Annotated in this window: 45 protein-coding genes; 12 read left to right on the plus strand and 33 right to left on the minus strand. The window is 59.6% G+C overall.

Going from position 1 to position 49,351, the window contains the following annotated elements:
- Positions 1–176: 176 nt before the first annotated feature.
- The 10 genes from brnQ to sdhC form a co-directional block, all read right to left on the minus strand.
- Positions 177–1,490, minus strand: a complete 1,314-nt coding sequence (gene brnQ, locus ACW9HW_RS08795) for a branched-chain amino acid transport system II carrier protein (RefSeq protein WP_095195649.1) — start codon at positions 1,488–1,490, stop codon at positions 177–179.
- 485 nt (positions 1,491–1,975) lie between these two features.
- The gene (gene sucD / locus ACW9HW_RS08800; RefSeq protein ID WP_003223019.1) at positions 1,976–2,857 is read right to left on the minus strand and encodes a succinate--CoA ligase subunit alpha; all 882 of its coding nucleotides are present in this window, start codon (positions 2,855–2,857) and stop codon (positions 1,976–1,978) included.
- A complete protein-coding gene (gene sucC / locus ACW9HW_RS08805; protein ID WP_003223015.1) occupies positions 2,857–4,023 on the minus strand; it encodes an ADP-forming succinate--CoA ligase subunit beta in 1,167 nt (388 codons plus the stop codon). Before sucC ends, sucD begins: the two co-directional genes overlap by 1 nt.
- Positions 4,024–4,220: 197 nt before the next feature.
- A complete protein-coding gene (gene lpdA, locus ACW9HW_RS08810) occupies positions 4,221–5,657 on the minus strand; it encodes a dihydrolipoyl dehydrogenase (RefSeq protein WP_095195650.1) in 1,437 nt (478 codons plus the stop codon).
- 97 nt (positions 5,658–5,754) lie between these two features.
- Entirely contained in the window at positions 5,755–6,975 is a 1,221-nt protein-coding gene (gene odhB, locus ACW9HW_RS08815) for a 2-oxoglutarate dehydrogenase complex dihydrolipoyllysine-residue succinyltransferase (RefSeq protein WP_095195651.1), read from the minus strand.
- Between the two features lie 42 nt (positions 6,976–7,017).
- Positions 7,018–9,849, minus strand: coding sequence for a 2-oxoglutarate dehydrogenase E1 component (locus ACW9HW_RS08820; protein ID WP_457399477.1), 2,832 nt, complete (start codon positions 9,847–9,849; stop codon positions 7,018–7,020).
- Positions 9,850–10,124: 275 nt separating this feature from the next.
- Positions 10,125–10,829 carry a succinate dehydrogenase iron-sulfur subunit gene (locus ACW9HW_RS08825; protein ID WP_095195653.1) on the minus strand — a complete coding sequence of 235 codons (705 nt, stop codon included), beginning with the start codon at positions 10,827–10,829 and terminating at the stop codon, positions 10,125–10,127.
- An 11-nt stretch (positions 10,830–10,840) separates the two neighbouring features.
- Positions 10,841–12,613 carry a succinate dehydrogenase flavoprotein subunit gene (sdhA, locus tag ACW9HW_RS08830; protein WP_095195654.1) on the minus strand — a complete coding sequence of 591 codons (1,773 nt, stop codon included), beginning with the start codon at positions 12,611–12,613 and terminating at the stop codon, positions 10,841–10,843.
- 3 nt (positions 12,614–12,616) lie between these two features.
- A complete protein-coding gene (sdhD, locus tag ACW9HW_RS08835; protein ID WP_095195655.1) occupies positions 12,617–12,985 on the minus strand; it encodes a succinate dehydrogenase, hydrophobic membrane anchor protein in 369 nt (122 codons plus the stop codon).
- Positions 12,979–13,353: a succinate dehydrogenase, cytochrome b556 subunit gene (gene sdhC / locus ACW9HW_RS08840; protein WP_083348457.1), complete on the minus strand. Its 375-nt coding sequence runs from the start codon at positions 13,351–13,353 to the stop codon at positions 12,979–12,981. The genes sdhD and sdhC overlap by 7 nt, the downstream gene beginning before the upstream one ends.
- Before the next feature lie 362 nt (positions 13,354–13,715).
- On the opposite strand from sdhC, the gene gltA reads away from it, so the two are divergent.
- Positions 13,716–15,005 (plus strand): citrate synthase, encoded by a 1,290-nt coding sequence (gene gltA / locus ACW9HW_RS08845; RefSeq protein ID WP_007936034.1) that lies wholly within the window; start codon positions 13,716–13,718, stop codon positions 15,003–15,005.
- Between the two features lie 663 nt (positions 15,006–15,668).
- Here the strand turns inward: gltA and ACW9HW_RS08850 are convergent.
- From ACW9HW_RS08850 to ACW9HW_RS08860, 3 genes are all read right to left on the minus strand, one after another.
- Positions 15,669–17,327, minus strand: a complete 1,659-nt coding sequence (locus ACW9HW_RS08850; RefSeq protein ID WP_095195656.1) for a cation acetate symporter — start codon at positions 17,325–17,327, stop codon at positions 15,669–15,671.
- Positions 17,324–17,635 (minus strand): DUF485 domain-containing protein, encoded by a 312-nt coding sequence (locus tag ACW9HW_RS08855; protein WP_060539902.1) that lies wholly within the window; start codon positions 17,633–17,635, stop codon positions 17,324–17,326. The genes ACW9HW_RS08850 and ACW9HW_RS08855 overlap by 4 nt, the downstream gene beginning before the upstream one ends.
- Positions 17,636–17,884: 249 nt before the next feature.
- Positions 17,885–18,736 (minus strand): glycine betaine ABC transporter substrate-binding protein, encoded by an 852-nt coding sequence (locus ACW9HW_RS08860; protein WP_095195657.1) that lies wholly within the window; start codon positions 18,734–18,736, stop codon positions 17,885–17,887.
- 287 nt (positions 18,737–19,023) lie between these two features.
- Between ACW9HW_RS08860 and ACW9HW_RS08865 the strand changes: the two genes are divergently transcribed.
- Positions 19,024–20,619, plus strand: coding sequence for a glycoside hydrolase family 17 protein (locus tag ACW9HW_RS08865; protein WP_457399481.1), 1,596 nt, complete (start codon positions 19,024–19,026; stop codon positions 20,617–20,619).
- Positions 20,620–20,744: 125 nt separating this feature from the next.
- Here the strand turns inward: ACW9HW_RS08865 and ACW9HW_RS08870 are convergent, their stop codons facing one another.
- Entirely contained in the window at positions 20,745–21,113 is a 369-nt protein-coding gene (locus ACW9HW_RS08870) for a hypothetical protein (RefSeq protein ID WP_457399483.1), read from the minus strand.
- A gap of 224 nt (positions 21,114–21,337) precedes the next feature.
- Here ACW9HW_RS08870 and ACW9HW_RS08875 point away from each other — a divergent pair, with 224 nt between their 5' ends.
- Together ACW9HW_RS08875 and ACW9HW_RS08880 are read left to right on the plus strand one after the other, a co-directional pair.
- Positions 21,338–22,636, plus strand: coding sequence for a serine/threonine protein kinase (locus ACW9HW_RS08875; protein ID WP_095195660.1), 1,299 nt, complete (start codon positions 21,338–21,340; stop codon positions 22,634–22,636).
- Positions 22,629–23,417, plus strand: a complete 789-nt coding sequence (locus ACW9HW_RS08880; RefSeq protein WP_095195661.1) for an MlaA family lipoprotein — start codon at positions 22,629–22,631, stop codon at positions 23,415–23,417. Before ACW9HW_RS08875 ends, ACW9HW_RS08880 begins: the two co-directional genes overlap by 8 nt.
- A gap of 66 nt (positions 23,418–23,483) precedes the next feature.
- Here ACW9HW_RS08880 and ACW9HW_RS08885 read toward each other — a convergent pair whose 3' ends face one another.
- Positions 23,484–24,398: a DUF808 domain-containing protein gene (locus ACW9HW_RS08885; RefSeq protein WP_457399486.1), complete on the minus strand. Its 915-nt coding sequence runs from the start codon at positions 24,396–24,398 to the stop codon at positions 23,484–23,486.
- Positions 24,399–24,532: 134 nt separating this feature from the next.
- On the opposite strand from ACW9HW_RS08885, the gene ACW9HW_RS08890 reads away from it, so the two are divergent.
- Positions 24,533–25,138 (plus strand): TetR/AcrR family transcriptional regulator, encoded by a 606-nt coding sequence (locus tag ACW9HW_RS08890; protein WP_457399488.1) that lies wholly within the window; start codon positions 24,533–24,535, stop codon positions 25,136–25,138.
- Positions 25,139–25,274: 136 nt separating this feature from the next.
- On the opposite strand, the gene ACW9HW_RS08895 is transcribed toward ACW9HW_RS08890, so the two are convergent.
- Together ACW9HW_RS08895 and ACW9HW_RS08900 are read right to left on the minus strand one after the other, a co-directional pair.
- Entirely contained in the window at positions 25,275–25,727 is a 453-nt protein-coding gene (locus tag ACW9HW_RS08895; RefSeq protein WP_457399490.1) for an REP-associated tyrosine transposase, read from the minus strand.
- Between the two features lie 210 nt (positions 25,728–25,937).
- A complete protein-coding gene (locus ACW9HW_RS08900) occupies positions 25,938–26,378 on the minus strand; it encodes a GlcG/HbpS family heme-binding protein (protein WP_095195665.1) in 441 nt (146 codons plus the stop codon).
- Between the two features lie 268 nt (positions 26,379–26,646).
- On the opposite strand from ACW9HW_RS08900, the gene gcl reads away from it, so the two are divergent.
- On the plus strand, positions 26,647–28,422 hold the full coding sequence (gene gcl, locus ACW9HW_RS08905) for a glyoxylate carboligase (protein ID WP_095195666.1): 1,776 nt from the start codon (positions 26,647–26,649) through the stop codon (positions 28,420–28,422).
- 207 nt (positions 28,423–28,629) lie between these two features.
- Positions 28,630–29,412, plus strand: a complete 783-nt coding sequence (gene hyi, locus ACW9HW_RS08910) for a hydroxypyruvate isomerase (RefSeq protein ID WP_457399493.1) — start codon at positions 28,630–28,632, stop codon at positions 29,410–29,412.
- Between the two features lie 57 nt (positions 29,413–29,469).
- Here hyi and ACW9HW_RS08915 read toward each other — a convergent pair whose 3' ends face one another.
- The 13 genes from ACW9HW_RS08915 to ACW9HW_RS08975 form a co-directional block, all read right to left on the minus strand.
- Positions 29,470–30,420 carry a S66 peptidase family protein gene (locus ACW9HW_RS08915; protein WP_457399495.1) on the minus strand — a complete coding sequence of 317 codons (951 nt, stop codon included), beginning with the start codon at positions 30,418–30,420 and terminating at the stop codon, positions 29,470–29,472.
- A 175-nt stretch (positions 30,421–30,595) separates the two neighbouring features.
- Positions 30,596–31,618: a lipoyl synthase gene (gene lipA / locus ACW9HW_RS08920; protein WP_095197246.1), complete on the minus strand. Its 1,023-nt coding sequence runs from the start codon at positions 31,616–31,618 to the stop codon at positions 30,596–30,598.
- 1 nt (position 31,619) lies between these two features.
- Positions 31,620–32,267 carry a lipoyl(octanoyl) transferase LipB gene (lipB, locus tag ACW9HW_RS08925; RefSeq protein WP_095197245.1) on the minus strand — a complete coding sequence of 216 codons (648 nt, stop codon included), beginning with the start codon at positions 32,265–32,267 and terminating at the stop codon, positions 31,620–31,622.
- Entirely contained in the window at positions 32,267–32,542 is a 276-nt protein-coding gene (locus tag ACW9HW_RS08930) for a DUF493 domain-containing protein (protein WP_077045559.1), read from the minus strand. Before ACW9HW_RS08930 ends, lipB begins: the two co-directional genes overlap by 1 nt.
- Before the next feature lie 84 nt (positions 32,543–32,626).
- Entirely contained in the window at positions 32,627–33,784 is a 1,158-nt protein-coding gene (locus tag ACW9HW_RS08935; protein WP_095197244.1) for a D-alanyl-D-alanine carboxypeptidase family protein, read from the minus strand.
- Positions 33,785–33,968: 184 nt separating this feature from the next.
- Entirely contained in the window at positions 33,969–34,979 is a 1,011-nt protein-coding gene (locus ACW9HW_RS08940) for a septal ring lytic transglycosylase RlpA family protein (RefSeq protein ID WP_457399498.1), read from the minus strand.
- Complete coding sequence (gene mltB / locus ACW9HW_RS08945) at positions 34,979–35,989, minus strand: lytic murein transglycosylase B (protein WP_095197242.1); 1,011 nt, start codon at positions 35,987–35,989, stop codon at positions 34,979–34,981. Before mltB ends, ACW9HW_RS08940 begins: the two co-directional genes overlap by 1 nt.
- A gap of 17 nt (positions 35,990–36,006) precedes the next feature.
- Positions 36,007–37,110 (minus strand): rod shape-determining protein RodA, encoded by a 1,104-nt coding sequence (gene rodA / locus ACW9HW_RS08950; RefSeq protein WP_170948762.1) that lies wholly within the window; start codon positions 37,108–37,110, stop codon positions 36,007–36,009.
- Positions 37,111–37,141: 31 nt separating this feature from the next.
- Positions 37,142–39,037: a penicillin-binding protein 2 gene (mrdA, locus tag ACW9HW_RS08955; RefSeq protein ID WP_095197240.1), complete on the minus strand. Its 1,896-nt coding sequence runs from the start codon at positions 39,035–39,037 to the stop codon at positions 37,142–37,144.
- Positions 39,038–39,047: 10 nt separating this feature from the next.
- On the minus strand, positions 39,048–39,515 hold the full coding sequence (gene rlmH, locus ACW9HW_RS08960) for a 23S rRNA (pseudouridine(1915)-N(3))-methyltransferase RlmH (RefSeq protein WP_007937439.1): 468 nt from the start codon (positions 39,513–39,515) through the stop codon (positions 39,048–39,050).
- A 9-nt stretch (positions 39,516–39,524) separates the two neighbouring features.
- Positions 39,525–40,019 carry a ribosome silencing factor gene (gene rsfS / locus ACW9HW_RS08965; RefSeq protein WP_008022922.1) on the minus strand — a complete coding sequence of 165 codons (495 nt, stop codon included), beginning with the start codon at positions 40,017–40,019 and terminating at the stop codon, positions 39,525–39,527.
- A gap of 73 nt (positions 40,020–40,092) precedes the next feature.
- Positions 40,093–40,815: a nicotinate-nucleotide adenylyltransferase gene (nadD, locus tag ACW9HW_RS08970; protein ID WP_137804380.1), complete on the minus strand. Its 723-nt coding sequence runs from the start codon at positions 40,813–40,815 to the stop codon at positions 40,093–40,095.
- Complete coding sequence (locus tag ACW9HW_RS08975) at positions 40,784–42,055, minus strand: glutamate-5-semialdehyde dehydrogenase (RefSeq protein WP_457399502.1); 1,272 nt, start codon at positions 42,053–42,055, stop codon at positions 40,784–40,786. The genes nadD and ACW9HW_RS08975 overlap by 32 nt, the downstream gene beginning before the upstream one ends.
- A gap of 189 nt (positions 42,056–42,244) precedes the next feature.
- On the opposite strand from ACW9HW_RS08975, the gene ACW9HW_RS08980 reads away from it, so the two are divergent.
- The gene (locus ACW9HW_RS08980) at positions 42,245–42,943 is read left to right on the plus strand and encodes a DNA-3-methyladenine glycosylase (RefSeq protein WP_457399503.1); all 699 of its coding nucleotides are present in this window, start codon (positions 42,245–42,247) and stop codon (positions 42,941–42,943) included.
- A gap of 158 nt (positions 42,944–43,101) precedes the next feature.
- Entirely contained in the window at positions 43,102–44,418 is a 1,317-nt protein-coding gene (locus tag ACW9HW_RS08985; protein WP_457399505.1) for a bifunctional DedA family/phosphatase PAP2 family protein, read from the plus strand.
- Positions 44,419–44,453: 35 nt separating this feature from the next.
- Here the strand turns inward: ACW9HW_RS08985 and ACW9HW_RS08990 are convergent, their stop codons facing one another.
- Genes ACW9HW_RS08990 through ACW9HW_RS09000 form a run of 3 tightly spaced genes read right to left on the minus strand, consistent with a single transcriptional unit; the run spans position 44,454 to position 46,134 of the window.
- The gene (locus tag ACW9HW_RS08990; RefSeq protein ID WP_095197235.1) at positions 44,454–45,044 is read right to left on the minus strand and encodes an LON peptidase substrate-binding domain-containing protein; all 591 of its coding nucleotides are present in this window, start codon (positions 45,042–45,044) and stop codon (positions 44,454–44,456) included.
- An 11-nt stretch (positions 45,045–45,055) separates the two neighbouring features.
- Positions 45,056–45,772 carry an LrgB family protein gene (locus ACW9HW_RS08995; RefSeq protein WP_137804385.1) on the minus strand — a complete coding sequence of 239 codons (717 nt, stop codon included), beginning with the start codon at positions 45,770–45,772 and terminating at the stop codon, positions 45,056–45,058.
- Entirely contained in the window at positions 45,769–46,134 is a 366-nt protein-coding gene (locus ACW9HW_RS09000; protein WP_095197233.1) for a CidA/LrgA family protein, read from the minus strand. Before ACW9HW_RS09000 ends, ACW9HW_RS08995 begins: the two co-directional genes overlap by 4 nt.
- A gap of 193 nt (positions 46,135–46,327) precedes the next feature.
- On the opposite strand from ACW9HW_RS09000, the gene ACW9HW_RS09005 reads away from it, so the two are divergent.
- From ACW9HW_RS09005 to ACW9HW_RS09015, 3 genes are all read left to right on the plus strand, one after another.
- Entirely contained in the window at positions 46,328–46,783 is a 456-nt protein-coding gene (locus ACW9HW_RS09005; protein WP_095197232.1) for a MaoC family dehydratase, read from the plus strand.
- A 115-nt stretch (positions 46,784–46,898) separates the two neighbouring features.
- Positions 46,899–48,617 carry a C13 family peptidase gene (locus ACW9HW_RS09010; RefSeq protein ID WP_095197231.1) on the plus strand — a complete coding sequence of 573 codons (1,719 nt, stop codon included), beginning with the start codon at positions 46,899–46,901 and terminating at the stop codon, positions 48,615–48,617.
- A 26-nt stretch (positions 48,618–48,643) separates the two neighbouring features.
- Positions 48,644–49,285, plus strand: a complete 642-nt coding sequence (locus tag ACW9HW_RS09015) for an oxidoreductase (protein WP_095197230.1) — start codon at positions 48,644–48,646, stop codon at positions 49,283–49,285.
- Positions 49,286–49,351 lie beyond the last annotated feature (66 nt).

A 49,351-nucleotide genomic window follows, 5' to 3' on the forward strand; every position in this document is an offset into this window, starting at 1 on the left:
GTTGACTGATCCGGCGCTTTCGCGAGCAGGCTCGCTCCCACATTAGGTTCGGCAATGCTTCGACGTTAGCTTAAGGAAAAAGACACTGCCTCACGCCCATAAAAAATGCCCCGTATCGATTGATACGGGGCATTTCTGTTTTGCGTACAAACCCGCTCGTGACGGGCCAGTGAAGCTTAAGCCAGCGCTTCTTCGCGCTTGCCCAGCAAGCGATCGCAAGCCACGGCGACCACCAGGGTCATTACCGAAGGCACCAGCCACGCCAGGCCCTGCTCGCTGAGCGGCAAGTGAGCCAGCTGAGTCGGCATCCAGTCTGCCAGGCCCGCGCCCTTGAGGGCATCGATCAAGCCGAAGATGAAAGACACCAGCATCACCGGACCGACAATGCGGCCCTGCTCATGCCAGAAGTCCTTGCAGAAGCTCAAGGCCACCAGGGCGATGCATGGCGGGTAGATCGCGGTCAGTACCGGGATCGAGAAGGCGATCAGCTTGGTGAGGCCCAGGTTGGACACCAGCAACGAAAACGCCGCGAGGATGATCACCAGGGTCTTGTAGGACAGTGGCAGTACACGGCTGAAGTACTCCGCGCAGGCGCAGGTCAGGCCCACGGCCGTCACCAGGCACGCCAGGGAAATCAGCACCGCCAGGAAGCCGCTGCCCAGGGAGCCGAAGGTGTGTTGTACGTAGGCATGCAACACCGCCGCACCGTTGGTCGCGCCGGCGGCCACTTCATGGCTGCCGGAACCGAGCCGGAACAGGCTGACATACACCAGCGCCAGGCCCACGCCGGCGATCAGGCCGGCAATGATCGCGTAACGGGTAATCAGCGCCGGCGATTCGACGCCGCGGGAGCGGATGGCGTTGACGATAACGATGCCGAACACCAGCGCACCCAAGGTATCCATCGTCAGGTAACCGTTGATGAAACCCTGGGAGAACGGAGCTGCAACGTATTCAGGCGTTGCCTGACCAATATCACCCGCCGGCAAGGCAAATGCCGCAATGCCCAGTACCGCCAGAGCGATGATCTTCAAGGGTGCGAGGAAACGACCCACGGTATCCAGCAGACGGCCTGGATAGAGCGAGATGAAGAACACCAGCAGGAAATACACCGAGCTGTAGAGGAACAGCGCCAGCGGACTTTCGCCGGTCAGCGGTGCCAGGCCCACTTCGAACGACACGGTAGCGGTACGCGGCGTGGCAAACAGTGGACCAACGGCCAGGTAGCACGCAGCCGCCAGCAGGCCACCGGCCAGCTTACCGATCGGGCTGCTCAACGCGTCCATCGCGCCACCGACCTTGGCCAGCGCGACAACGGTGATCACCGGCAGACCTACCGCCGTGACCAGAAAGCCCAGCGCCGCCATCCAGACATTAGGCCCGGACTGCAAACCGACGATAGGCGGGAAGATGATGTTGCCGGCCCCGACGAACAGGGCAAACGTCATAAAACCAAGTGCCAGGATGTCCTGACCTTTCAACACTTTCATTAAGGAAATACCACACTACTGAATCGGAATTTAGAGAGGGGTTTCCCTTATGGATGAGGGAAATGCAGTCGGTCCGTATGGGACTGACCCGTTTAGCGCGTAGCTGCCTTGTGGGCGGCGGACGCAAAAATGGCGGCTAGCCTAACGAATTTGGCCGTAAAACGCACTGTTAGAGGGCGAACATTCCGATCTACGACATTTTCGTGTCGCGTTTACGTATCTAAATTTCACCTCGACCTCTGTGGCGAGGGGATTTATCCCCGTTGGGTCGCGAAGCGGCCCCCGGCCCCAGAATCACCCTATGCAGTAAATCAGGCACACTCGCATTGCTGGATTTACGGCTGCTGCGCAGCCGAACGGGGCGGTGCGACGTTTCGCTAAATCCCCTCGCCACAAAAAGCCCTGCACATTTCTCATATCCCGAAAACGACAAAGGCCACCCGAAGGTGGCCTTTGTTTGGTGAAGCGTCAGTTAAGCGCGAGGCTTACTTGACTGCCCAACCAGTCAGCTCGGCCAGGGCCTTGCCGATGTCTGCCAGCGAACGCACGGTTTTAACGCCTGCGTCTTGCAGAGCAGCGAATTTCTCGTCTGCAGTGCCTTTGCCGCCAGAGATGATTGCGCCAGCATGGCCCATGCGCTTGCCCGGAGGAGCAGTCACACCGGCGATGTAGGAAACAACCGGCTTGGTCACGTGTGCCTTGATGTAGGCAGCCGCTTCTTCTTCAGCCGAACCGCCGATCTCACCGATCATCACGATCGCTTCGGTCTTCGGGTCTTCCTGGAACAGCTTCAGGATGTCGATGAAGTTCGAACCCGGGATCGGGTCACCACCGATGCCGACGCAAGTCGACTGACCGAAACCGGCGTCAGTAGTCTGCTTCACAGCTTCGTAGGTCAGGGTGCCGGAACGGGAAACGATACCGACCTTGCCTGGCAAGTGAATGTGACCTGGCATGATGCCGATCTTGCATTCGCCTGGAGTGATCACGCCTGGGCAGTTAGGGCCGATCAGGGTAACACCCAGCTCGTCGCACTTAACTTTAGCGTCCAGCATGTCCAGGGTAGGAATGCCTTCGGTGATGCAAACGATCAGCTTGATGCCGCCGAAAGCAGCTTCCAGGATCGAGTCCTTGCAGAAAGGAGCCGGAACGTAGATCACGCTGGCGGTAGCGCCAGTGGCCGCTACGGCGTCTTTCACGGTGTTGAACACTGGCAGACCCAGGTGCTCGGTGCCGCCTTTGCCTGGAGTTACACCACCCACCATCTTGGTGCCGTACTCGATGGCTTGCTGGGTGTGGAAACTACCTTGCGAACCGGTAATACCCTGGCAGATAACTTTGGTGTCTTTATTGATCAGGACGCTCATTATTTGCCCTCCGCAGCTTTGACAACTTGTTGAGCAGCGTCGGTCAGGCTGGTAGCAGCGATGATGTTCAAACCGCTTTCTGCCAGTACTTTAGCGCCCAGCTCAGCGTTGTTGCCTTCAAGGCGAACAACAACCGGGATTTTCACGCCGACTTCTTTCACTGCACCGATGATGCCTTCGGCAATCATGTCGCAACGAACGATGCCGCCGAAGATGTTGACCAGTACTGCAGCGACGTTGGTGTCGGACAGGATGATCTTGAAGGCTTCGGTTACGCGTTCTTTGGTAGCACCGCCGCCCACGTCGAGGAAGTTGGCTGGCTTGCCGCCGTGCAGGTTGACGATGTCCATGGTACCCATGGCCAGGCCGGCACCGTTGACCATGCAACCGATGTTGCCTTCCAGCGCTACGTAGTTCAGTTCGAACTTGGCAGCGTGCGCTTCGCGCGGATCGTCTTGCGACGGATCGTGGAAAGTCTTCAGCTTAGGCTGACGGTACATGGCGTTGGCGTCGATGTTGATCTTGGCGTCCAGGCAGTGCAGATCGCCGTCAGCCTTGATCACCAGCGGGTTCACTTCCAGCAGGGCCAGATCGTGATCCTGGAACAGTTTGGCCAGACCAACGAAGATCTTGGCGAACTGGGCAACTTGCTTGCCTTCCAGACCCAGCTGGAATGCCAGCTCGCGACCCTGGAATGGCTGAGCGCCAACCAGTGGGTCGATAGTGGCTTTCAGAATTTTTTCTGGAGTGTCGTGAGCGATTTTCTCGATGTCCACGCCACCTTCGGTGGAAGCCATGAACACGATGCGACGGCTCGAACGGTCAACGACAGCGCCCAGGTACAGCTCTTTAGCGATATCAGTGCACGATTCAACCAGGATCTTGGTGACTGGCTGACCGTTGGCGTCAGTCTGGTAAGTCACCAGACGCTTGCCCAGCCACTGCTGTGCGAAGGCTTTGGCGTCTTCTTTGTTGCGAACCAGCTTTACGCCGCCCGCTTTACCGCGACCACCGGCGTGGACCTGGGCTTTGACAACCCACTCGCTGCCGCCGATTTTGTCGCAAGCTTCTGCTGCTGCTTCCGGGGTGTCTACCGCGTAACCGGTGGATACTGGCAGGCCGTACTCAGCGAACAGCTGCTTACCCTGATACTCGTGAAGATTCATGCTTATTACCGTCTTCGTTAGGTACTGCGCATTCGGTGCTGCACTTGTTCAAGTGCCGCACCACCTGTGACTGCTGCTTGCGTAGCCTTTCCGGATACCCGGTGCAGCTACGCAAGACTGCGTCCAGCGGACATTCCGCGGTGAGTCTTGCACGCAAGGCTCACGACGGGCCGATACCGCCGTGGTTTCTTATTGTCTTAACGCTTCTTGCGGTTGGCGATGTGGATGGCGCCGCCATTCACTGCCAAAGCAGCTTCGTGCAAGGCTTCAGACAGGGTCGGATGGGAGAAAACCATCATGCCCAGGTCTTCAGCGCTGGTGCCGAATTCCATACCGATCGCGCCCTGCTGAACCAGTTCGGCAGCGCTTGGGCCAATCACGTGGACGCCCAATACGCGGTCTGTCTTGGCATCTGCGATGACCTTGACGAAACCGCCGGTATCGTTGGCAGCCATGGCACGGCCAGAGGCTGCGAACGGGAAGGTGCCGACGTTAACGTCTACGCCTTCAGCTTTCAAGGCCTGCTCGGTTTTACCGACCCACGCGATTTCCGGGTGAGTATAAATAACCGAAGGGATCAGATCATAGTTCATCTGGGCCTTGTGGCCCTTGATGCGCTCGACAACCATGATGCCCTCTTCCGACGCCTTGTGCGCCAGCATCATGCCGCGAACCACGTCACCGATGGCGTAAACGCCCGGTACGGTGGTAGCGCAGTGATCGTCAACGTGCACGAAACCGCGCTCGTCGAGGGTCACTCCGCAGTCGGCGGCCAGCAGATCAGTGGTCACCGGACGGCGACCAACGGCTACGATCAGCTTGTCGAAAGTGATGTTCTGTTCGCCGTTGGCATCGGTGTAGTTCACAACGACTTCGTCGCCGTTCACTTTCGAACCGGTCACGCGAGCGCCCAGCTTGATGTCCAGGCCCTGCTTGGTCAGGGTTTTCAGCGCTTCCTTGGAAACGGCCGTGTCGGCTGCCATCAGGAAGGTGTCCAGGGCTTCCAGGACAGTCACTTCAGCACCCAGGCGGGACCAGACCGAACCCAGTTCCAGACCAATCACACCAGCGCCGATCACGCCCAGACGCTTGGGAACGGATTGGAATTCCAGTGCGCCGGTGGAGTCGACGATCACATTCTGGTCGACCGGAGCCGGTGGAATGTCGATCGGACGCGAACCTGGAGCCAGGATCACGTTTTCGGCTTCGATGACTTCAACCGAACCGTCAGGCTTGGTGACTTCGACTTTCTTGCCGGCCAGCAGCTTGCCATGGCCCTGGATCGAAGTTACGCCGTTGGCCTTGAACAGGGTTGCAACGCCGGAGGTCAGACCTTTGACGATGTTGGCCTTGCGGCCGACCATCGCTGGCACGTCCATGGTCACGCCAGCGTGGTTGATGCCGTGGATCGCGAAGCCATCCTGCGCTTCGTGGAATTTCCACGAGCTGTCCAGCAGGGCTTTCGACGGAATGCAGCCGACGTTCAGGCAGGTACCGCCCAGCGCCAGTTTGCCTTCCTTGTCGGTGTACTTCTCGATGCAGGCCGTGGTGAGACCCAGTTGCGCGGCCTTGATGGCAGCAACATAGCCGCCAGGGCCCGCACCGATCACTACTACGTCAAATTTCTGCGACATTCAAAAAATCCTCTTGAGCGAAAAGCTTCAAGCCGCAAGCCACAAGCCAAACTGCCTTTACTGGCAGCTTGTAGCTTGCAGCTCGCGACTGCTTCTATCAGATATCCAGCAACAGACGAGCCGGGTCTTCCAGCAGGTTCTTGATGGTCACCAGGAAGGTCACAGCTTCTTTGCCATCGATCAGACGGTGATCGTAGGACAGCGCCAGGTACATCATCGGACGGATAACGACCTGGCCGTTGATCGCCATAGGACGCTGGATGATGTTGTGCATGCCCAGAATCGCAGCCTGCGGCGGGTTGACGATCGGGGTCGACATCATCGAACCGAAGGTACCGCCGTTGGTGATGGTGAACGTACCGCCAGTCATTTCTTCCATCGACAGTTTGCCGTCACGGGCTTTCTTGCCGAAAGTAGCGATGCCGCCTTCGATTTCAGCCAGGCTCATCAGCTCGGCGTTACGCAGAACCGGTACAACCAGGCCGCGGTCGCTGGAAACAGCAACACCGACGTCAGCGTAGCCGTGGTAAACGATGTCCGCACCGTCGATCGACGCGTTGACAGCCGGGAAGCGTTTCAGCGCTTCGGTAGCGGCTTTCACGAAGAACGACATGAAGCCCAGGCGCACGCCGTTGTGGGACTTCTCGAACAGATCCTTGTACTTCGAACGCAGGGCCATGACTTCGGTCATGTCGACTTCGTTGAAAGTGGTCAGCATCGCCATGTTCGATTGAGCTTCAACCAGACGCTCGGCAACCTTGGCACGCAGACGGGTCATCGGAACGCGTTTTTCAACGCGGTCACCGGCAGCGAATACCGGGGCAGCAGCGGCAGGTGCGGCAGCCTTGGCAGGCGCAGCAGCCGGAGCGGCTTTCTTGGCGGCAACGGCTGCAACCACGTCTTCCTTGGTCACACGACCGCCTTTGCCGGTACCGGCAACGGAAGCGATGTTGATACCGTTTTCTTCAGCCAGCTTGCGAGCAGCCGGGGCAGCAACAGGATCATCTTCGCCTTCGGCAGCCGGAGCAGCGGCTTGAGCAGCGGCGGCCGGGGCAGCAGCTGGAGCAGCGGCGGCAGCACCACCTTCAACGATCGAGCCCAGCACTTCGTCGGACAGAACGGTGTCGCCTTCGTTCTTCACGATAGCGCCCAGCACGCCATCAGCAGTAGCCAGAACTTCCAGTACGACTTTGTCGGTTTCGATGTCGACGATCAGTTCGTCACGCTTGACGGCGTCGCCCGGTTGTTTGTGCCAGGTGGCAACGGTGCCATCGGCAACCGATTCCGGGAAAGTGGGGGCTTTGATCTCGATAGCCATTATCTGTGGTTCCTTAAATTCGGTTTCAGGTGCGCGAAGGCATTAAACGGTAAAGGCGTCTTGCAGCAGTTGTTCCTGCTGCTCGGCGTGCATCGATGCGTAACCGCATGCCGGTGCAGCAGAAGCCTCACGGCCCGCGTACTCGAGTACGAGAGACTTGTTGAGGTTGCTGATGCTGCGACGCATGTGGTGCTGGCTGCTGTACCACGCGCCCTGGTTCATCGGCTCTTCCTGGCACCAGACGGCATGTTTGGCGTTGGTGTAAGGAGCCAGGACTTCGTTCAAGTCGTCCTCAGGGAATGGGTACAGCTGCTCGATACGCACGATGGCGATATCGTCACGGCCTTCGGCACGGCGTTTTTCCAGCAGGTCGTAGTAGACCTTGCCGCTGCACAGAACAATGCGCTCGACCTTTTTCGGGTCCAGGGCATCGATTTCCGGGATAACGGTCTGGAACGAACCTTCGGCCAGATCTTCAAGCGTCGAGATGGCCAACTTGTGACGCAGCAGCGACTTCGGAGTCAGGACTACCAATGGTTTGCGCAGCGGGCGAATCACCTGACGGCGCAGCAAGTGATAGATCTGAGCCGGCGTCGTCGGCATGCACACCTGAATGTTGTGCTCGGCGCACAGTTGCAGGTAACGCTCCAGACGAGCCGAGGAGTGCTCCGGCCCCTGACCTTCATAACCGTGCGGCAGCAGCATGGTCAGACCGCACAGGCGGCCCCACTTGTGCTCGCCACTGGTGATGAACTGGTCGATAACCACCTGGGCACCGTTGGCGAAGTCGCCGAACTGGGCTTCCCAGATAACCAGTGCGTTTGGCGTGGTGGTCGAATAACCGTATTCGAACGCCAGCACGGCCTCTTCGGACAGGAACGAGTCGTACAGGTCGAAGCGTGGCTGACCGTCGTACAGGTTCTGCAACGGCACGTAAGTGCCCGCATCCTTCTGGTTGTGCAACACGGCATGACGGTGCGAGAACGTACCGCGGCCGATGTCCTGGCCGGTCATGCGGATCGGGTGACCTTCGAACGCCAGGGTCGCGTACGCCATGGTTTCGGCGTAACCCCAGTTGATCGGCAGGCCGCCGGCTTGCATCTTCTGACGGTCTTCGTAGATCTTGGCAACCTGGCGCTGAACCACGAAGCCTTCCGGAATTTCCAGCAGCTTGGCGGACAGTTCCTGCAGGGTCTTCAGGTCGAAGCGAGTGTCGTGACGCGCGGTCCAGGCGTGACCCAGATACGGACGCCAATCCACGAACAGCTCTTTGTTCGGCTCTTTGACCAGGCTTTTCACCACGTGCAGACCGTTGTCCAGCGCGTTGCGGTATTCGTCGACTTTCGCCTGAACGCGTTCTGCGTCCATCACACCGCTCTGGGTCAGACGATCGGCATACAGCTCACGAGTGGTGCGCTGCTTGGTGATCTGCTGATACATCATTGGCTGGGTGCCGCTAGGTTCGTCAGCCTCGTTGTGGCCGCGACGACGGTAGCAGACCAGATCGATCACCACGTCACGCTTGAACTGCATGCGGTAGTCGATGGCCAGCTGGGTCACGAACAATACGGCTTCCGGATCATCACCATTCACATGGAGGATCGGCGCCTGGATCATTTTCGCGACGTCGGTAGCGTACTCGGTGGAGCGCGAGTCCAGCGGGTTGCTGATGGTGAAACCGACCTGGTTGTTGATCACGATGTGCACGGTGCCGCCGGTCTTGAAACCGCGGGTCTGCGACATCTGGAAGGTTTCCATCACCACGCCTTGACCGGCGAATGCCGCGTCACCGTGGATGGAGATCGGCAGAACCTTCTCACCGGTAGGGTCGTTGCGACGATCCTGACGGGCGCGAACGGAACCCTCGACCACTGGAGATACGATTTCCAGGTGGGACGGGTTGAACGCCATGGCCAGGTGAACTTCACCGCCGGTGGTCATCACGTTGGACGAGAAGCCCTGGTGGTATTTAACGTCACCGGAACCCAGCTCGACCTTTTTCTTGCCTTCGAACTCGTCGAACAGCTCGCGCGGGTTCTTGCCGAAGGTGTTGACCAGCACGTTCAGACGGCCACGGTGGGCCATGCCGATGACGATTTCCTTGGTGCCGTAGGAACCGGACCGCTGGATCAGCTCGTCGAGCATCGGAATCAGGCTCTCGCCGCCTTCCAGACCGAAACGCTTGGTGCCTGGGTATTTGGTACCCAGGTATTTTTCCAGGCCTTCGCCGGCAGTGACGCGCTCGAGCAGGTGGCTCTTGATGTCGGCAGAGTACGTCGGACGGCCACGCACGCTTTCCAGACGCTGCTGGAACCACTGGCGCTGCTGGGAATCGGTGATATGCGTGAATTCAGCGCCGATGGTGCGGCAATATGTCTGCTGCAACGCTTCGTGAATTTCGCGTAGGCTCGCTTCCTCTTTGCCGATGAACAGGTCGCCGGCACGGAAGGTCGTATCAAGATCGGCATTGGTCAAGCCGTAATGATTGATCGACAGGTCTGCAGGTGCAGTACGCTGCCACAGCCCCAGCGGGTCAAGCTGGGCTGCCTGGTGGCCACGCATACGGTAGGCCTGGATCAATCGCAGCACTTCAACTTGCTTCTTCTCGTGCTCACTGCTCACGCTGCCGGCGGAAACCGGTTGGGCGCGGCGCTGGTTCTTTGCCAGCAAGACGAAATGATCGCGAATTGTGGAGTGCGAAACATCGGTGGCAGAGTTGCCGTCGGCAGGCAACTTCTGGAAGTAGGTGCGCCACTCTTCTGGCACAGCGTTAGGGTCGTGCAGGTAGAGCTCGTAGAGCTCTTCCACATAGGCAGCGTTACTACCGGATAGGTAGGCGCTGTTCCACATGCGCTGCATCACGCTTTCTTGCATGCTTGGTCACCCTCGGTTAGGGGAACACCACCGGTGTCGACACCGAGCAAACTTGCAGAAGTCCAAATGCAGCGACCAAAACAAGCCACTAGGATCACACTGATAGTCCGGGTACCAGCCCGGATGCCCCTGCTTGTCTCATTTCTTCAAAGTAAGAGCCGCAGCCTTTTAAGCTGCCGCTCTGGTTATAGCCAGGACGCGGGTTGAAGCCCGCGCCTTAGCCTCTACGTTTACAGCGGCACTACGTTTACAACAGCTGGGTTACAGCAGCTGAATCACACGCCGCTGGAGAGCAGCATGTGACGGATGTGACCGATGGCCTTAGTCGGGTTCAGGCCTTTCGGACATACGTTGACGCAGTTCATGATCCCGCGGCAGCGGAATACGCTGAACGGGTCATCCAGCGAAGCCAGACGCTCGGCCGTCTTGGTGTCGCGGCTGTCTGCCAGGAAGCGGTACGCTTGCAGCAGGGCAGCTGGACCCAGGAACTTGTCCGGGTTCCACCAGAAGGACGGGCAAGAGGTCGAGCAGCAAGCGCACAGGATGCACTCGTACAGACCGTCGAGCTTTTCGCGCTCTTCAGGGGACTGCAGACGCTCGATGGCCGGAGCCGGCGTGTCGTTCTGCAGGAATGGCTTAACCTTCTCGTATTGCTTGTAGAAGATGCTCATATCGACAACCAGGTCACGGATAACCGGCAAACCTGGCAGAGGACGAACGATCAACTTGTTACCTTTTACAACGGCGGACAGTGGCGTGATGCACGCCAGGCCGTTCTTGCCGTTGATGTTCATGCCGTCGGAGCCGCAAACGCCTTCACGGCAGGAGCGACGATAGGAGAAACCTTCGTCCTGCTCTTTGATCAGCGCCAGCACGTCCAGCACCATCAGGTCTTTACCACCGGTATCGACTTGGAATTCCTGCATGAACGGCGCAGCGTCCTGATCAGGGTTGTAACGATAAACACTGACTTGCAACATGGCGGCCACCCTTAATAAGTCCGAATCTTAGGTTCAAAAGTCGGAACAGTCTTCGGCGAGAAGTTCACTGCACGCTTGGCAACGCGCTTCTCACCCGGGAAGTACAGGGTGTGGCACAGCCAGTTTTCGTCGTCACGGTCTTCGAAGTCTTCACGAGCGTGAGCGCCGCGGGACTCTTTGCGCACTTCTGCAGCGATGGCGGTCGCTTCAGCCACTTCCAGCAGGTTTTGCAGCTCCAGCGCTTCGATACGCGCCGTGTTGAACGCCTGCGACTTGTCATTGATCTTGACGTTGGCGATACGGGTACGCAGATCAGCCAGCTGGGCAATACCCTTCTGCATGTATTCGCCGGTACGGAATACACCGAAGTAGTTCTGCATGCAGCTTTGCAGCTCGCGACGCAGGGTTGCTACGTCTTCGCCATCGGTACGGCTGTTCAGCGCGTTCAGGCGCGCCAGAGCAGCTTCGATATCAGCTTCAGTCGCGTCGTCGTATTCGATACCGTCGGTCAGTGCCTTTTCCAGGTGCAGGCCGGCAGCACGACCGAAGACCACCAGGTCGAGCAACGAGTTGCCGCCCAGACGGTTGGCACCATGAACCGATACGCAAGCCACTTCACCCACTGCGAACAGACCAGGGATGATGGTGTCGACGCCGTCGGCATCCTGAGTGATTGCCTGGCCATGAATGTTGGTGGCAACGCCGCCCATCATATAGTGGCAAGTCGGAACAACCGGAACAGGTGCAACAACCGGGTCAACGTGAGCGAAGGTTTTCGACAGTTCGCAGATGCCTGGCAGACGGCTGTGCAGCACTTCCTCGCCCAGATGGTCGAGCTTGAGCATTACGTGGTCGCCGTTCGGACCGCAGCCGTTGCCGGCAATGATCTCTTTAACCATCGAACGGGCAACAACGTCACGACCGGCAAGGTCTTTGGCGTTCGGAGCATAACGCTCCATGAAACGCTCGCCGTGCTTGTTGATCAGGTAACCACCTTCACCACGGCAACCTTCGGTCACCAGTACACCGGCGCCGGCGATGCCGGTCGGGTGGAACTGCCACATTTCGATATCTTGTACCGGTACGCCTGCACGCAGAGCCATGCCGACGCCGTCACCGGTGTTGATCAGGGCGTTGGTGGTCGAAGCGTAGATACGACCTGCACCGCCGGTCGCCAGCACAGTGGCTTTCGCGCGGATGTAGGTGGTTTCGCCGGTTTCGATGCAGATCGCGATCACACCGACAAACTCGCCTTCCTGGTTCTTCACCAGATCGACAGCGTAGTACTCGTTCAGGAACGTGGTACCGGCTTTCAGGTTGCCCTGATAAAGGGTGTGCAGCAGCGCGTGACCGGTACGGTCGGAAGCGGCGCAAGTACGGGCAGCCTGCCCGCCTTTACCGTAATCCTTGGACTGACCGCCGAACGGACGCTGGTAGATACGGCCGGTTTCGGTACGCGAGAACGGCAGGCCCATGTGGTCCAGCTCGAAAACGGCAGCCGGGCCTTCCTGACACATGTATTCGATAGCGTCCTGGTCACCGATGTAGTCGGAACCCTTGACGGTATCGTACATGTGCCAGCGCCAGTCATCGTTCGGGTCGGCCGACGCGATGGCGCAGGTGATGCCGCCCTGTGCCGACACAGTGTGCGAACGGGTCGGGAACACCTTGGTGATTACGGCAGTCTTGTGGCCGCCTTGCGCCAGTTGCAGCGCTGCGCGCATGCCGGCACCGCCGCCACCAATAATGATGGCGTCGAAAGAAATCGTTGGAATGTTAGCCATGAATCAGATACCCCAGAGAATCTGCACACCCCAGACGAAGTAAGCGAACATCGCAACGCCGCATACCGACTGGAAAAGGAAACGTACTGCGGTCGCGGACTTGCCCAGCGCCATCGGCGTCAGGTAGTCGGTCGCGACGGTCCACATCCCAACCCAGGCGTGAACACCCAGGGCAACGAGGGCCAGCAGACTGAAGATACGCATCCCGTTGTGGTCGAACAGGGCATGCCATTGGTCGTAGCCAATGCCCGGGTTCGCAGCGATGTATCCGATCAGGAAGATGAAATAAGCCGCGAGAACAACCGCAGACACACGTTGTGCCATCCAGTCATAGAGGCCCGAACGCGACAGGTTCGTAACGCTGGTTACCATATCCAAACTCCCGCCAGAATGATCAGCACCGCAGACACGGCGATAATGATTTTCGAGCCCAGCGTGCCGCCTTCCAGCGTCTCACCGATGCCCATGTCCATAATCATGTGGCGCACACCGGCTACCAGGTGATACAGGAGAGCGGACAGGAGGCCCCATGCTACGAACTTGGCCAGAGGGCTGGTCAAGGTTGCCTTCACGTCGGCAAAACCTTCCTCGGAACCCAGGGATTTGCCCAATGCATAAAGCATGAAGCCCAGGCCCAGGAAGAGGATGATGCCGGAAACACGGTGAAGAAACGACGTAACGCCGGTGATGGGGAGTTTGATGGTCCTTAGGTCTAGGTTTACAGGTCGTTGGCTTTTCACGGCTTTTTTTCACACTGAAGAGCCCCTAACAATCAGGGCAAAGTTGTTGGGGAGTGCACTGGTCAGGTAACCACCACCCAGGGATGCGACCCCCAATAAAGCAGGCCCAAAAGCCCTTGGCGGTCGGTGGCCGAGTATAGACAGTTAGGCTACTAATGACAACGCAAACACCTAGCCCAAATAGCTGATTGCACAACGCGTATAAAAGGCGTAAATGGCAGGCAATTTCGAGAAAAAAGTCGGGTTAAAGCCTTCTGGAGCAAGACTTTAGGCAAATTGACATTCGAATTTATCTCACTATAGTGGTGCGGGCCCTGCGTGGGGGGTCTGTCTGATGATTTCAAGCATAAATAGGAGGCCACATGGCTGACAAAAAAGCGCAGTTGATCATCGAGGGCGCAGCCCCCGTCGAGCTGCCCATTTTAACCGGCACCGTTGGTCCCGATGTTATCGATGTTCGGGGTCTGACGGCCACGGGCCGCTTTACCTTTGACCCTGGTTTCATGTCGACCGCTTCCTGCGAGTCGAAGATCACCTATATCGACGGCGACAACGGCATTCTGTTGCACCGCGGCTACCCGATCGAACAGCTGGCTGAAAAGTCGGATTACCTGGAAACCTGCTATCTGCTGCTCAACGGCGAATTGCCGACTGCAGAACAGAAGGCCCAGTTCGTCGGCACCGTCAAGAACCACACCATGGTTCACGAGCAGCTGAAGACCTTCTTCAACGGCTTCCGTCGCGATGCCCACCCGATGGCCGTCATGTGCGGCGTAGTCGGCGCCCTCTCGGCCTTCTACCACGACTCCCTGGACATCAATAACCCGCAGCATCGCGAAATCTCCGCGATCCGCCTGGTTGCCAAGATGCCGACCCTGGCAGCGATGGTTTACAAGTACTCCATGGGCCAACCCATGATGTACCCGCGCAACGACCTGTCGTACGCGGAAAACTTCCTGCACATGATGTTCAACACCCCGTGCGAGATCAAACCGATCAGCCCGGTACTCGCCAAGGCCATGGACCGGATCTTCATCCTCCACGCCGACCACGAGCAGAACGCGTCGACTTCCACCGTACGTCTGGCGGGCTCTTCGGGCGCCAACCCGTTCGCCTGTATCGCCGCCGGTATCGCTGCACTGTGGGGCCCTGCCCACGGCGGTGCCAACGAAGCCGTACTGACCATGCTCGATGAAATCGGCGATGTCTCGAACATCGACAAGTACATCGCCAAGGCCAAGGACAAGAACGATCCGTTCAAACTGATGGGCTTCGGTCACCGCGTTTACAAAAACCGCGACCCACGCGCCACCGTCATGAAGCAGACTTGCGACGAAGTGCTGAAGGAACTGGGCATCACCAACGATCCGCAACTCGAACTGGCCATGCGCCTGGAAGAGATCGCCCTGACCGACCCGTACTTTATCGAACGCTCGCTGTACCCGAACGTCGACTTCTACTCGGGGATCATCCTCAAGGCGATCGGCATTCCAACCAGCATGTTCACCGTGATCTTCGCCCTGGCGCGGACCGTCGGCTGGATCTCCCACTGGAAAGAAATGCTCTCCAGCCCGTACAAGATCGGCCGCCCGCGCCAGTTGTACACCGGCTACGAGTCGCGTGACATCACCAAACTGGAAGACCGCAAATAAGACCTGTCTTGCGATAACGTCTTGGTTGCACCGGAAACGGCCTCTATTTATATAGAGGCCGTTTTTGTTTGACCCGCGACCTCACTGTGGGAGCGAGCCTGCTCGCGAAGACGGCATGACATCCGAAATCCATGTTGGCTGACACACCGCTTTCGTCGGAACGCCGCCCGGAGCCGGCTCGCTCCTACAGGGGGAACTGCTTTGGCTTTGGCTTTGGCTTTTGATCTTGATCCACCCGCCCCCTCGGAAGGCTGAGTGGAGGTGTTCATCCGGGGATTGGCGCGAAGCGCCGTTCGACGCAGTCGAACCCATTGCATGTAGGTGCAGCGAAGCCAACCGCAGGGCAATGCCCCCGGATGAATGCCGGAGCGAAGGGACCCCGAGCCTTGGCGAGGGGCCGGACGCCGGCAAGACCTTTGGTTCCTTTGGGCTGGGCCGGCACTCCGGCGTTTGCCAAAGGGACTCGCCGTAAGGGCGAAACCGCCAGTGGCCGTTACCGAAAAAACGGATATGTACACACCCCTCCACCAGCCAGGTCGGCTGTCAGGCCGCCTTCGCAAACCTCACACCCATAACGCCCGATAACCGCCCAATAAAAAATGCCCCGATCTCTCGACCAGGGCATCTCGTACAACTGCGTTACTTATATATAAGCATCAAACCTTAGTGCGAAACCGCCCCACTCGCTCCCAAACCAGTCTGCGAACGTACGAATTGCGGGAAGAACAGCGCTCGCTCATTGTCAGCCGCAGTCGACTTGTCGGTAACCGAGAAGAACCAGATACCGATAAAGGCAATGATCATCGAGAACAGCGCCGGGTACTCGTACGGGAAGATCGCCTTCTCATGATGCAGGATCTGCACCCAGATGGTCGGGCCAAGCACCATCAGGCCCACGGCACTCACCAGGCCCATCCAGCCGCCGATCATCGCACCGCGGGTGGTCAGCTTTTTCCAGTACATGGAAAGCAGCAGCACAGGGAAGTTGCAGCTCGCCGCGATGGAGAACGCCAGGCCCACCATGAACGCGATGTTCTGGCTTTCGAACAGGATACCCAGCGCGATCGCCAGCACCGCCAAGGCGATGGTAGTGATTTTCGAAACGCGGATTTCATCCTTCTCGTTGGCCTTGCCCTTCTTGATCACGCTGGCGTACAGGTCGTGAGACACCGCCGATGCACCGGCCAGGGTCAGACCGGCAACCACTGCCAGAATGGTTGCAAACGCTACCGCCGAAATGAAGCCCAGGAAGATACTGCCACCGACCGCATTGGACAGGTGCACCGCCGCCATGTTGTTACCGCCCAGCAACGCGCCGGCAGCATCTTTGAAGGCCGGGTTGGTGCTGACCAGCAGGATCGCGCCGAAGCCGATGATGAAGGTCAGGATATAGAAGTAGCCAATGAAACCGGTTGCGTACAGCACGCTCTTACGGGCTTCTTTCGCGTCACTCACGGTGAAGAAGCGCATCAGGATGTGTGGCAGGCCAGCGGTACCGAACATCAGCGCCAGACCGAGGGAGAACGCCGAGATCGGGTCTTTCACCAGGCCGCCCGGGCTCATGATCGCTTCAGCTTTCGGGTGAACCTTGATGGCTTCGGAGAACAGCATGTTGAAGTCGAAGTTGACGTGCTTCATCACCATCAGCGCCATGAAGGACGCACCGGACAGCAGCAGGACCGCCTTGATGATCTGCACCCAGGTGGTCGCCAACATGCCGCCGAACAGTACGTAGGCGCACATCAGGATACCGACGAGGATCACCGCAACATGGTAATCAAGGCCGAACAGCAGCTGGATCAGCTTGCCGGCACCAACCATTTGCGCGATCAGGTAGAACGCCACCACGACCAGCGAACCGCACGCGGACAGCGAACGGATCTGGGTTTGCCCCAGGCGATAGGACGCCACGTCGGCAAAGGTGTATTTACCCAGGTTACGCAGGCGCTCGGCGATCAGGAACAGAATGATCGGCCAACCCACCAGGAAGCCGATCGAATAGATCAGGCCGTCGTAGCCGGAGGTGAACACCAGGGCGGAAATACCCAGGAAGGACGCCGCCGACATGTAGTCACCGGCGATTGCCAGACCGTTCTGGAAACCGGTGATCTTGCCGCCCGCCGCATAGTAGTCGGCCGCCGAGTTGTTTTTCTTGGAAGCCCAGTAAGTGATATACAAAGTCGCGCCAACAAACGCCACGAACATCAGGATCGCGGCGGTGTTCAGTGGTTGCTTCTGCACGGCGCCGGTCAGGGCGTCAGCCGCCCAGGCGCCCGGTGCGAAGGCTGCGATGCTCAAAAGAGCCATTAGACGCCGGATCATTGCTGAGCCTCCTTGAGAATCGCATTGTTCAGGTCGTCGAACTCGCCATTGGCGCGTCGTACGTAAATACCGGTCAGGATGAAGGCCGAAACAATCAGCCCGACACCGATCGGTATGCCCCAGGTAATCGAGGACTCAGGGCTGAGTTTCGCCCCCAGTACATGCGGCCCGTAGGCAATCAAAAGGATGAATCCGGAGTAAAGCCCTAGCATGATCGCCGAAAGAATCCAGGCGAATCGTTCCCTCTTGCTAACCAGCTCCTTGAATCGCGGGCTGTTTTGAATCGAGAGGTAAATGCTGTCGTTCATTGTTTTTATCCTCGCAGCACAGATTTAGTTGGAACGTAGCCACTCTATTCGGCTCAAGGACAGGTTCCAGACGACCTTAGTCTTAGAACCACACGACGTTTTCGCCATTTACCAGCACACCATAAATAACTGTGGGAGCGAGCCTGCTCGCGAAAGCGTCGTGTCAGTCAACATTTCAGTCGACCGATTCACCGCATTCGCGAGCAGGCTCGCTCCCACAGGGAAAAGCGAGCAGTGCAAAATAGAAGTTTATTTAGTCCAGTCAGCCACGCGCTCAGGGTGTTTGGCCACCCAATCCTTCGCTGCTGCATCAGGCTTGGCGCCTTCCTGGATCGCCAGCATGACTTCACCGATTTCGTCTTTCGAGGCCCACTGGAAGTTCTTCAGGAACTTGGCCACTTCCGGCGCCTTGGTTGCCAGTTCTTTGCTGCCGATGCTGTTCACGGTTTCGGCCGCGCCATACACGCCTTTCGGGTCTTCGAGGAAGCGCAGCTTCCACTTGGCGAACATCCAGTGCGGCACCCAACCGGTCACGGCAATGGATTCGTTTTTCTTCTCGGCGCGAGTCAGCTCGGCAATCATGCCGGCGCCGGAACTGGCCTTGAGTTGATAACCGGTCAGGTCGTAGTCCTTGATCGCCTGCTCGGTCTTGAGCATCACGCCCGAACCGGCGTCGATGCCGACGATGCGCTTCTTGAAGGTATCGTCGGTCTTCAGATCATCAAGCGACTGGGCCTTGACGTACTCCGGCACGATCAAGCCGATCTTGGCGTCCTTGAAGTTCGGACCGTAATCGACGACCTGGTCCTTGTTCTTGGTCCAGTAATCGCCGTGGGTCACCGGCAGCCAGGCCGACAGCATGGCGTCGAGTTTGCCGGTAGCCACGCCTTGCCACATGATTCCGGTGGCGACCGCTTGCAGCTTCACGTCATAACCGAGTTTCTGCTTGATCACTTCAGCCGCTACGTGAGTGGTCGCGACGCTGTCGGACCAGCCGTCAACGTAACCGATGCTCAGGGTCTGGGTTGCTGCGCTGGCAAATGTGGAGCCCATCGCAAGCGCCAGAGCGGCACCTGCGCCTAAAAGTCGTCGCATCTTCATCGTTACTTCCCCGAAAGTGCTGCGCTCGACGGGTGCCGAGTCGCTTCAACGTATTGTTATGGTGCACAGCGCCCCCATCACGCCCACCGCAAACTCTTTCGATCATCAGCGGAGTACTGACGCCTTCGATAATCAACCTGACAGTCATTGCGACCTGCTCTGCCAGCGACCTCAAGGCATCGAGAAACGACATCAGAACGCCATTAAACCCGCGCCAGACAAACGCTTCGGGCAATCCGCTCGAACTTTGCATGTCAAAATCATGCAGGTCACCAAGCACGCGGAAAATGCAGGTAACATGCGCCGCTTTGCTCCCAGACGGCCTGACCATGCCCGCGACATCCCGCTTTCCTTTTTTTGCCTATCTTTTCGCCTGCCTGCTGGGGCTTTTTGCCTTTGGCGGCTTTTGGTACGGCCTGGGCAAACCGGTGATCCTGCCGGACGCCGCCACCCCGACGCACAAGCTGCAATGCGCCTCCTATACCCCGTTCGACAAAGACCAGTCGCCGTTCGATGTGCCGTTCAACTTGCGCCCCGAGCGCATGGACGCCGACCTCGCGCTGCTGGCCAAAAGCTTCGAATGTATCCGCACCTACTCCATGACCGGTCTCGACGCCTTGCCCGATCTGGCGCGCAAGCATGGGTTGAAGCTGATGATCGGCGCCTGGGTCAACAGCAATCCGGTGGACACCGAGAAAGAAGTCGACTTGCTGATCGCCTCGGCCAACGCCAATGCCGACGTGGTGACTGCGGTGATCGTCGGCAACGAAACCCTGCTGCGTAAGGAAGTCACCGGCGCGCAGTTGGCCAGGTTGATCACCAAGGTCAAAAGCCAGGTCAAGCAGCCCGTCACTTATGCCGACGTCTGGGAGTTCTGGCTCAAGCACCCGGAAATCGCGCCGGCGGTGGATTTCCTGACCATCCATTTGCTGCCGTACTGGGAAGACGATCCCTCGAACATCGACGCCGCCCTGCAACATGTGGCGCAAGTGCGTCAGGTGTTCGGCAACAAGTTTGCGCCCAAGGACGTGATGATCGGCGAAACCGGCTGGCCGAGCGAAGGCCGCCAGCGTGAAACCGCCCTGCCGAGCCGGGTCAACGAAGCCAAGTTCATTCGTGGTTTTGTCGCCCTGGCCGAACAGCAAGGCTGGCACTACAACCTGATCGAAGCCTTCGACCAACCGTGGAAACGTGCCAGCGAGGGTGCGGTCGGTGGTTACTGGGGGCTGTTCGATGCCGACCGTCAGGACAAAGGTGTGCTGGCCGGGCCAGTGTCGAACGTACCTTACTGGTCCCAGTGGCTGATGGTGGGCGGCTTGATCTTCCTCGGTACGCTGATCCTCGGCGGCCGCGTGCGCAGTACTCGCGCGGCGCTGGTGCTGCCGTTGCTGGGCGCCCTGGCGGCTTGCTCGATTGGCACTTGGGGTGATCTGGCCCGCGTCACCACGCGTTTTGCCAGTGAATGGCTGTGGGTCGCGCTGCTGACGGCGCTGAACCTGTTGATACTGGCTCACGCCGCACTGACATTGAGCCCACGCACCGGGTGGCGTGGATGGGCATTCAATGTGCTCGAACGTCGATCAGGCTGGTTGTTGGCGGTGACAGGTTTTGCGGCGGCGGTGACGATGCTGGAACTGGTGTTCGATCCGCGTTATCGCAGCTTCCCGAGCGTGGCGTTCATCGTGCCGGCGCTGGTCTATCTGTGCCGTCCGGTGAGCGTACCGCGCCGGGAGATTGCGCTGCTGACCTTCATCATTGGCGCGGGCATTGCGCCGCAGTTGTACCGTGAGGGGCTGGAGAACCAGCAGGCCTGGGGATGGGCGCTGGTGAGCGGGTTGATGGTGATGGCGTTGTGGCGCAGCTTGCGGGTTCGCAAGGCTTAATCTTTCAGCGAGTTTGCCGGCCCCTTCGCGAGCAGGCTCGCTCCCACAGTGATCTCCATCGAACACATTATTTGTGTATGGCCAAAATCCAATGTGGGAGCGAGCCTGCTCGCGAAAACTGATTATCAGGCGCTACGGGATGCCCTGACCAATCGCAACCCCGCAATCACCACCGCAAACACCGCCAACGTCGTGTTGTACAACGCCAGCGCCGGGAAACCGAGTACCAGCGCCAGCACCGCCAGCCACCACCCTGCCCGCCCTGGCATCACAAAGCCGATCACCGCTGCGATCAACGCAGTCCAGCCCAAAATCGCGAAGTGAATCATCAGCCCCAGGTTCGAACGAACCTGACATTCCCAACGGTTCGCCTCATCCACGCAGATACCCACCCATTGCGCGTCTTCCATGAAGCCATAACGCGCGCCATAACTGGCGGCCAGCCACAACGGCAGCAAAACAAGCAGCAAAATCACGGGCAGACGGCGGGACATGAAGCACTCCAATAAAGCGAAAACGGCGGCCAGCTTAATCGGACGGCCGCCTTACGCAAGCACTAACAACTGTTAACTGGTCATGCAATCGCTGCAAAGTGTATCGTCCAGCTACTATTACTTCGAATTAGGCCTGTTTGGTGCCGATGCGTGGCACTTTGGCGCAAATCCAGTGGTCATAGCCTGCGAACTTCATTCGGCACCTTCCTTTAAGGGATCCAGTCATGCTCCGTTCCTTGCGCTTCGCCGCCCTGTTTGGCGGCCTTATCTTGAGTGCGTCCGCGCTGGCGGTGGATATCGATGCCGCCAGTTATGGCTATCCACTGACCAACCCGTTCGAGGCGACCATCGCCACGACGCCTCCGGATCTGCGCCCGGACCTGCCGCTGGACGATGACATCGATCAGTCGGACCGCAGCCTCACCTTGCGCCCGGAGCGTCAATTCGAGCTTCCAGACAACTTCTGGCCGGTCAAGAAACTCACCTATCGCATCGCCACGCAAGACAAAGCCGCACCGCTGATCTTTCTGATCGCCGGCACCGGCGCGCGCTATGACAGCAGCCTGAACGAATACCTGAAAAAGCTTTACTACAAGGCCGGCTATCACGTGGTGCAATTGTCATCGCCCACCAGCTTCGACTTCATGAGCGCCGCCTCACGCTTTGCCACCCCCGGTATCACCAAGGACGACGCCGAAGACATGTACCGGGTGATGCAGGCGGTGCGCGCGCAGAACCCGAAGCTGCCGGTCACTGAGTACTACCTGACAGGCTATAGCCTCGGCGCGCTGGATGCGGCATTCGTGGCCCATCTGGACGAAACCCGCCGCAGTTTCAATTTCAAGAAAGTGTTGCTGCTCAATCCTCCGGTCAACCTGTACACCTCGATCACCAACCTGGACAAGCTTGTACAAACCGAAGTCAAGGGCATCACCAATACGACCACCTTCTACGAGCTGGTGCTGAATAAACTGACCCGTTACTTCCAGCAGAAAGGCTACATCGATCTCAACGATGCACTGCTCTACGACTTCCAACAGTCCAAGCAGCATCTGACCAATGAACAGATGGCCATGCTCATCGGCACGTCGTTCCGTTTCTCGGCGGCCGACATCGCCTTCACGTCGGACCTGATCAACCGCCGCGGCCTCATCACCCCACCGAAAACGCCGATCACCGAAGGCACCAGCATGACGCCGTACCTCAAGCGTGCGCTGCAATGTGACTTCGACTGCTACATCACCGAGCAGGTCATCCCGATGTGGCGCGCCCGCACCGACGGCGGCAGCCTGCTGCAACTGATCGACCAGGTGAGTCTGTATGCGCTGAAGGACTACCTGCACGACAGCCCGAAAATTGCCGTCATGCACAACGCCGACGACGTAATCCTCGGCCCCGGGGACCTCGGCTTCCTGCGCAAGACCTTTGGTGATCGCCTGACCGTTTACCCGCTGGGCGGCCACTGCGGCAACCTTAACTACCGCGTCAACAGCGACGCCATGCTGGAGTTCTTCCGTGGCTAAATACCTCCTGCTTATCGCCGCGTTACTCTGCGCAACCGCTGCCAATGCCGACAACAGTAAAGCCAACGCCCCCGTGGTCGTCGACAGTGACGGCTTCAAGGAACCACTGAGCAAACTCAAGTTCAACCCGGGTCTGGATCAGCGCGAGTTCGAGCGCTCGACGCTCAGCGCACTGAACGTCTACGACCCGCTGGAAGAGTGGAACCGCCGCGTCTACCACTTCAACTATCGCTTCGACCAATGGGTGTTTTTGCCGGTGGTCGATGGCTATCGCTACATCACGCCAAGCTTCTTGCGCACCGGTGTCAGCAACTTCTTCAACAACATCGGCGACGTGCCGAACCTGCTCAACAGTCTGCTGCAGTTCAAGGGCCAGCGCTCGATGGAAATTACCGGGCGCCTGCTGCTCAACACCACCATCGGCATCGCCGGCCTGTGGGACCCGGCCACCGCCATGGGCTTGCCACGCCAGAACGAAGACTTTGGCCAGACCCTGGGCTTCTACGGTGTTCCAGGCGGCGCCTATTTCGTACTGCCGATCCTCGGTCCGTCGAACCTGCGTGACACGGGCGGGCTGGTGGTCGACTTCAGCGCCGAATCAGCCATCAACTTCCTCAACGTTGCCGAAGTCAGCTCCAACCATCCCGAGGTGTGGATTCTGCGTGGCGTCGACAAGCGCTATCAGACCAGCTTCCGTTATGGCCAGCTAAACTCGCCGTTCGAGTATGAGAAGGTGCGTTACGTGTACACCGAGTCGCGCAAGTTGCAGATTGCCGAGTAATCCTGCGAACACAAAACACTGTGGGAGCGGGCAAGCCCGCTCCCACATTGGATCGTACTGCCAGGTTCAGCCCTTCAACACTTTCCAGATTTTGCTGACAGCCATCACCCCCACCAACACCACCGCGCCCGCCACAATCCCTGCCAGCCCATTAAGCAACGTCGGCACGATAAACCCGGCACCACCCGCCCCCGCGCTGACACTCTCGATCCAGTGATGCACCACGGGCACACCATGGGTGAGGATGCCGCCACCGACCAGGAACATCGCCGCCGTGCCGATCACCGACAGGCTTTTCATCATGTACGGTGCCGCTCGCAGAATTCCTGCGCCAATGCTTTTGGCGAGCTGACCCGGCTTCTGGGTCAGCCACAGACCCAGGTCATCGAGTTTGACGATACCCGCCACCAACCCGTAGACGCCGACAGTCATGACGATGGCGATGCCCGAGAGCACGACGATTTGCTGGGTCAGCGCCGAGTCGGCCACGACGCCCAGGGTGATGGCGATGATTTCCGCCGAAAGAATAAAGTCGGTGCGGATCGCGCCCTTGATCTTGTCCCTTTCGAACGCCACCAGATCGACTGAAGGGTCTGCCACCGCCTCGACCAGTTCGGCATGTTCAGCCTGATCTTCAGCCTTGCTGTGCAGAAACTTGTGGGCGAGCTTCTCGAAACCCTCGTAGCACAGGTATGCGCCACCGACCATCAACAACGGTATGACCAGCCACGGAATGAACGCACTGATGGCCAATGCCGACGGCACCAGGATCAGCTTGTTGATGAACGAGCCCTTGGCAACGGCCCATACCACGGGGATTTCCCGTTCGGCACGTACGCCGCTGACCTGCTGGGCATTGAGTGCCAGATCGTCGCCGAGCACGCCGGCCGTCTTCTTGGCGGCCATTTTGGTCATCAACGCCACATCGTCCAGCACGGCGGCGATGTCGTCGATCAGCAACAGCAAACTGCTTCCTGCCATGAATCGGGTTTCCTTCTGCAATGAATGCCGTGCAGCATAGCGCGGCCCGGCGCCGCACGGAGCATTCTTGAGCGCCGCCAAAGGCCGGTGCTACCATGCGCAACCGCCAGAACAGGCAAGGAACCACCTGGTTTATGAGCACTATCCGCGAGCGCAACAAACAACTGATCCTGCGTGCCGCCAGTGAGGAATTTGCCGACAAGGGCTTCGCTGCGACCAAAACCAGCGACATCGCAGCCAAGGCGGGATTGCCCAAGCCCAACGTCTACTACTACTTCAAATCCAAGGAAAACCTCTACCGCGAGGTGCTGGAAAGCATCATCGAGCCGATCCTCCAGGCCTCGACCCCGTTCAACCCTGACGGCGTGCCCAGCGAAGTCCTGAGTGGCTACATCCGCTCGAAGATCCGCATCTCCCGCGACCTGCCGTTTGCCTCCAAGGTGTTCGCCAGCGAAATCATGCACGGTGCCCCACACCTGAGCGCCGATCTGGTCGAACAGCTCAACGGCCAGGCCAAACACAATATCGACTGCATCCAGACCTGGATCGACCGCGGCCAGATCGCCGCCATCGATCCCAACCACCTGATGTTCAGCATCTGGGCGGCGACCCAGACCTACGCCGACTTCGACTGGCAAATCACCGCCATCACCGGCAAGGCCAGGCTGGATGAAGAGGACTATGAAGCGGCGGCGCAGACGATCATCCGGTTGGTGCTCAAGGGGTGTGAACCGGACTGATAGACCGCGCTGACTGCATCGCTGGCAAGCCAGCTCCCACAGGTTTCTGTGTTGAATTCAGACTTGTGAACGACACAAATTCTTGTGGGAGCTGGCTTGCCAGCGATGAAGGCAACACGGTTCAAAGTTGTCAGATCTAAACTGCATCCCACAGTGGATAGTCGCCGAGCTTTTCCACCAGACCCGCCCGCAATGGATTGGCCACCACATACCGCGCCAATTTCACCAAATCCTCCTCTCGACGCAGTGCTCGGTCGTGATAACCCTGCTGCCATAGTGGTCCGCGCCTGCCACTGCAATGGTTCACCTCTCGAGTAATCAGGGACTTGGTCTCGCGCATCAATCTGCGCAAGGAGCAGTTTTCCAGCTCGACGAGCCAGTGAAAATGATCAGGCATGACCACCCAGGCCAGAGAGTTCGCCAGCCCGAGATTTTGCGCCCGGCGAAATTGGCCAACAACCAATCTGCCCAAAGCAAAATCGGCGAAAACCGGCTCTCGATGAAGGGTATTGGTAGTCAGCAAATAGATTCGATTGGGTTCGGCATAGCGACCCGTTCGCAGGCGATGTGAAGCGGGTATATCGGGCATTCCTTTGCCTCTTTCATGATGAACTCATGAAAGGCTAGACCTGGAAATGCTGGATGATAATGCAGACTTTTAGCAGGATGTGTCTGGCAGATAGCAATCGCTGGCAAGCCAGCTCCCACAGGGTCTTTTGGTGTATGCAAAATTTACTTACACCGCCAATCCTTGTGGGAGCGGGCTTGCCCGCGATGGCATTCACTCAGGCGCAGCTGATCAAGCAGCAACCCCCGCATCCGCCCTCAACCCCAACGCCTCGATCGCATTGATCGCACACTGTTCATCAACATCCGACAGATCCCCGCTGATCCCCACCGCTCCCAGTACGTTCCCGCCCTGATCGCGAATCAGCACACCGCCCGGTGCCGGTACGACGCTGCCCTGCCCCAGGCTGTTCAAGGCGGCGATGAACGCCGGGCGTTGTTGAGCGTCCAGCGCCAGCAGGCGTGAGCCTTTGCCCAGGGCAATGGCGCCCCAGGCTTTGCCGATGGCGACTTGCGGACGCAGCAGGCTGGCGCCGTCTTCGCGTTGCAGGGTGATCAGGTGCCCGCCGGCATCCAGCACCGCGATGGTCAGGGGGGCGGCGGAGATTGCCCGCCCGGCGTTAATGGCTTCGTTGACCAGGTTGACTGCGACTTTCAAGGTTAAAGCGCTCATGGTGCCGTCCTCATTTTGTTTTTCGGAAAGCCGATGGACTGCGCGTGTGTGCCGCAGTCCGATGCAACAAATAGAACACAATGAATTATTTTTTTGTATACAATAATTATCGAAAAGCGCCACATGCGACGAAAAGCCACAGTGAATCGGGCTTCCGACGAATGAAACGACCGCTTGAGAAAATGGATTGACCTGCGCCGTCCACCGTGAATACACTCTGCGCAAAGCCACTTGTATACAATTACAAAACGTAAAGAGGCACAAAACCATGAGCAAAATGAGAGCAATCGAAGCCGCCGTTCTGGTGATGCGCCGTGAAGGGGTTGATACCGCTTTTGGCATCCCGGGTGCCGCCATCAACCCGCTGTACTCCGCCCTGCAAAAGGTCGGCGGCATCGATCACGTCCTCGCTCGCCACGTTGAAGGCGCGTCGCACATGGCCGAGGGCTACACCCGCACCAAGGCCGGCAACATCGGCGTGTGCATCGGCACCTCCGGTCCTGCCGGTACCGACATGGTCACCGGGCTGTACAGCGCCTCGGCCGACTCGATTCCGATCCTTTGCATTACCGGCCAGGCACCCCGCGCCCGTATGCACAAGGAAGACTTCCAGGCTGTCGACATCACCAGCATCGTCAAGCCGGTGACCAAGTGGGCGACCACCGTCCTGGAACCGGGCCAGGTGCCTTACGCGTTCCAGAAGGCGTTCTATGAAATGCGCTCCGGCCGCCCAGGCCCGGTGCTGATCGACCTGCCGTTCGACGTGCAAATGGCGGAAATCGAATTCGACATCGACGCCTACCAGCCGCTGCCACTGGCCAAACCGAGCGCGACCCGCATTCAGGTAGAAAAAGCCCTGGCGCTGCTGGATCAGGCCGAACGTCCGTTGCTGGTGGCCGGTGGCGGCATCATCAATGCCGATGCCAGCGACCTGCTGGTGGAATTCGCCGAGCTGACCGGGATTCCGGTCATCCCGACCCTGATGGGCTGGGGCACCATCCCCGACGACCACCCGCTGATGGTCGGCATGGTCGGCCTGCAGACTTCGCACCGCTACGGCAACGCCACCCTGCTCAAGTCTGACGTGGTGCTGGGCATCGGTAACCGCTGGGCCAACCGTCACACCGGTTCGGTCGATGTGTACACCGAAGGTCGCAAGTTCATTCACGTCGACATCGAAGGCACCCAGATCGGCCGCGTGTTCACCCCGGACCTGGGCATTGTGTCCGACGCCGCTGCTGCGCTGACCGTGTTCATCGAAGTCGCTCGCGAATGGCAAGCCGCCGGCAAACTGAAAAACCGCAGCGCCTGGCTGCAAGACTGCCAGCAACGCAAATCCAGCCTGCAGCGCAAGACTCACTTTGACAACGTGCCGGTCAAGCCGCAGCGGGTTTACGAAGAGATGAACCAGGTGTTCGGCAAAGACACTTGCTACGTCAGCACCATCGGTCTGTCGCAGATTGCCGGCGCGCAGTTCCTGCACGTCTACAAGCCGCGTCACTGGATCAACTGCGGTCAGGCAGGTCCGTTGGGCTGGACCATTCCCGCGGCGCTGGGCGTGGTCAAGGCTGATCCGACGCGTAAAGTTGTCGCGCTGTCTGGCGACTATGACTTCCAGTTCATGATCGAAGAATTGGCGGTGGGCGCGCAGTTCAAGCTGCCGTACATTCATGTGGTAGTGAACAACTCGTACCTGGGTCTGATCCGTCAGGCACAGCGCGGTTTCGAGATGGACTACTGCGTGCAGCTGTCCTTCGATAACCTGAACGCACCGGAACTCAACGGTTATGGCGTCGATCACGTCGCGGTTGCCGAAGGCCTGGGCTGCAAGGCATTGCGTGTGTTCGAGCCGGCTGACATCGCCCCTGCCCTGCGCAAGGCCGAGGAGATGATCGAAGAGTTCAAGGTCCCGGTGATCGTCGAGATTATCCTGGAGCGCGTGACCAACATTTCCATGGGCACCGAGATCAACGCCGTCAACGAATTCGAAGACCTGGCGCTGGTCGGCAACGACGCACCGACTGCGATTTCGTTGCTCGATTGATCGTTCCCCTTGTGGGAGCGAGCCTGTGTGGCGAGGGGATTTATCCCCGTTAGGGCGCGTAGCGGCCTCAAAACTGAAAACCGCGGCGTATCAGGTACACCGCACAAATTGGTTTACGACTGCTTCGCAGCCGAACGGGGATAAATCCCCTCGCCACACAGGCTCGCTCCCATAGGGGCCGCCCTCACATATTTACGGGAGACCACCATGCCGCGTTTCGCAGCCAACCTGTCCATGCTGTTCACCGAACAGGATTTCCTCGCCCGTTTCGAAGCGGCCGCCAAGGCCGGCTTCACCGGTGTCGAATACCTGTTCCCGTACGACTTCAGCTCTGCCGAAATCAAGGCCAAGCTCGACGCCAACGGTCTGACCCAAGTGCTGTTCAACCTGCCGGCCGGTGACTGGGCCAAGGGCGAGCGCGGTATCGCCTGCCTGCCCGACCGCGTTGAAGAGTTCCGCGCCGGGGTCGACCTGGCGATCGCCTACGCGCAGGTGCTGGGCAATACCCAGGTCAACTGCCTGGCCGGTATCCGCCCACAAGGCGTCGACGATGCCACCGTGGAAAAAACCTTCGTCGCCAACCTCAAGTACGCAGCCGACAAGCTGCAAGCGGCAGGCATCAAACTGGTGATGGAAGCGATCAACACCCGCGACATCCCGGGCTTCTACCTGAACAACACGGCGCAAGCCCTGTCTATTCGCGAACAGGTCGGCAGCGCCAATCTGTTCCTGCAATACGACATCTATCACATGCAAATCATGGAGGGCGATCTGGCCCGCACCCTGCAATCGCACCTGGGCGAGATCAACCATGTGCAGCTCGCCGACAACCCGGGGCGCAATGAACCGGGCACCGGTGAAATCAATTACCGCTTCCTGTTCGAACACCTGGACCGCATCGGGTATCAGGGTTGGGTCGGCTGTGAATACAAGCCGCTGACCACTACTGAAGCGGGTCTGGGCTGGTTGAAAACCCATAACGCGATTTAACGCGATACCTGTGGGAGCGAGCCTGCTCGCGAAGACTGACTATCAGGCGCCTACGATCTATCGCTTGATCACTACATCCTGCTCCAACGCCAACTCCTTGCTCCCCGCATCCAGCCTGACCAGCGCCCCCATGGGCAGTGTCAGGTTCGGATCGCAATGCCCACTGCGCCACCCGGACAACACCGGAATCCGCAGCGGCTCGAATGTCTGCTTGAGCAGGCGCTCCAGCGCAGGCACCTCGACCCCCGCCACATCCCCCACCAGCACCCCACGCAGCTTGGCCAGGGTTCCAGCCAGTCGCAGGTGGGTCAGCAGCCTGTCGACGCGATACAGCGGCTCGTTGATGTCCTCGATGAACAGGATGACACCCTCGGCATCGATCTCATAAGGCGTACCCATGGTCGCGGCGATTATCGACAGATTGCCCCCCAGCAAGCGCCCGTGGGCGATGCCTGGCTCGATCGTGGTCAACGGATAGGCCACGGGGTGCGCCAATACGCTGCCCGCCTTCACTTGCCCGCGCAGCATGTTGAAAAACGAGGGTTCGGTGGGCTTTTGCTTGTCACCCAGCAGATCCGCATTGAGCAGCGGACCATGGAAGGTCACGAAGCCCGCATAACGACTGATCGCCAGATGCAGTGCGGTGATGTCGCTGTAACCGATGAACGGCTTGGCGTTGTTGCGCAACAGTTCAAAATCGATGCGATCAAGCAACCTCGGCGTACCGTAGCCACCGCGCAGGCAAATGATGGCATCGACCTCGGGGTCGGCGAACGCGGTATGCAGGTCGTTGAGCCGCACCTCGTCACTGCCGGCCAGATAGCCATCCTTCGCGTAGACACCGGGAAAAATCTTCAGCGAATAGCCTCGGGCGCGCATCCATTGCACGGCTTTATCGGTGTCCAACGGTGCAGGACCGGCCGGCGCAATGACGCCGATCACCCCCTGCGACGGCAAGGCCGGTACCGGGGTATGAGGACAAAGGGTGTGGGTCGGTCGAACGGTCATCCATGAATCTCCCTGAGTGGAAACTTCAACACACAGTAGTCAGGAACGGGGACAAACAGAAGAGGGTTCATCGCCCCGCAGGTTGCAGGAAACGGCGGCCATTACTGTAGGCAAGGCAAAAAAACGCCCGCAAGACTGAAAGCCTTGCGGGCCATTTTTCATGAGGGGGTGTCGATCAGGACGACATCAGCTCAGCCTTGACCAGCTTCGCTTGCTCGTCGGCATGGTACGAGGAACGGACCAGCGGACCGGAAGCGACGTTCTTGAAGCCCATTTTGTAACCTTCCTCGGCGAACCAGGCGAACGTGTCCGGGTGCACGAAGCGCTGTACCGGCAAGTGGCTACGCGACGGTTGCAGGTACTGGCCCAGGGTCAGCATGTCGATGTCATGCTCGCGCATGCGCTTCATGACTTCGATGACCTCGTCGTCGGTCTCGCCCAGACCCAGCATCAGGCCGGACTTGGTCGGAATGTGCGGCATCATCTGCTTGAAGCGTTGCAGCAAGGTCAGCGACCACTGGTAGTCCGAACCCGGGCGTGCGGCCTTGTACAGGCGTGGCACGGTTTCCAGGTTGTGGTTGAACACATCCGGTGGCTCGGCGGCAGTGATTTCCAGCGCGATGTCCATGCGGCCACGGTAGTCCGGCACCAGGGTTTCGAGCTGCACGTTCGGCGACAGCTTGCGGATTTCACGGATGCAGTCGGCAAAGTGCTGGGCACCGCCGTCGCGCAGGTCGTCGCGGTCTACCGAGGTGATCACCACGTACTTCAGGCGCAGGTCGGCAATGGCAATGGCCAGGCTTTCCGGTTCGTTGACGTCCAGTGGTTTCGGACGGCCGTGGCCGACGTCGCAGAACGGGCAGCGACGGGTGCAGATGTCGCCCATGATCATGAAGGTCGCGGTGCCGCCGGAGAAGCATTCGCCCAGGTTCGGGCAGGATGCCTCTTCGCAGACGCTGTGCAGCTTGTGTTTGCGCAACAGGGCCTTGATGCGGTCGACTTCCGGAGATACCGGAATGCGCACACGAATCCAGTCAGGCTTTTTCGGCAGCTCGGTGGTCGGGATGATCTTTACCGGGATGCGTGCAACCTTCTCGGCGCCGCGCAGCTTTACGCCGGCTTCAACCTTGGCACGCGGGGCCGGACGCTCGGTGACATCCAGCGTCGGGATCATGGTTTGCACTGCATCAGTAGTCATATCAGTCGATTCCGCCCGTCAGGGTCGTCTGCTCAGCATAGTCGAGGTGTTTGACGAGCTGCGCGCGCAGCCGGGCACTTACCTCGGCAAATTCAATCGATCCTGCGTGATCGCTCAGCTGGGTCATCGCCAGCCCGGCGTAGCCGCAGGGATTAATCCGTCGAAACGGTTCCAGGTTCATATCCACGTTCAGGGCCAGGCCATGAAAGGAACAACCGTGGCGGATCCGCAGACCCAAAGACGCGATCTTCGCGCCGTTGACATAGACACCCGGTGCATCGGGCTTGGCCGCCGCCGTCACACCGTAGCTGGCGAGCAGCTCGATCAGGCACGACTCCATGCGAGTCACCAGGTCACGCACGCCAAAACCCAGCTTGCGCACGTCCAGCAACAGGTAAGCCACCAGTTGCCCGGGGCCGTGATACGTCACCTGGCCACCGCGATCGACCTGCACCACCGGGATATCTCCCGGCAACAGCAAGTGTTCGGCCTTGCCGGCCTGGCCTTGGGTGAAGACCGGTGGATGTTCGACCAGCCAGATCTCGTCGGCGGCATCGCTGCCGCGCTCATTGGTGAAGCGCTGCATGGCATGCCAGACCGGCTCGTAAGCCATCTGGCCGAGCTCGCGAAAGCCCAGCGTGCGAGACATCACAGCACCATATGCACGAAGCCGGTAGCCCGCAGTTCGCTGTTGATGTTGTACAGCTGGTCCTGGTCGGTGGCGACGATGTGCAACTGAATCGTGGTGTATTTACCGTTACTGCTTTGACGCTCGTCCACACGCTCATCATTGATCTTTGCGTGTTTTCTGACGATGTCGATGATCTTGTCCTTGTTGCCCACACCCGTGTCGCTGATCACCTTAACCGGGTAATCATTGGCAGGGAATTCGATCTTAGGCGCCTTTACTTCGGTATCGGTCATGGCGTAACGGCCTCGTAAGCGTAAGCCGTGGCGACGGGCATAGCCCCGAGCCGGATCAGCGCGGGGCCATGCAGGTGCACACTATCAGTTGAACAAGCCGTAGAAGAATAGACGGATGCTATCCCACATGCGACGGAAGATACCACCCTCTTCGACGCCATCCAGAGCGATCAGGTCGGCGCTGTGCACCACCTTGTCCTCCAGTTTGACTTCGACTTTACCGATCACATCGCCCTTGGCGATTGGCGCAATCAGTTGCGGGTTCATGGTCATGCTGGCGGCGAGCTTTTTCAGCTGACCTTTAGGCAGGGTCATGGTCAGGTCTTGAGCCAGACCCGCCTTGATCTGGTTGGTGGAACCTTTCCAGACAGGCGCCTGGGCCAGTTCGGTGCCCTTCTGATAGAAGGTCTGGGTTTCGAAGAAACGGAAACCGTAAGTCAGCAGTTTCTGGGTTTCGGCGGCGCGAGCCACTTCGCTGTTGGTGCCGAACACCACGGCGATCAGACGCATGCCATCACGCACGGCCGAAGACACCATGCAGTAGCCCGCTTCGTCGGTGTGACCGGTTTTCAGACCGTCGACGGTCTTGTCGCGCCACAGCAGCAGGTTGCGGTTCGGTTGCTTGATACCGTTCCAGAAGAACTCTTTCTGCGAGTAGATCGCGTAGTGAGCCGGGTCTTCGTGGATGATTGCGCGCGCCAGTACCGCCATGTCGTGAGCCGACGAGTAGTGCTCAGGGTTCGGCAGACCGGTCGGGTTCATGAAGTGGGTGTTGGTCATGCCCAGGTCGGCAACGGTTTTGTTCATCACGTCGGCGAACGCGTCTTCGCTGCCGGCGATGTGCTCGGCGAGCGCAACACTGGCGTCGTTGCCCGACTGGATGATGATGCCGTGCAGCAAGTCGCTGACAGTCACCTGCGAGCCGACCTTGATGAACATCCGCGAACCGCCGGTACGCCAGGCGTTTTCGCTGACGGTCACCGGATCGTTTTCACCGATCTGGCCACGACGGATTTCCAGGGTCGCGATGTACGCTGTCATCAGCTTGGTCAGGCTGGCTGGCGGCAGACGCTGGTCACCATTGTTTTCGACCAGCACGTTGCCGCTGCTGGCGTCCATGAGCACGTAGGCCTTGGCGGCCAGTTGCGGTGGCGACGGCATCATCTCGACCGCGAACGCGGCAGGTGAGAGGAGCAGCGGGACTAAAAGGCACAGGCGTTTGGCAAAGGTGGTGATGTTCATCCGTCTCTCGAAATCGCTAATGGAAACTTGCCCGAAGGCAAAAACTAATCAGACAGCTTCTTAAGGGCTGTCGCGTGTTCAGCTGCTCACTCTGTAACCCTTGCCGGGTTTTTGTTCTTAGACGAGCCAACAACCTGGTTCATCCCCCAAAACCGCAGATGAACCGTCAATCAAGTCCTACGTATTACTCAGTCACAACGCTCGGCGAACCCAGATTGGCCAGGCGCACACTGTTCTGCACTTGCTGGATTTCACCCGGCGAACCGATCGGCCCCAGGCGAACCCGATGCAGCGTCTGTTGATTGCGCACGATCGAGCTGATGAACACCGGAGCGCTCACCATCCCGCTGAGCTTCGACCTCAGGAGTTCTGCAGCGTCCGGGTTGGCGAACGCGCCCACCTGCAGATACTGGCCAGAGGCTGGTGCAGAAGCGTTTTTTTTTGCATCGGCAAGTTGTACGGGAATAACGGCGGCGGCGTGTTGCTGCGGCGGTGGCGTCCATTGCTCGACGGTACCGGCCGAAGCCGTAATCACCGGCGCGCTATTCTGCGCGACTTGCGGCTCGTTGAGCATTAAAGGCGCCGGACGGCCTTTGGCGGCCCACCACTGTTGCGGGTCGATACCTTCGACCTTGACGCGCGCGGTGCCGGTTTCGGCATAGCCGAGTTTCTTGGCGGCCGCGTAGGACAGGTCGATGATCCGGTCCGAATAGAACGGCCCGCGGTCGTTTACCCGCAGGATCACAGTCTTGTTGTTGTCCAGGTTGGTCACCCGGACGTAACTCGGCAGCGGCAAGGTCTTGTGCGCGGCACTCATGCCATACAAGTCATAGACCTCGCCGTTGGCGGTGTTCTGGCCATGGAACTTGGTGCCGTACCAGGACGCCGTGCCCGACTGCACGTAGGTCTTGGACTCTTGCAACGGAAAATAGGTTTTGCCCAGCACCGAGTAAGGGGCGGCCTTGTACGGGCCGGTGTGCAGGGTTGGTGTGGCGTCCGGGATGCGTGAAACGTCGACGTCCCACCAGGGCGCGCCATCCTTGTGGGCACGGTTGATGTCCAGCCCCGGCGTCGCGCGCACAGCGGTGGAGGACTTTTGTGTTGGTGCGCGACTGGTCGAACAACTGGCGAGCAGCACTGCCAGCGCGGCAAATGCCATCAGCTTCAGGGGTTTATTGATAGGCAATGCCCGCATTACTTGACGCCCCGTGCTTGGACCAGCTGTTCAGACAGTTGATGTACGGCCATGGCGTACATCACGCTGCGGTTATAACGCGTGATTGCGTAAAAATTCTTCAGGCCCATCCAGTACTCGGGGCCATTGTCGCCTTCCAGGCGAAAAGCAGTAACCGGCATATCATCGCGCAGCGCATCATGACTTGACCAGCCCAAGGCCCGCAACTCTCCGACGGTCTTGACCGGCTCGATACCCGTGGTCAAACCTTCATCCACCTGGTCGCCCCGCACATCGGCGCGGCTGACCACCGGTTCCCCGGCAACCCAGCCATGACGCTTGAAGTAACTGGCAACGCTGCCGATCGCATCGTCCGGGTTGTTCCAGATATTGATGTGGCCGTCACCGTCGAAATCCACCGCATAGGCGCGAAAGCTGCTGGGCATGAACTGCGGCAAGCCCATGGCGCCGGCGTAGGAGCCCTTGAGGGTCAACGGATCGACCTGCTCTTCCCTGGCCAGCAACAGGAACTCGCGCAACTCCTTGCGGAAAAATTCGGCACGGGGAGGATAGTCGAAACCGAGGGTCGACAACGCATCGATCACACGGAAATTACCGGTATTTCGGCCGAAAAAGGTCTCAACACCGATGATCGAGACGATGACCTGCGCCGGTACGCCATAGTCCTGCTCGGCGCGGGCCAGTACGGCCTCGTGCTGACGCCAGAAGTCCACGCCACGGGCGATGCGCGCATCGGTGATGAACATCGGGCGATATTCATTCCACTGCTTGACCCGTTCGGCGGGTTTCGAAATAGCGTCCAGAATCGATTGCTTGCGCTCGGCCTCGCGGAACACCCCCATCAGCTGTTCGCCGGCGAAACCGTAGTCGCGGGTCATTTCACCGACGAACTCAGCCACCTGGGGCGAGCCTTCGTAATCGCCGGCCAACGCTTGCTGCGCAGTGCCAAGGATGCTTACCAGGCCGACCCACGGCGCGTATCGAGTCGCCCAGCCACGCATTACTTGCATTGAACTCTTCACCTTATTCAAACCTGCGCGATCCACTTGCGATGGGTATGGATCGACATCAAAACCCCAAACGCTGACAGCAGCGTCACCAGCGAAGTTCCTCCGTAGCTAATGAACGGCAACGGCACCCCCACCACCGGCAACAGGCCACTGACCATACCGATGTTGACGAAAACATATACAAAAAACGTCATGGTCAGGGCGCCCGCCAGCAACTTGCCGAACAAGGTCTGGGCCTGGGCGGTAATCACCAGGCCACGACCGATCAACAGCAGGTAGATCAGCAACAGCGCGCAGATGCCTACCAGGCCGAACTCTTCGCCCATGACCGCAATAATGAAGTCGGTGTGGCTTTCCGGGAGGAAATCCAGGTGTGACTGGGTACCCAGCAGCCATCCTTTGCCAAATACGCCGCCGGACCCGATGGCAGCCTTGGACTGAATGATGTTCCAGCCGGTGCCCAATGGATCGCTTTCAGGGTCGAGGAACGTCAGCACTCGCTGCTTCTGGTAGTCATGCATGACGAAATACCACATGGCGATCGCCACCGGCACCGTTGCCGCCAGCACGCTGAGAATCCAGCGCCAGCGCAGGCCCCCCATGAACAGCACGAACGCGCCCCCGGCCAGGATCAGCAGCGAAGTGCCGAGGTCCGGTTGACGCACGATAAGAATGAACGGCACGCCAATCAACATAAGGCTGATGCCCACATGCTTGAGCTGTGGCGGCAAGGTACGCTTGGAGAGGTACCAGGCAATGGTCGCCGGCATCAGGATCTTCATGAACTCCGATGGCTGGAAGCGGATGACACCGGGGATGTTGATCCAGCGCGTGGCGCCCATGGCGTTGTGGCCCATGACGTCCACCACCACCAGCAACAGCACGCCAATGACATAGCCGACCGGCACCCAGCGCGCCATGAAGCGCGGCTCGAACTGGGCAATGACGATCATCGACACCAGGCCGATGCCGAATGAAGTGGCCTGTTTGGCCAACAGATCCCAGCTTTTGCCACTGGCGGAATACAAGACAAACAGGCTGCCGGCAGCCAGTGTCAGAAGCAGGATCAGCAACACACCGTCGATATGCATTCGTTGCAACAGCGTCGCGCGACGCCGCATCACATCCTCGCTGGAGAGCATGCGATCGAAATTATTCTTCACGGGCCGTAGCCTCCGCGCTGATAGGGTTGGCGTACTCGGCCTTGAGGTGGCCATCCTGGTCCAGCAACCAGGCGTCCATGACCTGACGCACCACCGGTGCGGCCACGCCGGAGCCGGACTCGCCGTTCTCGACCATCACCGAGACCACGATCTTCGGGTCATCAGCCGGTGCGAAGCCGACGAACAAGGCGTGGTCGCGATGGCGTTCCTGCACCTTGGAGCGGTCGTACTTCTCACCCTGCTTGATCGCGACCACCTGGGCCGTACCACTCTTGCCGGCGATCCGGTATTGCGCACCGATCGAGGCTTTGCGCGCAGTACCACGGGCGCCATGCATCACCTGCTGCATGCCATGGTTGACCCGGGTCCAGTCCGCCGGATCGCGCAGGATGATGTCCGGCATCGGGTTCTGATCCACCGGTTTCTCGCCTTCAATGGTCTTGGCCAGATGCGGACGATTCCAGATACCTTTGTTGGCCACCAGTGCCGTGGCCTGGGCCAACTGCAACGGCGTTGACTGCATGTAGCCCTGACCAATCCCGAGAATCAGTGTCTCCCCCGGGAACCACGCCTGACGACGCGTCGCGCGCTTCCATTCCCGGGTCGGCATCAACCCCGGCGATTCTTCGAACATGTCCAGGGAGACTTTCTGACCGATACCGAACTTGGTCATGTAGGCCGACAACCGATCGATCCCCAGCTTGTGCGCCAGGTCATAGAAGTAGGTATCGTTGGAACGCATGATCGCCGTATCGAGATCAACGAAACCGTCACCGGTACGGTTCCAGTTGCGGTATTTGTGATCGTAGTTGGGCAGCATGTAATAGCCCGGATCGAACACCCGGGACGAGGCTGTCACCACGCCCGCGTCCAGTCCGGCAATCGCCACCGCCGGCTTGATCGTCGAGCCCGGCGGGTACAAACCACGCAGCACGCGGTTGAACAGCGGCCGGTCGATGGAATCGCGCAGTTCGGAATAGGCCTTGAAGCTGATGCCGGTGACAAACAGGTTCGGGTCGAAACTCGGCTGGCTGACCATCGCCAGTACCTCACCGGTTTTCGGGTCCAGTGCCACCACCGCGCCGCGGCGACCACCCAGTGCGGCTTCGGCGGCTTCCTGCAATTTGATGTCCAGGCTCAGGACAATGTCCTTGCCGGGGATCGGATCGGTACGCTTGAGTACGCGCAGCACGCGGCCCCGGGCGTTGGTTTCGACTTCCTCGTAACCCACCTGGCCGTGCAGCTCCGGTTCGTAGAACCGCTCGATGCCGGTTTTGCCGATGTGGTGGGTGCCGCTGTAATTGACCGGATCGAGGGACTTCAGCTCTTTCTCGTTGATCCGCCCCATGTACCCCACCGAGTGCGCAAAGTGCGCGCCCTGTGGATAGTGACGAACCAGTTGCGCGACCACTTCCACCCCCGGCAACCGGAACTGGTTCACGGCGATCCGGGCGATCTGCTCTTCGGTCAGCTCGAACAGGATCGGCACCGGCTCGAACGGCCGGCGCCCCTGACGCATGCGCTTCTCGAATATCACCCGGTCCTCGGGCGTCAGCTCCAGCACCTCGACGATCACGTCGAGCACCTGTTGCCAGTTGCCGGAACGCTCGCGGGTCATGCTCAGGCTGAAGCTCGGCCGGTTGTCGGCAATCACCACGCCGTTACGGTCGAAAATCAACCCGCGAGTCGGCGGAATCGGCTGCACATGGACGCGATTGTTTTCCGACAGGGTCGAGTGGTACTCGTACTGGATCACCTGCAGATAATACAGGCGCGCGATCAGCACCCCGATCAGTGCCACCACCGCGATTGCCCCGAACACGACGCGGCCACGCACCAGACGGGCGTCTTTTTCGTGGTCCTTGATTCGGATCGGCTGGGACATGAGGGCAGAATTACTTGTGGTAAGGGTGGCCGGACAACACGGTCCAGGCACGATACAGCTGTTCGCCGATCAGAATGCGCACCAGCGGGTGCGGCAACGTCAATGGCGAGAGCGACCAGCGCTGATCGGCGCGTGCACAGACTTCAGGCGCCAGCCCCTCGGGGCCACCGACCATGAAATTCACCGTGCGCGAGTCCAGCCGCCAGCGATCGAGCTCGACCGCCAGTTGCTCGGTACTCCAGGGCTTGCCGTGGACTTCGAGGGTGACAACGCGCTCGTTCGGCCCGACCTTGGCCAGCATGGCTTCGCCTTCCTGACGGATGAAGCGTGCCACGTCGGCATTCTTGCCACGGGTGTTGAGCGGTATTTCCACCAGTTCCAGCGCCAGCTCGGACGGAAGACGCTTGGCATATTCATGCCAGCCTTCTTCCACCCATTTGGGCATGCGTGAACCGACGGCGATCAGTCGCAGTCGCACAGCCGTTCCTTATTCCTGGTCTTTGTTGAGCTTGTTGAAATGCTCGTGACCAACTTCAGGGCTGTGGTGTTTGCCATCGGCGGCACGGCTCTGCTCGGCACCTTTCCACAGGCGCTCCAGGTCGTAGAACTGGCGGGCGTTGGAGGTCATCATGTGAACGATCACGTCGTCCATGTCCAGCAACACCCAGTCGCTGTCGCCTTTGCCTTCTTCACCCAGCGGCTTGATACCCAGGGCTTTGACGGCTTCGCGGACCTTGTCCAGCATCGCGCCGATCTGACGGTTGGAGGTACCGGTGGCGATGATCATGTAGTCGGTGATGCTCTGCTTGTCGCGAACGTCGATGACCAGCACGTCCTGGGCCTTGACGTCTTCCAGGGCCGCGACGGCAATCTTGACCAGTTCGTCGCCTTTTGGCGGCTCGGCAGCGAGGACTTTCTCAGGCAGCGGGGCACTCTTGAACGTGCCTTTGCGCTTAACTTTGTTTACGTCGTTGTTCGTCATATAAAACTCGTTTTGCTCGTATGTTCGGGCGCTTCAATACACGTTGTTGCCACGTGCCTTGAGGCACTCCTCTTCAGTTCGACGCACGGTAAAGTCCGTGCGCATCGATGTAGGCCAGGACCGCGTCGGGCACCAGGAAACGTACCGACTTACCGCTGGCCAGCAGTTGACGGATCTGGGTGGCGGATACCGCGAGCGGTGTCTGCCAGACGAATGCAATCTGTCCGCTCGGCCCCTTGAGGGCCAGCGGGTCGCTCACCGAGCGTGCTGCCAGCAGGTTGCGCAAGGCATCCGGCGGTTCGCTGTCGGCATCCGGGCGTTGCAGCACCAGGATGTGGCAATGCTGGAGCAACTCTTCCCAGCGATGCCAAGTGGGCAGGCCGCAAAACGCGTCCCAGCCCAAAAGCAGAAAAACCTGGTCATCCGCAGCCAGTTCGGCACGCATCAGTTCCAGGGTATCGATGGTGTAGGACGGTTTGTCCCGCTGCAATTCGCGGGCATCCACCACCAACGGCGCCACACCGGCCACCGCGCACTTGACCATCGCCAAACGGTCCTTTGCCGAAACTTGCGGCGTGTCCCGATGGGGCGGCCTGGCACTGGGCACCAGACGCAGCTCATCGAGCGCCAGCGATTCGGCGACTTCCAGCGCGCCGCGCAAATGGCCGACGTGCACCGGGTCGAAGGTCCCGCCCAGTACACCAATGCGGCGAGGTCGAGGCACGCTGGCGGTTACCGGGGCTGACGGGTCGAGGTCGCCCAAGTCAGACCGGCTCCTGTCCGCGCAACTGGCCATCACCGACCACGACGTACTTCTCGCAGGTCAAACCTTCGAGGCCGACCGGGCCACGGGCGTGCAGCTTATCAGTAGAAATGCCGATCTCGGCACCCAATCCGTATTCAAAGCCATCGGCGAAGCATGTCGGGGTATTGATCATCACCGACGACGAGTCGACTTCAGCTACAAAACGCCGGGTGTCGCCCTGGTGTTCGCTGACGATCGAATCGGTGTGGTGAGAGCCGTAATGGTTGATGTGCTCGATGGCCTGCTCCAGTCCGTCGACCACACGGATAGACAGGATCGGCGCCAGGTATTCGGTGCTCCAGTCTTCCTCGGTGGCCGGCAGCGCATCGATGATTGCCCGGGTGCGTTCGCAGCCGCGCAGTTCGACGCCTTTTTCGCGGAACTGGGCAGCCATCGACGGCAGGAAATCTTTGGCAACGGCTTGATCGACCAGCAGCGTTTCCATCGCACCGCAGATGCCATAGCGGTAAGTCTTGGCATTGAACGCAATGCGCTGGGCTTTCGGCAGGTCGGCGTGGGCACTGACGTAAACGTGGCAGATGCCGTCCAGATGCTTGATCACGGGCACCCGGGCATCGCGACTGACTCGTTCGATCAGACCGCGACCGCCCCGGGGCACGATGACGTCGACGTATTCAGGCATGCTGATCAGCGCACCAACGGCGGCACGGTCGGTTGTTTCGACCACTTGCACCACGGCAGCCGGCAGATCGGCTTCAGCCAGGCCGCGCTGGATGCAGGCGGCGATGGCACGGTTGGAATGAATGGCTTCGGAGCCGCCGCGCAGGATGGTCGCGTTGCCGGACTTCAGGCACAGGCTGGCGGCGTCGATGGTCACGTTCGGCCGCGATTCGTAGATGATGCCGATCACACCCAGCGGCACGCGCACCTTGCCGACCTGAATCCCGGACGGCCGATAGCTCATGTCACGGATGGCGCCGACAGGGTCCGGCAGCGCAGCTACCTGACGCAGCCCCACGATCATGCTGTCGATACGGGCCGGGGTCAGCGCCAGGCGTTCAAGCAGCGCCGGTTCCAGACCATTGGCGCGGCCGGCTGCCAGGTCCAGCTCATTGGCGGCGGTCAGCTCGGCGCGGGCAGCGTCCAGCGCGTTGGCGGCGGCCTGCAGTGCGCGGTTCTTCTGCGCAGTGCTGGCACGGCCGATGACGCGGGAAGCTTCGCGGGCAGCGCGACCCAGGCGGGTCATGTAGTCAAGAACGGACTCAGTCATGGTCTGGAGTGGTCTTTGATAAGGTCTTGGTAAAGAGTAAAGCGGCAGATTATAGCTGTCGTGTCTCCCGACTAACAGCGGTGACGGGCGGATGGTCGAAATGGAGGGCAATTTGCCGACGTTCAGCCGGGATTAAGCTGCAAATTGTTATCATCACGACTCAATCAGCCCTGATAAACGCCGTTCATCATGTCCAACCTGACTGTTCGAGCGTCCGCCGCGAGCCCGCCCAAGGGCCTTCCGGACGCGTTTTTCGACCGCGACGCGCAAGTTCTGGCCCGGGATCTACTGGGCAAAGTCATCCGCCATCGGGTCGGCGACCTCTGGCTCAGTGCCCGAATCATCGAGACCGAAGCCTATTACTGCGCCGAAAAAGGCAGCCACGCCTCCCTGGGCTATACAGAAAAGCGTAAGGCTTTGTTTCTGGACGGTGGCCACATCTATATGTATTACGCCCGCGGCGGCGACTCTCTGAATTTCAGCGCCCAGGGGCCGGGCAACGCGGTACTGATCAAGTCTGCCTATCCGTGGGTCGACGAACTGAGCGGACCGGCGAGCCTGGCACAAATGCTGTTGAACAACCCCGACGCCCAGGGCCGCCCTCGCCCGTCGCAAAAGTTATGTGCCGGGCAGACTCTACTGTGCAAATCTCTAGGTTTGAAGGTACCGGCGTGGGATGCCAAGCGCTTCGATCATGAGGTGTTGCTGGTAGAAGACGTCGGCCAGACGCCCGCCCACGTCATCCAGGCCACGCGACTGGGCATTCCCCATGGGCGCGACGAACACCTGATGTACCGCTTCGTCGACGCCTCCTACGCGGCCTGGTGCACGCGGAACCCGCTGCGAAGGGGGCAGGTCGAAGGTCGCGATTATTTTGTGCTGTCCTGACCTTGACCTGGACTTGAAGCAAAAGAAATCCCCTGTGGGAGCGAGCCTGCTCGCGAAGAGGCCAGCACACGCACCATCTTTGTTGACTGATAGTGCGCATTCGCGAGCAGGCTCGCTCCCACAAAAAAGGCATTTGAACATTCAATGGAGTTGTATTTATGGGCCCATGGCTCGATAGCGTGACCGGTTGGCTGACGGTCAACCCGCAATGGCTGGCGGCAGCGGTGTTCATCGTGGCCTTCGTCGAATGCCTGGCGATTGCCGGGTTGATCGTTCCCGGCACGGTTTTGCTGTTCGCCGTGGCGGTACTGGCCGGTAGCGGTGCCCTGTCACTGAGCGAAACGTTATTGCTGGGTTTCCTCGCCGGCGTACTCGGCGATGTGGTTTCTTATTTTCTGGGGCGTCATTTCCATCAGAACATCCGGCGCCTGCCAGGCCTGCGCCATCACCCGGAATGGATCGCCGGGGCCGAGGCGTACTTTCAGCGGTATGGCATCGCCAGCTTGCTGGTCGGGCGCTTTATCGGCCCTTTGCGTCCCATGCTGCCCATGGTGGCCGGGATGTTCGACATGCCGTTCCCGCGTTTTTTTGCCGTCAGCCTGCTGGCCGGCGCAGGGTGGTCAGTCGCGTACCTGCTGCCCGGCTGGGCCACCGGCGCAGCCATTCGCCTGCCGTTGCCTGAGGGCTTCTGGCCGCAGGCCGGGATCGTCGCCGGCAGCATTGCGCTGATGGTCGGACTGAGCGCTACCAGCAGCCTGCGCAAGCACCGCAAGGCGACGATGTTCATTACCGGGATGAGCTTTCTGATTCTGGCGGGGCTGTTTATCGGCTTCGCGCACCTGACTGCCCTCGATCAGGGGCTGATGACCCTGGTGCAGGAGCATCGCAGCCCGACGCTCGATGAAGTGGCGGTGGTCTTCACGCTGATCGGTGAATTCCGCAACATGCTGATCTTCAGTGCCTTGCTGGTCGTGCTGCTGCTGATCGCCCGACAATGGCGCCAGGCGATCTTCGCTTGCAGCACGCTGTTGTTCACTGCGCTGGGCAACACCGCGACCAAACACTTTTTCGCCCGTATGCGCCCGGAAGTGCTGAGCGACCCGCTGACCAGTTACAGCATGCCCAGCGGTCATGCCTCGGGCGCCTTCGCACTGTTCCTGACCCTCGCCGTCCTCGCCGGCCGTGGACAACCGCCACGGATGCGCTTGACCTGGCTGCTGGTAGGTTGCTTGCCGGCACTGGCGATCGCCCTGTCGCGGGTGTACCTCGGGGCGCATTGGCCGACCGATGTGCTGGCCGGCGCGATGCTCGCGGCCTGCGTCTGCGCAGCAAGCCTGTGGCTGATTCAGCGCCGCACGTCACTCAACGCCATGCCGCCCAGGATCTGGTGGCTGGTGTTGCCTTCGCTGGTGGCGCTGTTCGGATTCTTCGTATTGCGGCATTTGCCGCATACGATGTTGCGGTATGCCTATTGAAGGTCAAAAGATCGCCGCCTGCGATCTTTTGACCGTCAAGCAAACAACTCACCCTGCAACTCATCCAGCAGCGCCTGAATCGCATCCAGCCGCTGCTGCGGATCATCGAGTTGCAGCAGGTCGATCTTGTCCAGTTCGGCGAACGGCAACAGGTACGCCAACTGATTGGCCAGCGACTGTTGCCCGGTCGCTTCGGTGCCCATGTTCAACGCTTCGACCATCGGGTGTTCGGCCAGGGCCTTGAGCAGGGCCACCAGATCAGCGTCTTCATCCTGCAACGGTTGCTCGGGCTCTTCGTCCAGCCACTCGACTTCGGCCACGATCAACTGATCGCGTTGCACGTCGGTGCGCAACACATGGAAGCGCCGACCGCCCTGCACCCGAATGCCCAGCAGGCCGTTGTCCTGTTGCTTGAAATCGGTGATCAGCGCTTCGCACCCGACCAATGCGTAACCTGCCGGGGCGATGCCGACCTCTTCGCCGTCAAGAATGCACACCACGCCGAAGCCGCCACCCTGTTTCATGCAGCGACCGATCATGTCCAGGTAACGCGCCTCGAAAATCTGCAGATCGAGGATGCAGCCTGGAAACAGCACCGTGTTCAGCGGAAAAAGCGGCAGACTCATAGACATTTCCTTCACACCACCATCGACACCGCCAACGGCAGCAACACCGCCGTGGCCACGCCCATCAAACTCATTGCCAGCGCCGCAAAGGCGCCGCACTCGTCATTTTCCTGCATCGCCACCGCCGTGCCTACCGCGTGGGCCGTCATGCCCAACGCCATGCCTCGGGCCTCGGGGCTGCGAACCCCGAGCCGGGTCAACAGGCTCGGGCCGAAGATCGCGCCAATCACGCCAGTGATCAATACGAACACCGCCGCCAGCGCCGCAACACCACCGATCTGCTCGGCCACCAGCATCGCAATAGGCGAAGTCACCGACTTCGGCGCCATGGTCATCAGGATCATATGTTCAGCCCCGAACCACCAGCCCAGCAATACGCCCATGCCTGTGGCAACCACACCGCCTACCACCAGCGTAGTAAATATCGGCCAGAACAACTGCCGAATCCGTCGCAGGTTGAGGTATAGCGGCACGGCCAGTGCGACGGTGGCCGGGCCGAGCAGGATACTGAGGATCTCGGTGCTCTTGCGGTACTCGGCATACGTCAGCCCGCAGCCTACCAACACACCGATCACCAGCAACATGGAGACCAGCACAGGCTGCAAAAAGATCCAGCGGGTTTTCTCGAAAGCTGCCAGAACCAGCTGGTAGGCGCCAAGGGTAATGCCGATGCCGAACAACGGATGATGGATCACCGATGTCCAGGCACCCTGCCAGTCAAGGATCATGGGTTGTCCTCACGCGGGTGGCTGTGGCGCTTGATCAGGCGCTGCATCAGCACACCCGCGAACGCCATGGACAGCACCAGCGACAACACCAGCGCCCCGACAATGGCCCAGAAATCGGCGGCGATGTCTTTGGCGTACACCATCACCCCCACCGCCGGCGGCACCAGCAGCAAGGGCAGATAACGCAGCAGGCTGCCGGCCGCCTGGTTCAGGGGCTCACCCACCTGACCCCGGCTGATCAGGTACACCAGCAGAAGCAGCAGGCCAATGATCGGCCCCGGCAACACCGGTAAAAACAAATGGTTGATGGCTGTGCCAAGCAATTGGAACAGCACCAGCCAGGTCAAACCTCGTAACAACATCCCTCATCTCCCGCAAACCACCCGCAATGACGGGCCGAGCATTATAAGCACGCCTGCCGTATACATCGGCATTCGCCAAAAGCATGGTCGGTTGACCGGAGCAATTTGCCATGTTGATCTAAAGTGGTAATCCGGGAGGTCAAATCCCCCCACCTCAAAACTATAAAACCGATGAACACCAAGGAGAGTCTCAATGCCCTATGTTCCAGTTGCAGAGCTCAATGATTATGTCGGCAAGGAACTTGGACGTTCCGAATGGCTCACGATCGATCAGGAGCGCATCAACCTGTTCGCCGAAGCCACAGGGGACTATCAGTTCATCCACGTCGATCCTGTCAAAGCGGCACAGACGCCATTTGGCGGCACCATTGCCCACGGATTCCTGTCGCTCTCGTTGATCCCGAAATTGATGGAAGACATCCTCATCCTTCCAGAAGGTGTGAAGATGGTGGTCAATTATGGCCTGGACAGCGTGCGTTTCATTCAACCGGTCAAGGTCGATTCGAAAGTGCGGCTCAAGGTCGATCTGTCCGAAGTCACCGAGAAGAAACCTGGCCAATGGCTACTCAAGGCCATCGCCACCCTGGAAATCGAAGGTTCGGACAAACCGGCGTACATCGCTGAATCCTTGTCGCTCTGCTTCGTGTAAACCTTCCCGGATGCGAAGCAGCTCAGGCTGTTTCGCACCTGCTGCTTTTTTCTACCGACTGTATATGGACACATAGCTGCGGCATACTCGGTCGCCTAATTGCCCGGAACCCGCTATGCGCCTACTTGCACTCCTTGCCCTGACCCTGATGCTCACCGCTTGCGGCGACGGCGAATCGCCGCTGCCTCCCGACGCTCGCCTGCCGGACGGCGGACGCTATCGCGGTGACCTGGTCGATGGATTGTTGCAAGGCCAGGGCCGCATCGATTACCCGAACGGCAGCTGGTATGCCGGCGAGTTTGACAAGGGACAATGGCATGGCCAGGGCGAATGGCACGGCAGCAACGGCGAGGTCTATCGCGGGCAATTCAACAAAGGCCTGTTCGATGGCCAAGGTAGCCTGAGAACGAATGGCAGCAGCTACAACGGTGGTTTCAAGCTAGGCCGGCGCGACGGCGAAGGCACCCTCAAAGAAAACGGCATGACTTATCGTGGCGAGTTCAAGGCCGATCAGTATTCAGGGCTCGGTCGCCTGGAACTCGAAGACGGCAGCGCGTACCAGGGTCAGTTCGCCCACGGTAAACCCAACGGCGAAGGCCAGCGCGGTGACGGTAATGGCAATCAGTTCACCGGGCACTTCGTCGACGGCCAACTGGAAGGCAACGGGACATTCAACAGCGCTGACGGCGACATCTATGTCGGTGGCTTCAAGAACAATCAACTGCACGGCAAGGGTCGCTACGAAAACGCGGACGGCGATGTCTGGCTGGGTCAATTCAAGGAAGGCTCACTCAACGGCAAAGGCGAGCTGATCGGCGCCGACGGCAGCCATTACATCGGTAACTTCAACGACTGGCGTTTCAGCGGCCAGGGCCGCTTGAACCTGGCCGACGGCAGTTTCTACATCGGCCAGTTCGACAGCGACACCTATTCCGGTCGCGGCACCTTGGTGCTGACGGATGGCTCGGTGCTCAGCGGCACCTGGATCAACGGCCAGCGCGTGCGCGACGCCGATGGCAAGTTGCTGCCCGACACCCTCGAACTCGGCCTGCTGGCCCAGGGGCGGCTGCTCGAAGATGCATTAAGCAACGTACCGGCCTCGACCCCGGCGGTCGAGCTGTACACCCTGACCCTGGGCGGCGACGGCAAGCAGAGTGTGTTCCTGCGAGAATCCGACTACGTGGCCAACATGCTCACCAGCCGTTTCGGTGCCTTTGGCCAGATCCGCCTGGTGAACCATCGCGATCACCTCGGCGACCGGCCGATGGCCACCCGGGAAAATCTGCGCCGCGCATCCGTGACCCTGGCCGAACGCAGCGGCCCGGAAGATCTGATATTCATCTACCTGACCAGCCACGGCACCAGCGAGCACGAACTGGTACTCGACCAGCCACGCATGGAGCTGGCCGACCTGCCGGCCGACGAACTGGCCGCGGTGCTCGCCCCCCTGAAAAACCGCGACAAGGTCATCGTGATCTCAGCCTGCTACTCCGGCGGTTTCATTCCCGCCCTCAAGGACGAACGGACGCTGATCATGACCGCTTCGCGGGCCGACCGCGTATCGTTCGGCTGCTCGGAAGAAGCCAATTTCACCTACTTCGGCGACGCCCTGTTTGCACAGGCCTTGAACCAGACAGACGATCTGGAACAAGCCTTCAAACTGGCCAAGGCCACCGTCGCCGAGCGCGAACTGGCCGATAACTACGAGGCCTCCGAGCCGCAGATCTGGGCACCGAAAACCGTACTGTCACACTGGCAATTGTTGCGTAAACAGCAGGCACGCAAAGCGCTGCAAAATGTCTCGATTGACAGCAAGGATACAAAGAACAACTAAGCTGACAGTATCAAGGGAGAAACACTATGTACTTGACGCCTCAGCACGTATTGCTTGCCGGAGCCACTGGTTTGACCGGTGAACATTTGCTCGATCGTCTGCTCAATGAGCCAACGATTTCACGGGTACTGGCACCCTCACGCCGCCCCCTGGCCGAGCACCCTCATCTTGAAAACCCGGTCGGCGACCCGGCGGTGTTTCTGTCGCAGTTGAACGGTCGCGTCGACATCGCCTATTGCTGCCTCGGCACCACCATCAAGCAAGCCGGCTCGGAGGAGGCATTTCGCGCGGTGGACCTGGACATGGTGGTGGCATTCGCCAAACGTGCGAGGGAGATGGGCGCCCGGCACCTGATCGTGATCAGCGCATTGGGGGCCGACCGCAGATCTCCGATTTTCTACAACCGGGTTAAAGGCGAGATGGAGTACGCATTGCGGGCACAGAACTGGCCACAGCTGACCATTTGCCGACCTTCGCTGCTGCTGGGCGAGCGCCTCGAACGACGGGCGGCCGAGCAATTCGTCGGACCGTTGTCCCGATTGATCCCTGGCAAGTACCGCGGCATTGAAGCCTGCCAACTGGCCCGTGCCATGTGGCGCCTGGCGCTGGAAGAGCAGGATGGGATCAGGATTGTCGAGTCGGATGAGCTGAGAAAGCTGGGCAAGTAATCTGCGGACTTGTGGCGAGGGAGCTTGCTCCCGTTGGGCTGCGCAGCGCCCCTCTCTTGGGGCCGC

It is taken from the genome of Pseudomonas sp. SDO5532_S415 (genome assembly GCF_054071155.1).

What these genes read in the sequence shown, in the direction of transcription:
- brnQ (WP_095195649.1), bottom strand. Translation starts at nt 1,490, where the DNA reads ATGAAAGTGTTGAAAGGTCAGGACATCCTGGCACTTGGTTTTATGACG.
- sucD (WP_003223019.1), bottom strand. Translation starts at nt 2,857, where the DNA reads ATGAGCGTCCTGATCAATAAAGACACCAAAGTTATCTGCCAGGGTATT.
- sucC (WP_003223015.1), bottom strand. Translation starts at nt 4,023, where the DNA reads ATGAATCTTCACGAGTATCAGGGTAAGCAGCTGTTCGCTGAGTACGGC.
- lpdA (WP_095195650.1), bottom strand. Translation starts at nt 5,657, where the DNA reads ATGTCGCAGAAATTTGACGTAGTAGTGATCGGTGCGGGCCCTGGCGGC.
- odhB (WP_095195651.1), bottom strand. Translation starts at nt 6,975, where the DNA reads ATGGCTATCGAGATCAAAGCCCCCACTTTCCCGGAATCGGTTGCCGAT.
- ACW9HW_RS08820 (WP_457399477.1), bottom strand. Translation starts at nt 9,849, where the DNA reads ATGCAAGAAAGCGTGATGCAGCGCATGTGGAACAGCGCCTACCTATCC.
- ACW9HW_RS08825 (WP_095195653.1), bottom strand. Translation starts at nt 10,829, where the DNA reads ATGTTGCAAGTCAGTGTTTATCGTTACAACCCTGATCAGGACGCTGCG.
- sdhA (WP_095195654.1), bottom strand. Translation starts at nt 12,613, where the DNA reads ATGGCTAACATTCCAACGATTTCTTTCGACGCCATCATTATTGGTGGC.
- sdhD (WP_095195655.1), bottom strand. Translation starts at nt 12,985, where the DNA reads ATGGTAACCAGCGTTACGAACCTGTCGCGTTCGGGCCTCTATGACTGG.
- gltA (WP_007936034.1), top strand. Translation starts at nt 13,716, where the DNA reads ATGGCTGACAAAAAAGCGCAGTTGATCATCGAGGGCGCAGCCCCCGTC.
- ACW9HW_RS08850 (WP_095195656.1), bottom strand. Translation starts at nt 17,327, where the DNA reads ATGATCCGGCGTCTAATGGCTCTTTTGAGCATCGCAGCCTTCGCACCG.
- ACW9HW_RS08855 (WP_060539902.1), bottom strand. Translation starts at nt 17,635, where the DNA reads ATGAACGACAGCATTTACCTCTCGATTCAAAACAGCCCGCGATTCAAG.
- ACW9HW_RS08860 (WP_095195657.1), bottom strand. Translation starts at nt 18,736, where the DNA reads ATGAAGATGCGACGACTTTTAGGCGCAGGTGCCGCTCTGGCGCTTGCG.
- ACW9HW_RS08865 (WP_457399481.1), top strand. Translation starts at nt 19,024, where the DNA reads ATGCAGGTAACATGCGCCGCTTTGCTCCCAGACGGCCTGACCATGCCC.
- ACW9HW_RS08870 (WP_457399483.1), bottom strand. Translation starts at nt 21,113, where the DNA reads ATGTCCCGCCGTCTGCCCGTGATTTTGCTGCTTGTTTTGCTGCCGTTG.
- ACW9HW_RS08875 (WP_095195660.1), top strand. Translation starts at nt 21,338, where the DNA reads ATGCTCCGTTCCTTGCGCTTCGCCGCCCTGTTTGGCGGCCTTATCTTG.
- ACW9HW_RS08885 (WP_457399486.1), bottom strand. Translation starts at nt 24,398, where the DNA reads ATGGCAGGAAGCAGTTTGCTGTTGCTGATCGACGACATCGCCGCCGTG.
- ACW9HW_RS08890 (WP_457399488.1), top strand. Translation starts at nt 24,533, where the DNA reads ATGAGCACTATCCGCGAGCGCAACAAACAACTGATCCTGCGTGCCGCC.
- ACW9HW_RS08895 (WP_457399490.1), bottom strand. Translation starts at nt 25,727, where the DNA reads ATGCCCGATATACCCGCTTCACATCGCCTGCGAACGGGTCGCTATGCC.
- ACW9HW_RS08900 (WP_095195665.1), bottom strand. Translation starts at nt 26,378, where the DNA reads ATGAGCGCTTTAACCTTGAAAGTCGCAGTCAACCTGGTCAACGAAGCC.
- gcl (WP_095195666.1), top strand. Translation starts at nt 26,647, where the DNA reads ATGAGCAAAATGAGAGCAATCGAAGCCGCCGTTCTGGTGATGCGCCGT.
- hyi (WP_457399493.1), top strand. Translation starts at nt 28,630, where the DNA reads ATGCCGCGTTTCGCAGCCAACCTGTCCATGCTGTTCACCGAACAGGAT.
- ACW9HW_RS08915 (WP_457399495.1), bottom strand. Translation starts at nt 30,420, where the DNA reads ATGACCGTTCGACCGACCCACACCCTTTGTCCTCATACCCCGGTACCG.
- lipA (WP_095197246.1), bottom strand. Translation starts at nt 31,618, where the DNA reads ATGACTACTGATGCAGTGCAAACCATGATCCCGACGCTGGATGTCACC.
- lipB (WP_095197245.1), bottom strand. Translation starts at nt 32,267, where the DNA reads ATGTCTCGCACGCTGGGCTTTCGCGAGCTCGGCCAGATGGCTTACGAG.
- ACW9HW_RS08930 (WP_077045559.1), bottom strand. Translation starts at nt 32,542, where the DNA reads ATGACCGATACCGAAGTAAAGGCGCCTAAGATCGAATTCCCTGCCAAT.
- ACW9HW_RS08935 (WP_095197244.1), bottom strand. Translation starts at nt 33,784, where the DNA reads ATGAACATCACCACCTTTGCCAAACGCCTGTGCCTTTTAGTCCCGCTG.
- ACW9HW_RS08940 (WP_457399498.1), bottom strand. Translation starts at nt 34,979, where the DNA reads ATGCGGGCATTGCCTATCAATAAACCCCTGAAGCTGATGGCATTTGCC.
- mltB (WP_095197242.1), bottom strand. Translation starts at nt 35,989, where the DNA reads ATGCAAGTAATGCGTGGCTGGGCGACTCGATACGCGCCGTGGGTCGGC.
- rodA (WP_170948762.1), bottom strand. Translation starts at nt 37,110, where the DNA reads ATGCGGCGTCGCGCGACGCTGTTGCAACGAATGCATATCGACGGTGTG.
- mrdA (WP_095197240.1), bottom strand. Translation starts at nt 39,037, where the DNA reads ATGTCCCAGCCGATCCGAATCAAGGACCACGAAAAAGACGCCCGTCTG.
- rsfS (WP_008022922.1), bottom strand. Translation starts at nt 40,019, where the DNA reads ATGACGAACAACGACGTAAACAAAGTTAAGCGCAAAGGCACGTTCAAG.
- nadD (WP_137804380.1), bottom strand. Translation starts at nt 40,815, where the DNA reads ATGGCCAGTTGCGCGGACAGGAGCCGGTCTGACTTGGGCGACCTCGAC.
- ACW9HW_RS08975 (WP_457399502.1), bottom strand. Translation starts at nt 42,055, where the DNA reads ATGACTGAGTCCGTTCTTGACTACATGACCCGCCTGGGTCGCGCTGCC.
- ACW9HW_RS08980 (WP_457399503.1), top strand. Translation starts at nt 42,245, where the DNA reads ATGTCCAACCTGACTGTTCGAGCGTCCGCCGCGAGCCCGCCCAAGGGC.
- ACW9HW_RS08985 (WP_457399505.1), top strand. Translation starts at nt 43,102, where the DNA reads ATGGGCCCATGGCTCGATAGCGTGACCGGTTGGCTGACGGTCAACCCG.
- ACW9HW_RS08990 (WP_095197235.1), bottom strand. Translation starts at nt 45,044, where the DNA reads ATGAGTCTGCCGCTTTTTCCGCTGAACACGGTGCTGTTTCCAGGCTGC.
- ACW9HW_RS08995 (WP_137804385.1), bottom strand. Translation starts at nt 45,772, where the DNA reads ATGATCCTTGACTGGCAGGGTGCCTGGACATCGGTGATCCATCATCCG.
- ACW9HW_RS09000 (WP_095197233.1), bottom strand. Translation starts at nt 46,134, where the DNA reads ATGTTGTTACGAGGTTTGACCTGGCTGGTGCTGTTCCAATTGCTTGGC.
- ACW9HW_RS09005 (WP_095197232.1), top strand. Translation starts at nt 46,328, where the DNA reads ATGCCCTATGTTCCAGTTGCAGAGCTCAATGATTATGTCGGCAAGGAA.
- ACW9HW_RS09010 (WP_095197231.1), top strand. Translation starts at nt 46,899, where the DNA reads ATGCGCCTACTTGCACTCCTTGCCCTGACCCTGATGCTCACCGCTTGC.
- ACW9HW_RS09015 (WP_095197230.1), top strand. Translation starts at nt 48,644, where the DNA reads ATGTACTTGACGCCTCAGCACGTATTGCTTGCCGGAGCCACTGGTTTG.